56 protein-coding genes and 1 riboswitch are annotated in these 57671 nt (G+C 43.5%); of the genes, 45 read left to right on the top strand and 11 right to left on the bottom strand.

Annotation, left to right across the window (positions count from 1 at the left end):
- The first annotated feature begins 54 nt into the window (after positions 1–54).
- From QWY16_RS19285 to QWY16_RS19250, 8 genes are all read left to right on the top strand, one after another.
- A complete protein-coding gene (locus QWY16_RS19285; protein ID WP_300990852.1) occupies positions 55–816 on the top strand; it encodes a ParA family protein in 762 nt (253 codons plus the stop codon).
- Complete coding sequence (locus QWY16_RS19280; RefSeq protein ID WP_300990851.1) at positions 809–1642, top strand: ParB/RepB/Spo0J family partition protein; 834 nt, start codon at positions 809–811, stop codon at positions 1640–1642. Before QWY16_RS19285 ends, QWY16_RS19280 begins: the two co-directional genes overlap by 8 nt.
- Positions 1643–1715: 73 nt before the next feature.
- A complete protein-coding gene (locus QWY16_RS19275; protein WP_300990850.1) occupies positions 1716–2432 on the top strand; it encodes a DUF554 domain-containing protein in 717 nt (238 codons plus the stop codon).
- A gap of 94 nt (positions 2433–2526) precedes the next feature.
- Entirely contained in the window at positions 2527–3363 is an 837-nt protein-coding gene (locus QWY16_RS19270) for a mechanosensitive ion channel family protein (protein WP_300993544.1), read from the top strand.
- Between the two features lie 16 nt (positions 3364–3379).
- Positions 3380–3580: a DUF951 domain-containing protein gene (locus QWY16_RS19265; protein WP_300990849.1), complete on the top strand. Its 201-nt coding sequence runs from the start codon at positions 3380–3382 to the stop codon at positions 3578–3580.
- Between the two features lie 156 nt (positions 3581–3736).
- Positions 3737–4837 carry a redox-regulated ATPase YchF gene (gene ychF, locus QWY16_RS19260; protein WP_300993542.1) on the top strand — a complete coding sequence of 367 codons (1101 nt, stop codon included), beginning with the start codon at positions 3737–3739 and terminating at the stop codon, positions 4835–4837.
- Between the two features lie 102 nt (positions 4838–4939).
- Complete coding sequence (locus tag QWY16_RS19255) at positions 4940–5290, top strand: hypothetical protein (RefSeq protein WP_300990848.1); 351 nt, start codon at positions 4940–4942, stop codon at positions 5288–5290.
- Between the two features lie 125 nt (positions 5291–5415).
- Positions 5416–5793, top strand: coding sequence for a gamma-glutamylcyclotransferase family protein (locus QWY16_RS19250; protein ID WP_300990847.1), 378 nt, complete (start codon positions 5416–5418; stop codon positions 5791–5793).
- Positions 5794–5823: 30 nt separating this feature from the next.
- Here QWY16_RS19250 and QWY16_RS19245 read toward each other — a convergent pair whose 3' ends face one another.
- Positions 5824–6384 carry a DUF3267 domain-containing protein gene (locus tag QWY16_RS19245; protein ID WP_300990846.1) on the bottom strand — a complete coding sequence of 187 codons (561 nt, stop codon included), beginning with the start codon at positions 6382–6384 and terminating at the stop codon, positions 5824–5826.
- Positions 6385–6559: 175 nt separating this feature from the next.
- Here QWY16_RS19245 and rpsF point away from each other — a divergent pair, with 175 nt between their 5' ends.
- From rpsF to rlmH, 18 genes are all read left to right on the top strand, one after another.
- Positions 6560–6847 carry a 30S ribosomal protein S6 gene (rpsF, locus tag QWY16_RS19240; protein ID WP_106533339.1) on the top strand — a complete coding sequence of 96 codons (288 nt, stop codon included), beginning with the start codon at positions 6560–6562 and terminating at the stop codon, positions 6845–6847.
- 50 nt (positions 6848–6897) lie between these two features.
- Positions 6898–7383, top strand: coding sequence for a single-stranded DNA-binding protein (gene ssb / locus QWY16_RS19235; protein ID WP_300990845.1), 486 nt, complete (start codon positions 6898–6900; stop codon positions 7381–7383).
- Positions 7384–7439: 56 nt separating this feature from the next.
- Complete coding sequence (gene rpsR / locus QWY16_RS19230; protein ID WP_300990844.1) at positions 7440–7676, top strand: 30S ribosomal protein S18; 237 nt, start codon at positions 7440–7442, stop codon at positions 7674–7676.
- 318 nt (positions 7677–7994) lie between these two features.
- Entirely contained in the window at positions 7995–8945 is a 951-nt protein-coding gene (locus QWY16_RS19225) for a YybS family protein (RefSeq protein ID WP_300990843.1), read from the top strand.
- Between the two features lie 14 nt (positions 8946–8959).
- The gene (locus QWY16_RS19220) at positions 8960–10936 is read left to right on the top strand and encodes a DHH family phosphoesterase (protein WP_300990842.1); all 1977 of its coding nucleotides are present in this window, start codon (positions 8960–8962) and stop codon (positions 10934–10936) included.
- The gene (gene rplI, locus QWY16_RS19215; protein ID WP_300990841.1) at positions 10933–11382 is read left to right on the top strand and encodes a 50S ribosomal protein L9; all 450 of its coding nucleotides are present in this window, start codon (positions 10933–10935) and stop codon (positions 11380–11382) included. Before QWY16_RS19220 ends, rplI begins: the two co-directional genes overlap by 4 nt.
- 13 nt (positions 11383–11395) lie before the next feature.
- Positions 11396–12751 carry a replicative DNA helicase gene (dnaB, locus tag QWY16_RS19210; RefSeq protein ID WP_300993540.1) on the top strand — a complete coding sequence of 452 codons (1356 nt, stop codon included), beginning with the start codon at positions 11396–11398 and terminating at the stop codon, positions 12749–12751.
- A gap of 132 nt (positions 12752–12883) precedes the next feature.
- Positions 12884–14170, top strand: coding sequence for an adenylosuccinate synthase (locus tag QWY16_RS19205; protein WP_300990840.1), 1287 nt, complete (start codon positions 12884–12886; stop codon positions 14168–14170).
- A gap of 687 nt (positions 14171–14857) precedes the next feature.
- On the top strand, positions 14858–16288 hold the full coding sequence (locus QWY16_RS19200) for a LysM peptidoglycan-binding domain-containing M23 family metallopeptidase (RefSeq protein WP_300990839.1): 1431 nt from the start codon (positions 14858–14860) through the stop codon (positions 16286–16288).
- A 190-nt stretch (positions 16289–16478) separates the two neighbouring features.
- Entirely contained in the window at positions 16479–17186 is a 708-nt protein-coding gene (yycF, locus tag QWY16_RS19195; RefSeq protein WP_300990838.1) for a response regulator YycF, read from the top strand.
- Between the two features lie 5 nt (positions 17187–17191).
- Complete coding sequence (gene walK, locus QWY16_RS19190) at positions 17192–19015, top strand: cell wall metabolism sensor histidine kinase WalK (protein WP_300990837.1); 1824 nt, start codon at positions 17192–17194, stop codon at positions 19013–19015.
- A complete protein-coding gene (locus QWY16_RS19185; RefSeq protein ID WP_300990836.1) occupies positions 19012–20349 on the top strand; it encodes a YycH family regulatory protein in 1338 nt (445 codons plus the stop codon). Before walK ends, QWY16_RS19185 begins: the two co-directional genes overlap by 4 nt.
- A complete protein-coding gene (locus QWY16_RS19180) occupies positions 20336–21142 on the top strand; it encodes a two-component system regulatory protein YycI (protein ID WP_300990835.1) in 807 nt (268 codons plus the stop codon). Before QWY16_RS19185 ends, QWY16_RS19180 begins: the two co-directional genes overlap by 14 nt.
- A 12-nt stretch (positions 21143–21154) precedes the next feature.
- Complete coding sequence (locus QWY16_RS19175; RefSeq protein WP_300990834.1) at positions 21155–21943, top strand: MBL fold metallo-hydrolase; 789 nt, start codon at positions 21155–21157, stop codon at positions 21941–21943.
- A gap of 145 nt (positions 21944–22088) precedes the next feature.
- Positions 22089–23294 carry a S1C family serine protease gene (locus QWY16_RS19170; protein ID WP_300993538.1) on the top strand — a complete coding sequence of 402 codons (1206 nt, stop codon included), beginning with the start codon at positions 22089–22091 and terminating at the stop codon, positions 23292–23294.
- A gap of 108 nt (positions 23295–23402) precedes the next feature.
- Positions 23403–23906, top strand: coding sequence for a DinB family protein (locus QWY16_RS19165; RefSeq protein ID WP_300990833.1), 504 nt, complete (start codon positions 23403–23405; stop codon positions 23904–23906).
- 560 nt (positions 23907–24466) lie between these two features.
- Complete coding sequence (locus QWY16_RS19160; RefSeq protein WP_300990832.1) at positions 24467–24631, top strand: CxxH/CxxC protein; 165 nt, start codon at positions 24467–24469, stop codon at positions 24629–24631.
- An 89-nt stretch (positions 24632–24720) separates the two neighbouring features.
- Complete coding sequence (gene rlmH / locus QWY16_RS19155) at positions 24721–25200, top strand: 23S rRNA (pseudouridine(1915)-N(3))-methyltransferase RlmH (RefSeq protein ID WP_300990831.1); 480 nt, start codon at positions 24721–24723, stop codon at positions 25198–25200.
- A 56-nt stretch (positions 25201–25256) separates the two neighbouring features.
- Here rlmH and QWY16_RS19150 read toward each other — a convergent pair whose 3' ends face one another.
- Positions 25257–25820: a nitroreductase family protein gene (locus QWY16_RS19150; protein WP_300990830.1), complete on the bottom strand. Its 564-nt coding sequence runs from the start codon at positions 25818–25820 to the stop codon at positions 25257–25259.
- 386 nt (positions 25821–26206) lie between these two features.
- Here QWY16_RS19150 and deoD point away from each other — a divergent pair, with 386 nt between their 5' ends.
- The 4 genes from deoD (at position 26207) to QWY16_RS19130 (ending at position 30157) form a co-directional block, all read left to right on the top strand.
- A complete protein-coding gene (deoD, locus tag QWY16_RS19145; protein ID WP_300990829.1) occupies positions 26207–26926 on the top strand; it encodes a purine-nucleoside phosphorylase in 720 nt (239 codons plus the stop codon).
- A 281-nt stretch (positions 26927–27207) separates the two neighbouring features.
- Entirely contained in the window at positions 27208–28167 is a 960-nt protein-coding gene (locus QWY16_RS19140; RefSeq protein WP_300990828.1) for a zinc-binding dehydrogenase, read from the top strand.
- A 179-nt stretch (positions 28168–28346) separates the two neighbouring features.
- Positions 28347–28829, top strand: coding sequence for a nucleoside deaminase (locus QWY16_RS19135; RefSeq protein ID WP_300990827.1), 483 nt, complete (start codon positions 28347–28349; stop codon positions 28827–28829).
- Between the two features lie 134 nt (positions 28830–28963).
- Positions 28964–30157, top strand: coding sequence for a DUF4317 domain-containing protein (locus QWY16_RS19130; protein ID WP_300990826.1), 1194 nt, complete (start codon positions 28964–28966; stop codon positions 30155–30157).
- A gap of 214 nt (positions 30158–30371) precedes the next feature.
- Here QWY16_RS19130 and solA read toward each other — a convergent pair whose 3' ends face one another.
- Positions 30372–31511: an N-methyl-L-tryptophan oxidase gene (gene solA, locus QWY16_RS19125; protein WP_300990824.1), complete on the bottom strand. Its 1140-nt coding sequence runs from the start codon at positions 31509–31511 to the stop codon at positions 30372–30374.
- A gap of 342 nt (positions 31512–31853) precedes the next feature.
- Positions 31854–31958, top strand: a riboswitch (SAM riboswitch).
- A gap of 127 nt (positions 31959–32085) precedes the next feature.
- On the opposite strand from solA, the gene QWY16_RS19120 reads away from it, so the two are divergent.
- The 9 genes from QWY16_RS19120 (at position 32086) to QWY16_RS19080 (ending at position 40408) form a co-directional block, all read left to right on the top strand.
- Positions 32086–32901 carry a transporter substrate-binding domain-containing protein gene (locus tag QWY16_RS19120; RefSeq protein ID WP_300990823.1) on the top strand — a complete coding sequence of 272 codons (816 nt, stop codon included), beginning with the start codon at positions 32086–32088 and terminating at the stop codon, positions 32899–32901.
- A gap of 21 nt (positions 32902–32922) precedes the next feature.
- Positions 32923–33645: an amino acid ABC transporter permease gene (locus QWY16_RS19115; RefSeq protein ID WP_300990822.1), complete on the top strand. Its 723-nt coding sequence runs from the start codon at positions 32923–32925 to the stop codon at positions 33643–33645.
- Entirely contained in the window at positions 33642–34382 is a 741-nt protein-coding gene (locus QWY16_RS19110) for an amino acid ABC transporter ATP-binding protein (protein WP_300990821.1), read from the top strand. The genes QWY16_RS19115 and QWY16_RS19110 overlap by 4 nt, the downstream gene beginning before the upstream one ends.
- Before the next feature lie 41 nt (positions 34383–34423).
- The gene (mmuM, locus tag QWY16_RS19105) at positions 34424–35368 is read left to right on the top strand and encodes a homocysteine S-methyltransferase (RefSeq protein WP_300990820.1); all 945 of its coding nucleotides are present in this window, start codon (positions 34424–34426) and stop codon (positions 35366–35368) included.
- A gap of 551 nt (positions 35369–35919) precedes the next feature.
- A complete protein-coding gene (locus tag QWY16_RS19100) occupies positions 35920–36588 on the top strand; it encodes a helix-turn-helix transcriptional regulator (RefSeq protein ID WP_300990819.1) in 669 nt (222 codons plus the stop codon).
- Between the two features lie 61 nt (positions 36589–36649).
- Positions 36650–37045 carry a RidA family protein gene (locus QWY16_RS19095; protein ID WP_300990818.1) on the top strand — a complete coding sequence of 132 codons (396 nt, stop codon included), beginning with the start codon at positions 36650–36652 and terminating at the stop codon, positions 37043–37045.
- A gap of 2 nt (positions 37046–37047) precedes the next feature.
- Positions 37048–38154: a threonine synthase gene (locus tag QWY16_RS19090; RefSeq protein ID WP_300990817.1), complete on the top strand. Its 1107-nt coding sequence runs from the start codon at positions 37048–37050 to the stop codon at positions 38152–38154.
- A 70-nt stretch (positions 38155–38224) separates the two neighbouring features.
- Positions 38225–39331, top strand: coding sequence for a D-TA family PLP-dependent enzyme (locus tag QWY16_RS19085; RefSeq protein ID WP_300990816.1), 1107 nt, complete (start codon positions 38225–38227; stop codon positions 39329–39331).
- A 399-nt stretch (positions 39332–39730) separates the two neighbouring features.
- On the top strand, positions 39731–40408 hold the full coding sequence (locus QWY16_RS19080; protein WP_300990815.1) for a hypothetical protein: 678 nt from the start codon (positions 39731–39733) through the stop codon (positions 40406–40408).
- Between the two features lie 556 nt (positions 40409–40964).
- On the opposite strand, the gene QWY16_RS19075 is transcribed toward QWY16_RS19080, so the two are convergent.
- The 6 genes from QWY16_RS19075 to QWY16_RS19050 all read right to left on the bottom strand — a co-directional run bounded on the left by QWY16_RS19075 (position 40965) and on the right by QWY16_RS19050 (position 48203).
- Entirely contained in the window at positions 40965–41867 is a 903-nt protein-coding gene (locus tag QWY16_RS19075) for an EamA family transporter (RefSeq protein WP_300990814.1), read from the bottom strand.
- A gap of 189 nt (positions 41868–42056) precedes the next feature.
- Positions 42057–43604 (bottom strand): alkyl hydroperoxide reductase subunit F, encoded by a 1548-nt coding sequence (gene ahpF / locus QWY16_RS19070; protein ID WP_300990813.1) that lies wholly within the window; start codon positions 43602–43604, stop codon positions 42057–42059.
- Positions 43605–43616: 12 nt separating this feature from the next.
- On the bottom strand, positions 43617–44186 hold the full coding sequence (ahpC, locus tag QWY16_RS19065; RefSeq protein ID WP_300990812.1) for an alkyl hydroperoxide reductase subunit C: 570 nt from the start codon (positions 44184–44186) through the stop codon (positions 43617–43619).
- Between the two features lie 454 nt (positions 44187–44640).
- Positions 44641–46089, bottom strand: coding sequence for an SLC13 family permease (locus QWY16_RS19060; RefSeq protein WP_300990811.1), 1449 nt, complete (start codon positions 46087–46089; stop codon positions 44641–44643).
- 1 nt (position 46090) lies between these two features.
- A complete protein-coding gene (locus QWY16_RS19055; RefSeq protein WP_300990810.1) occupies positions 46091–47272 on the bottom strand; it encodes a glycerate kinase family protein in 1182 nt (393 codons plus the stop codon).
- A 295-nt stretch (positions 47273–47567) separates the two neighbouring features.
- Entirely contained in the window at positions 47568–48203 is a 636-nt protein-coding gene (locus tag QWY16_RS19050; protein ID WP_300990809.1) for a GntR family transcriptional regulator, read from the bottom strand.
- 265 nt (positions 48204–48468) lie between these two features.
- On the opposite strand from QWY16_RS19050, the gene garR reads away from it, so the two are divergent.
- The 4 genes from garR to QWY16_RS19030 all read left to right on the top strand — a co-directional run bounded on the left by garR (position 48469) and on the right by QWY16_RS19030 (position 53238).
- On the top strand, positions 48469–49377 hold the full coding sequence (garR, locus tag QWY16_RS19045) for a 2-hydroxy-3-oxopropionate reductase (protein ID WP_300993536.1): 909 nt from the start codon (positions 48469–48471) through the stop codon (positions 49375–49377).
- A gap of 2 nt (positions 49378–49379) precedes the next feature.
- Entirely contained in the window at positions 49380–50825 is a 1446-nt protein-coding gene (locus tag QWY16_RS19040) for a four-carbon acid sugar kinase family protein (RefSeq protein WP_300990808.1), read from the top strand.
- Between the two features lie 139 nt (positions 50826–50964).
- The gene (locus tag QWY16_RS19035) at positions 50965–51801 is read left to right on the top strand and encodes a class II fructose-bisphosphate aldolase (protein WP_300990807.1); all 837 of its coding nucleotides are present in this window, start codon (positions 50965–50967) and stop codon (positions 51799–51801) included.
- Positions 51802–51915: 114 nt separating this feature from the next.
- Positions 51916–53238 (top strand): gluconate:H+ symporter, encoded by a 1323-nt coding sequence (locus QWY16_RS19030; protein WP_300990806.1) that lies wholly within the window; start codon positions 51916–51918, stop codon positions 53236–53238.
- Between the two features lie 94 nt (positions 53239–53332).
- Here QWY16_RS19030 and QWY16_RS19025 read toward each other — a convergent pair whose 3' ends face one another.
- The gene (locus QWY16_RS19025) at positions 53333–53902 is read right to left on the bottom strand and encodes a YdeI/OmpD-associated family protein (RefSeq protein ID WP_300990805.1); all 570 of its coding nucleotides are present in this window, start codon (positions 53900–53902) and stop codon (positions 53333–53335) included.
- A 173-nt stretch (positions 53903–54075) separates the two neighbouring features.
- Here QWY16_RS19025 and QWY16_RS19020 point away from each other — a divergent pair, with 173 nt between their 5' ends.
- Positions 54076–55014, top strand: a complete 939-nt coding sequence (locus QWY16_RS19020; RefSeq protein ID WP_300990804.1) for a phosphotransferase family protein — start codon at positions 54076–54078, stop codon at positions 55012–55014.
- Between the two features lie 286 nt (positions 55015–55300).
- On the opposite strand, the gene codA is transcribed toward QWY16_RS19020, so the two are convergent.
- Positions 55301–56560, bottom strand: coding sequence for a cytosine deaminase (gene codA, locus QWY16_RS19015; protein WP_300990803.1), 1260 nt, complete (start codon positions 56558–56560; stop codon positions 55301–55303).
- A 230-nt stretch (positions 56561–56790) separates the two neighbouring features.
- On the opposite strand from codA, the gene QWY16_RS19010 reads away from it, so the two are divergent.
- Positions 56791–57288: an LURP-one-related/scramblase family protein gene (locus QWY16_RS19010; protein ID WP_300990802.1), complete on the top strand. Its 498-nt coding sequence runs from the start codon at positions 56791–56793 to the stop codon at positions 57286–57288.
- Positions 57289–57671 lie beyond the last annotated feature (383 nt).

Below are 57671 nucleotides of genomic sequence, written 5' to 3'. Positions count from 1 at the left end.
TAGTTATACTAGAGCAGTAAAATGAGAGAAGTATGAAAGAAAGTTGGTGCAAGTGTGGGTAGAATTATTGCGATCGCCAATCAAAAAGGCGGCGTAGGAAAAACAACGTCTTCAGTGAACTTGAGTGCCTGCCTTGCTTATTTAGGCCAAAAAGTTCTATTAATAGATATCGACCCTCAAGGAAATGCGACCAGTGGAGTTGGGGTCAACAAAGGCGAAGTCGACCAATGCATTTACGAAGTGTTGATCGATGACGTCGATATAAAAGATACCATTAAGGAAACAAAAGTAGAGAATCTGCATGTTGTGCCTGCCACCATCTCACTTGCAGGGGCAGAAATCGAACTTGTTTCGACTATTTCAAGAGAAGTGCGCTTAAAGCATGCGCTTCAAGAAGTAAAAGAAATGTACGATTACATTATTATTGATTGTCCTCCTTCGCTTGGTTTACTGACAATCAATTCATTGACGGCCTCAGATGCTATTATTATTCCAGTACAATGTGAATACTATGCGTTAGAAGGGCTGAGCCAGTTATTAAGCACGATTCGCCTTGTGCAAAAGCATTTAAACCACGACCTAATGATTGATGGAGTGTTGTTGACGATGCTTGATGCGCGGACGAATCTCGGCATACAAGTGATTGAAGAAGTGAAAAAGTATTTCCAAGATAAAGTTTATCGGACCATTATTCCACGGAATGTACGATTAAGCGAAGCACCGAGTCACGGGGAACCTATCATTATTTATGATCCGAAATCCCGAGGCGCAGAAGTGTATTTAGAATTGGCAAGGGAAGTGATTCGTAATGGCTAAAGGATTAGGAAAAGGAATTAATGCATTGTTCCCTGGCGAATCATTAAGCGAAACAGAAACAATCAACCAGATCAGCATCGGTGAAATTCGCACTAACCCTTATCAACCGCGAAAAGTATTTGACGAAATAGCTTTGCAGGAGTTGTCAGACTCCATTAAAGAACATGGCATCTTACAGCCGGTTGTCTTGCGAAAATCAGGAAAGTATTTTGAACTGGTAGTGGGAGAAAGACGTTTCCGTGCTGCGAAACTGGCGAAATTAAAAGAAGTGCCGGCAATTGTCAAAGAGCTGACTGATCAGCAAATGATGGAACTGGCTATTTTGGAGAACCTCCAGCGCGAAGATTTAACGCCTATTGAAGAAGCAGAAGCTTACCAGAAATTGATGGAAGCATTAAATTTAACGCAAGAGCAATTGGCGTTCCGATTGGGTAAGAGCCGGCCGCATATCGCTAACCACATCCGCTTACTGGCATTGCCTGAAAATGTGCGTCAAATGATTTCCGACAAACAGCTGACGATGGGGCATGGCCGTACATTGCTCGGACTACGGCAGAAAAAACTGATACCGGATATCGCAGAAAAAGTCGTGAAAGAGAATTTAAACGTCCGCCAACTGGAAAATTTAGTCCAGCGATTAAATGATGATGTTCCACGTGAAACAATTGAAAAGAAAAAAGATTTATTCATAGAAGAAAAGCAATCGGAACTGAGAGACCGTTTTGGAACAAATGTCCAAATCAAGAAAAGCAAAAACAAAGGGAAAATCGAAATTGAATTTTTCTCTGAAGAGGATTTGGAACGCATACTCGAACTTTTAAATTAATCCGTACCTATTCCCATAAGTCGGGGGAATAGGTTCTGTTTTGTAAAAGGAGAGCGGAAGGGGAAGTAGAAAGATGGTTCTCTTAGGAACGTTGATTAACGCTGTTTTGATTGTAGCAGGGACATTTATTGGTAGAGCGCTCCGAAACATTCCTGAAAAAATGAAAGAAACCGTAATGTATGCCATCGGACTTGCAGTAGTGGTTCTTGGACTGCAAATGGGCTTCGAAAGCCAAAATTTTGTCGTCGTCATTATCAGTTTGGTACTTGGTGCAGTTATTGGGGAATGGATGAATTTAGATGATAAGTTGAATAACTTCGGTCATTGGATGGAAGATATGCTGGGTGCGAAAAAAGAAAGCAAGGGCAGCCTTGCCCAAGGTTTTGTAACAGCAACGCTTATTTTTATTATGGGTGCCATGGGGATTATCGGGGCTTTGGAGAGTGGCTTGAGCAATGAGCACGGCGTATTGATTTCAAAAGGATTGATTGATGGTTTTACATCAATTATTTTGGCTTCAACATTAGGAATAGGCGTCATGCTTGCAGCGATTCCCGTGTTCGTTTATCAAGGATTAATCGCGTTGTTCGCGACTCAAATCAGTTTGATCATTCCTGATGCGGCTTTGGATATGTTCATTACGGAAATGACTGCAACAGGCGGCGTTATGATTGTCGCCATCGGTTTGAATATGATTGGCCTTACTAAAATAAGAGTAGCGAATTTATTGCCGGGAGTATTGGTCGTTGGATTAATTGTTACGGTAATCTATAAGATGAATTTAGGTTAACCGGAGGTAGGAAGGTGTTAAAGTGACTACAGATACAGTAGCAAATGCAGAACAAGCTGTGGAACAAGGGAAGAAGTTTCTCCTGGATCAAGAAATGTGGCTCAATATCGGTTTTGTCGGTTTAAAAGTGATGTTGATCATTGTAATGTCGGGAATTATTGTAAGGGTCGCAAAAATGTTGATTCGCAAAACATTTGCGGTACGCATAAAAGGTCCTTTGAAATACAACGAGCGGCGGCAACAGACGATGTCCAAATTGCTGGAGAACATTGTGTCGTATGCAGTCTATTTTATGGCGATTATCGCGGTATTGTCAGCCTTCACAATTGATATCACCGGGTTAATTGCTGGGGCCGGGGTTCTTGGCCTTGCCATCGGTTTCGGGGCTCAGAACTTGGTGCGTGATGTAATCACCGGATTCTTCATCATTTTTGAAGATCAGTTTTCAGTGGGAGATTACGTCCGGATTGGTCAAGCTGAAGGTACGGTTGAAGAAATTGGCTTGCGCACCACAAAAGTAAAGGGGTTTACAGGAGAATTATTTATTTTCCCGAACGGCAACGTGACGGATGTCGTCAATTTCTCTATCCATAACTCGATTGCAGTAGTGGATGTCAATATTTCTTATGAATCGGATATTGCACGAGTGGAAGGGCTAATCCAGGAGTTTCTAGTGGATCTTCCTGAAAAATACGAGCAGATTATAAAACCTCCTGAATTATTAGGGGTGCAAAACATCACCACAACAGAAATAATCATGCGAATTACAGCAGAAACCTTGCCGATGCAGCATTTTGCAGTTTCCCGCGGTATCCGCCGGGATTTGAAAGACTATTTGGACAAAAAAGGCGTGGAAATTCCTTACCCGCGGATGGTCATGGTGCAGCGGTCGCCTGAAGACTCCAATCCGTCGGTCATTGCTAAAAAGTAACGAAGGAGACAGGGCGATGGAAAAGAAAGAGTATGGACTGAATGATATCGTGGAAATGAAAAAAGGGCATCCTTGCGGAGCAAATGCCTGGAAAATTATCCGCATGGGTGCTGACATCCGAATCAAATGCGAAGGCTGCCAACACAGTGTCATGATTCCGCGCGTCGAATTCAATAAGAAAATTAAAAAAGTTTTAGTAAAAGCCGAAGAAGAATAATAGAAAATCTTATATGAGTATAAAGACAATACTTATATAACAATAGTAATGAATTTATATAAGTTTTGAAAAATGGACAGAACAGTATTTCGTTCCTATAATGGAATGGTTGCAAAAAAATAATTCGTGTTAGACAGAAGAAAGGTTGTGAATCCTTTGGCATTAACTGCAGGGATTGTAGGTTTACCAAACGTGGGGAAATCCACATTATTCAATGCTATTACTAAAGCGGGGGCCGAAGCAGCCAACTACCCGTTCTGTACAATAGATCCAAACGTCGGAATTGTTGAAGTGCCGGATGAGCGCTTAGACAAACTGACTGAGTTGGTGGTACCGAAGAAAACAATACCGACAGCTTTTGAATTTACAGATATCGCCGGCATCGTAAAAGGCGCAAGCAAAGGCGAAGGGCTTGGAAATAAATTCCTTTCTCATATCCGTGAAGTAGACGCTATCGTTCAAGTGGTGCGCTGTTTTGCTGATGAAAATGTCACACATGTATCCGGAAAAGTTGACCCGATTTCAGATATTGAAGTTATTAACTTGGAATTGATTCTTGCGGACATGGAAAGCATTGAAAAACGCATTGCCCGTGCTGCCAAATTGGTGAAGCAAAAAGACAAAGATGCGATTGCTGAAGAGCCGGTACTGATGAAACTTCGTGAGGCATTCGAAGCTGGGGACTTAGCTCGTTCCATCGACTTTACAGAAGACGAACTGCGCATCGCAAAAAACTTGAATTTATTAACGCTTAAGCCGATGCTATACGCAGCAAACGTAGCGGAAGATGAAATTACCGATGCGGACAACAATGAATATGTTCAACAAGTCCGTGACTACGCAGCTCAGCAAAATTCAGAAGTCATCGTCGTTTGTGCGAAGATTGAAGAAGAAATGGCTGAACTGGAAGACGAAGAAAAAGAAATGTTCCTTGAAGAGCTTGGCATCAAAGAATCCGGTTTGGATCAATTGATCAAAGCATCATATAATTTGCTTGGGCTGGCAACGTATTTCACTGCTGGTGTACAGGAAGTGCGCGCTTGGACATTCAAAAAAGGCATGAAAGCTCCTCAATGTGCCGGCGTTATCCACTCTGACTTTGAACGCGGATTTATCCGTGCCGAAACAGTAGCTTACGAGGACCTGGTAGAAACAGGTTCAATGGCGGCTGCAAAAGAAGCAGGGAAAGTTCGTCAAGAAGGCAAAGAATACGTCGTTAAAGACGGAGATGTAATGCTGTTTAGATTTAACGTCTAAAAGTGAAAACGGCCGTTCCCTTTCGATAGGCATAAGATAGACTGGCGAAGCGGCGCTTTTTGCCGCACAGCCAGGTTGGCTTATGGCCGGAGAATCTGGCCGTTGCAACTGGATAAGTCTAAAAGCGGAGGTGCCCGTTTAGCTCTGACAAGCGCTGGAGGACTTGAAGGTAATGGCGTTCTTGTCCGTTATCGGCAGCTCTTTTCATGCGTCGAAGCTAGCGAAGCGATACAGACGCAAGTCCGAAGCGTCTCGAGAGGCTGGGCGCCGGAGCTAGATAAGTCTAAAAGCGGAAACGGCCGTTCAGGTTCGACAGGCGTAAGACGGACCAGCGAAGCGGCGCTTTTTGCCGCACAGCCGGGCTGGCTTACGACCCGAGAACCTGGCCGTTGCAGCTGGATAAGTCTAAAAGCGAAACGGCCGTTCCCTTTCGACAGGCGTAAGCCGGTCTAGTGCTTATAAAATTCCATTTCCGGAAACGGCCAGTATGAAAAGTATTGACCCCATAGCCATTGGAATAAAAATAAAAAATGACCGGATGCTTAGCTGCATTCGGTTTTTGATATAGGAGGATTGAAATGTTGTTATTTGTATATGGAACGTTAAAGCGTGGCGGAAAATATCATGATTATTTAGGTGAAGCAGAGTTGGTCGCAGAGCATGCAGTTGCCAAAGGGGAACTATACGATACTGGGCTTGGCTATCCGGCAATGACTTTATCTGAACAAGGTGAAATTCACGGGGAAGTCTATTACATTCCCAAGGAACTATGGCCGGCAATCGACTATCTGGAAGATTATACAGGCGGTGCAGCTACGGATCTTTTCAACAAAGTGACGATTGAAGTCGAAACTGAAGGGAAAGTATTGCAGACCGCTGTCTATATCGCGGCATCTGAAAATTTGTTGAAGAGAAAATTGGAAACGGGCAACTGGGATGTGGCAGTAACCGTTTAAAAACCTTGATAAATGTCAAAAAAGCGCCGATCATTGATCGGCGCTTTTTATATTGGGATTTTGTTCATAAATATGGAGGCGAGGAAGTTCCGGGTCATCCAGCACCCAAGCGTCGCTGCGTTCTTTCAGCAGTTCCCGGTACATATAAAAATCACCAATGGCGCCGGCTGCGAGCATGGCGCCAAGAAGGACTAATACTTGGCTGTCTATCCAAAATCCAATGATGGTCGGGATGACAGCGGTTGTCCAGAAAGGCAGCAGCAGCGCTTTTTTCATGGCGTTAATGCGGATAGCCGTACTGGTCGTCGCATAAGCGATTCCCATTTTTAAATTAATACCATATTTCAATGAAGCAATTGTCACTTTGCCAAATAGCACAAAACCGATCAAGTGAAATAATTCGTGGAGCACAATCAGAGCCGTATAGCCGAAGATAAACAACAGAACGCCATTAAATGAAAAACGGAAAGAAAACGGTTCAGCAAACAGGTGGTAAGCGGCAGCAAAGAGAATCAGAAGCAGCACATTGATCCACAATGCCTTTGGTGCGATTTCTTCTAACTTCAATTCAATGGTATGAGTCGGTTCCATGCAATCACTTCCTTGTATTAGCTACATAAATTATAGCTGAACAGGGCATGAAATATAGGGTTGCTGTCCCTTGCCGTTTATGATACAATACATTGATGTGAGTAATATTTTGAATTGCTTGCTCCTTGCCCGCTGGAATCAGCAGGGCCCAAGTCCATAAGGAGGTGACAACACGATGAGAGAGTATGAATTAATGTACATTATTCAGCCTGCAATTGAAGAGGAAGCTAAAAAAGCTCTAGTCGAGCGTTTTAACGACATCCTTACTTCTAACGGTGCTGAAATCATCGAGTCGAAAGAGTGGGGTAAACGTCGTTTAGCTTATGAAATCAACGATTTACGTGAAGGTTTCTACCAAATCGTAAAAGTAAACGCTGGTTCTGAAGCTATCAACGAATACACACGTCTTGCGAACATTAACGAAGACATTATTCGTCATATCGCTGTACGCAAAGACGCGTAAGCAGCATATGCATCTGTAAAATACTATTGACTAAAGGAGGTTGAATTCTGATGATTAACCGAGTTGTTTTAGTCGGAAGACTGACAAAAGATCCGGATCTTCGCTATACCCCAAGCGGTGCGGCAGTTGCCCGTTTTACACTGGCTGTAAACCGGACATTCTCCAATGCGCAAGGTGAGAAAGAAACGGATTTTATCAATTGTACTGTTTGGCGCAAACAAGCTGAAAACACAGCGAACTTCTTGAAAAAAGGAAGCCTGGCTGGCGTTGAAGGCCGCATTCAAACTGGAAGCTACGAAGGGCAGGATGGAAAACGCGTCTATACGACTGAAGTTGTGGCTGACAGCGTCCAATTTCTTGAGCCGAAAAACTCTGGAGCTAATGCTAATGCAGACCGTTCACAAGGCCAACAGCCATCCTATCAGCAGAACCAATCGCCGAGCCCAAGTCAGCAAAATTATACACGTGTAGACCAGGATCCATTCTCAAGCGGCAGCGGCCCGATCGAAGTATCGGATGACGATTTGCCGTTCTAAGACGGACCAGACTCGCGAAGAACGAAAAAATCCAATTAAAAAGGAGGTAATTCGATATGGCACCACGTCGCGGAGGAAAGAAACGTAAAAAGGTTTGTTATTTTACGTCAAACAACATCACGCACATCGACTATAAAGATACTGACCTATTGAAGAAATTTATTTCTGAAAGAGGAAAAATCTTGCCACGTCGTGTTACAGGCACTAGCGCTAAATGGCAACGCAAGTTGACAATCGCTGTCAAACGCTCTCGTATCATGGCACTTCTACCGTTTGTTGCGGAAGAAAGATAAGTAAGAAAAGCGGAAGCGCCCGTGTAGATTCGACGGGCTTAAGACGAACCGGCGAAGTGGCGCTCTTTGCCACACAGCCGGGTTGGCTTATGACCCGAGAATCTGGGCGCTGGAGTCTGGACACAGACATACTTCTTTCAAGCTGAAAGACTATATTTTCTTATATTATGAAAAGAGGCCGGGAAACCGGTCTCTTTTTTGTTGCCATAAATTCGACAAGCAGATTCTTCCGGGTATTCCCTTTTTTTGTTCAGCGACCTTAATCATGTTACAATTACAAGGATGAAATCAACCCGAAAGAAGGGGAAAAACAACAGAATGCCAAATCAACAAACAAAACAAATTACTCATGGGGCCATGATGGCGGCTGTCTTTACGGTACTGCTCGCCCTCTCTGTTTATGTGCCTCTTTTAAATGTTGTAACGACATTATTTTTAGCTTTGCCCATTGCCTGGTACAGTGCTAAATACCACTGGAAGGCTTCGGCGCTTTTTGCAGCGGTGTGCCTGACCTTATCAGTGCTGGTAGGCGGGCTGCTCGCTTTGCCGCTGGCGCTGATCCATATTCCGCTTGGCCTGATGATCGGTTTGTCGATCTATAACCAGAAAACTAAGCTATTCATGTTCATGGGTTCAGGCATTGTCTTGCTGCTGTCGGTGATGCTGCAGTACCTGGCATCCATTTGGCTGTTGGGCATCAATGTCATCGAAGAGATGATGACCGCAATGGAAGCTTCATATAAACAAACCGGCACTTTGCTGGAAAGTATTGGCGCTTCCACTGATGAATACAATGAAATGGTCAATCAATTAATGACGACATTTGAAACATTGCTGCCGGCTTTACTGGTGCTGTCGGTTTTCATAATAGTGTGGCTGTTGCTGCTGCTGTTATTGCCGATTTTAAAGCGCCTGGGCATTGAAGTTCCAAAATTTCCGCCTTTTCGGGATATGAAATTGCCGAAAAGTGTATTATGGTACTATTTAATCGTTATACTCGTTTCGCTGCTGTCTGATTTGCAGCTTGGTACAATGGCTTACATGATTTTCATCAATGCATCCGTCGTGCTTCAATTCCTGCTTTTCTTGCAAGGTGTTTCTTTTTATCATTTTTACATCAAGCAAGAAGGCTGGCCGACATGGGTGACCGTCATTGTTACCGTACTGGCGTTGCCCTTGCAGTCATTCACGAGCATTGTCGGAATTATCGACCTCGGCTTTGATATCCGGGGATGGGTTAAACGGGCACATGATTTTAAAGGAAAATGAGGAGCTGAAAAGAAATGTCGGCTTTTTTTAGAAAAAGGAAACTTCGAATTCCCCTTCTGGTGCTGCTGTTTTTAGGACTGGCAGCGGCAATTTTGGTCTCGTTGAGGTCAGAGTGGGCAGGCGGGATATTCATCATCCTTTTCGGGGCGGTTTTCATCTATGCCTGGATTACTGAAAAGCGGGTGTACGAAGCAACCGAAAAGCATATAGAAACACTTTCCTACCGCATGAAAAAAGTCGGAGAAGAAGCGCTGCTGGAAATGCCTATTGGTATTTTGCTGGTCAATGAAAACTTCGATATTGAATGGGCGAACCCTTACATGACATCAACACTTGAGTATGACACGTTAATCGGGGAGTCTCTTTACAGCTTATCGGATGAATTTCATACACTGGTGAAATCGGAAGAAGTACGGGATATGACCATCACGCTTGGCGAACGCAAATACCGCGCTTATTATAAAGCGGATGACCGTTTGTTTTATTTATTCGATATTACTGAGCAAGTTGAAATTGAAACGCTTTATTATGCGGATCGAACGGTTATCGGCATTTTGTTTATCGATAATTACGATGAATTGTCGCAAGGCATGGATGACCAGACGCGAAGCAATTTGAACAGCCTGGTGACTTCATTGATCAATGAATGGGGTTCACATTACGGGATTTTCGTCAAACGGATTTCATCTGACCGCTTCATGGCGGTTTTCAATGAATCGATTTTAAAAGAGCTGGAACTGTCGAAATTCGCTATTCTGGATGATATCCGGGAAGTGACTTCGAAAGACAATTTAGCTTTAACTTTAAGCATTGGGGTCGGCGCTGGTTCAGCGTCGCTTGTCGAGCTTGGCAGCATGGCCCAGTCGGGACTTGATCTGGTACTCGGGCGCGGCGGAGACCAGGTGGCGATCAAGCATCCAAGCGGCAAAGTGAAATTCTACGGCGGCAAAACGAACCCGGTCGAAAAACGGACACGGGTGCGGGCGCGGGTTATCTCGCATGCATTGCGCGATTTGATCCAGGAAAGCGACCATGTCTTCGTTATGGGCCATAAATTGCCGGACATGGATGCCATCGGGGCAGCGGTCGGCGTTTCCAAAATGGCAGCGATGAATAAAGTCAAAAGCAGCATCGTGCTCGATTTTAATGCATACGACCGCTCGGTCATGCGGTTGATGGAAGAGATCCGCCAAGACGATGAACTGTTTGACCGGTTTATCACACCAGAAGAAGCACTGTCGATGATGACGGATAATTCCCTGCTGGTTGTAGTGGATACCCATAAGCCTTCCATGGTCATTGATGAGCGGGTGCTCCAGCGCATGGAACGCGTTGTATTGATCGACCATCACCGCAGAGGCGAGGAATTCATCACCAATACGATGCTTGTCTATATGGAGCCTTATGCATCCTCGACAGCGGAGCTTGTAACGGAATTGATAGAATATCAGCCGAAACATGAAAAACTGTCGATGCTGGAAGCGACCGCCATGCTTGCTGGAATTATCGTCGATACCAAAAGCTTCACACTGCGCACTGGTGCCAGAACATTTGAAGCCGCTTCTTATCTGCGCTCAAACGGAGCGGACACTGTGCTGGTCCAGCGTTTGCTGAAAGAAGATCTCGAGACATACTTAGAGCGGGCAAAAATCGTCCAGACTGTCGAATTCGTGGCAGACGGAATAGCGATTGCAAAAGGCGAGCCAGGACAGATTTACAGCCCGGTATTGATAGCCCAGACTGCTGATATTCTGTTAACAATGAAAGACGTCAATGCGTCGTTCGTGGTTGCAGAGCGTTCAGAAGGCGGCATTGGCATTTCGGCCCGTTCGCTCGGCGAAGTAAATGTGCAAATCGTCATGGAAAATCTTGGAGGCGGCGGCCACTTAACAAATGCTGCAACCCAGATGCCCGGCACAACAATTGAAGAAGCGATTGAACAACTAAAAGAAGCGATAACGGAACAGTATGAGGGAGGAAAAATAGAATGAAAGTAATATTCTTAAAAGACGTAAAAGGAAAAGGCAAAAAAGGCGAAGTGAAGAACGTGGCGGATGGCTACGCGCATAACTTTTTGCTGAAAAATAACTTGGCGAAAGAAGCGGATCAAGCGGCTATCAGCCAGCTGGCCGGCCAAAAGAAAAAAGAGGAAAAAGAAGCGGCTCAAGAGCTTGAAGATGCGAAAAAGTTGAAAGAAAAACTTGAAGGCCTGACAATTGAATTGAAAGCGAAGTCTGGTGAAGCCGGCCGTTTATTCGGCTCTATTACAACCAAACAAGTAGCAACAGCACTTGAAAAAGCACATGGCATCAAGCTGGATAAACGCAAAATGGAATTGGATGATGCTATCCGCACTCTTGGCTACACAAACATTCCGGTTAAATTGCACCAGGATGTAACAGCTACGCTTAAAGTCCATGTAACAGAAGAAGCGTAAGCCTATGAACCAAATGAACGAAACCATAGATCGTGTCCCTCCGCATAACCATGAAGCCGAGCAGTCGGTAATTGGGGCCATCTTTTTAGAACCGCAATCGCTGATTTCCGTGGCGGAAATTGTCATGCCGGAAGATTTTTACCGCATCGCCCATCAAAAAATCTTCCAGACCATGGTAACTTTATCGGATCATGGCAAAGCGATTGATGTTGTTACCGTAACAGAAGAACTCTCTGCCAAAAAAGAATTGGAAGACGTCGGCGGTTTATCGTATTTGACGGAAATTGCCAATGCGGTTCCGACTGCTGCCAACGTGGCGCATTATGCCCATATTGTTGAGGAAAAAGCGCTTCTGCGGCGGCTCATCCGTGTAGCGACTTCCATTGTGGAAGACGGATTTACACGCGAAGATGAAGTGGAAGCATTGCTTGCCGAAGCAGAAAAGAAAATGATGGAAGTGTCGAGCAGAAAAAATGCCGGCGACTTTATTCATATCAAAGATGTCTTAGTCAAAACTTATGACAATATCGAATTGCTGCATACCCGCAAAGGAGACGTTACAGGCATTCCTACGGGCTTCCGCGACTTGGATAAGATTACAGCAGGGTTCCAGCGAAACGACCTGATTATTGTGGCTGCGCGGCCTTCTGTCGGTAAGACGGCTTTTGCATTGAACGTTGCTCAGAATGTCGCAACGAAAACCGAAGAGAACGTCGCGATCTTCAGTCTGGAAATGGGCGCTGAACAGCTGGTCATGCGTATGCTTTGTGCAGAAGGAAATATCGATGCGCAGATCATGCGGACCGGAGCGCTCCAGAACGAAGATTGGCGTAAATTGACAATGGCGATGGGAAGCCTGTCAAACGCAGGGATTTTCATCGACGATACGCCTGGCATCCGGGTCAATGATATCCGGGCGAAATGCCGGCGCCTCAAGCAGGAATATGGCCTTGGCATGATCATGATTGATTATCTGCAGCTAATACAAGGGCCGGGACGTTCCGGCGAGAACCGCCAGCAGGAAGTATCGGATATTTCCCGTTCCTTGAAAGGGCTGGCGCGTGAACTTGAAGTACCGGTCATTGCGTTGTCTCAGCTGTCCCGTGGAGTGGAACAGCGCCAGGACAAGCGGCCAATGATGTCGGATTTACGGGAATCAGGAAGTATTGAGCAAGATGCCGATATCGTTTCCTTCTTATACCGGGAAGATTATTACGACAAAGAAACCGAAGATCAGAACATGATCGAGATCATTATCGCCAAGCAGCGGAACGGCCCAACCGGCACCGTTAAACTGGCGTTTGTGAAAGAATACAATAAATTCGTCACCATTGACTGGAGCCAGCATGAATCTGGCGGAGATTTCTAAAACACGAACGTTGAATGCATATATGCATTCTTACGTTCGTGTTTTTTCGTGTTTTATATTGACGAAAGGCATTTTCGTTGGTACAATGAATACTGTTTGAGATAGGGCATAAGCCTAACGGAGGTGCGGACGATGACATCAGTCGTAGTAGTAGGAACGCAATGGGGAGACGAAGGAAAAGGGAAAATCACGGATTTTCTATCAGAACACGCAGAAGTAATTGCGCGTTACCAAGGCGGAAACAATGCTGGCCATACTATCATTTTTGGCGGCGAAACGTATAAACTGCATTTGATTCCATCAGGGATTTTCTATAAAGACAAGATTTCAGTGATCGGAAATGGCATGGTTGTCGATCCGAAAGCACTCGTAACAGAACTTAAAGCGCTGCATGCACGGGGAGTCACTACAGAGAACTTGCGTATATCCAACCGGGCACATGTTATTCTGCCATACCACATCAAGCAGGATGAAGTGGAAGAAGCAAGACGCGGAGCAAACAAAATCGGTACAACTGGCAAAGGCATCGGGCCTGCTTATATGGACAAAGCAGCACGTGTCGGCATTCGCATGGCCGATCTTCTAGACCATGTCGTGTTCGAAGAAAAACTTCGCATGAATTTGAATGAGAAAAACCGGATGTTCGAGAAGTTTTATGAAACAGACGGCTTTACTGTTGAAGAAATCATGGAAGAATACTTTGCATACGGACAGGAAATCGCAAAGTATGTAACGGATACATCTAAAGTATTGAACGACGCGATTGACCATGGCCGCCGTGTTCTTTTTGAAGGTGCACAAGGCGTTATGCTGGATATTGACCAAGGTACATATCCTTTTGTAACCTCATCCAACCCGGTAGCAGGTGGAGTGACAATCGGTGCCGGAGTCGGCCCGACAACAATCCAGCATGTAATCGGTGTCTGCAAAGCCTATACATCGCGTGTTGGAGACGGCCCGTTCCCAACTGAGTTATTTGATGAAGTGGGCAACCAGATTCGTGAAGTCGGCAAAGAATACGGCACGACTACAGGACGCCCACGCCGAATCGGCTGGTTCGACAGTGTCGTTGTCCGCCATGCAAGACGCGTTAGCGGTTTGACAGATTTGACAGTCAACTCGATTGACGTATTGAGTGGGCTTGAGACAGTGAAAATCTGTACGGCTTACCGCCACAATGGTGAACTGATCACAGAATACCCAGCAAACCTGCGTATGCTAGCTGAATGTGAGCCGGTATATGAAGAGCTTCCAGGCTGGTCAGAAGACGTAACAGGCTGCAAATCATTGGATGAACTTCCTGAAAACGCACGCCATTACCTAGAGCGCATTGCACAGCTGACAGGTGTACAGATTTCCATCTTCTCTGTCGGTCCTGACCGCAACCAGACCAATATCGTCACAAGCGTTTGGAGATAAAGAGAAACTGAATAATTAAATGCAAAGAGCTGAAACGAAATTCGTTTCAGCTCTTTTGTCTTTCCATCAATATTTTGCAGCTGTCTCGTCGCTTACGCTGCCCCGCGGGAGTCTCCGCTGTTTTGCTCCATATCTAAGTGAGCAATCATCAGAAAGCAATCTAAGTGATCTTCTCTCTTATAGAAAACCTATTCAGCGTAGGCGCGTCCAAGGGCGAGGCGAAGCCATAAGACGAATGGTCTTCTCGGCTTATGGCGGGAGCCCTGCCCAAAGCGGCCGAAGCGGTGTATAAAAGCTAGTTTCTATATAAATAACAGATTAAAAAGAGCTGAAACGAGTTAGTTTTAGCTCTTTTTTTGTCGTTTTATCTGCCTTTTAACAAAAAAGACACAACTTTACCACCTTTTAATGAAGTTTTATGACAATTATTACGCTTCTATGGTGAAAATGACCGATTATTTCAGTTCTCTGAAATAGCAGTTATTACTTTCAGCATGTAAAAACCAATGATATTTGCATGCTATTCTCGGCTTTATAGAAGGATTTGGCAAGAATGAGTCAGTTGGATTACAGACGCTAAAACTGATTAAATTTGAAAGGAGATTGTGCTAGAGTGAGAAAGATTCATTCAAACAGACGAAAGCTGCGGAGCTTTACATAGGAATAAAAGGAGTTACAGATGAAATTATGAAAAACATTCAACAGCCAGGGACAGGCATGGCTTTTTTAAAAGCAGGTGCTGCATCGGCGCTGCTGCTGACAGGACTCAGCTTTACCCCTGTATTCGCCACATCGGAGGATGACCGCAATCTTCAGCCGATTTATCATCTATATAATGAAGGGCAGTATGTCAGCACGGTCTCTGACCAGCAGGCAGTGGAAGAAATATTAGACGAAAAAATCAGCCAGCTTCAGCCGCAGTTTGCCGACTTGAAACTGGAAGTGGACAAAGACTTCAGCATGTTGGAAGAACAAGTATTTGAACGGAATCTTCCTCAAGAAGAGGAAGCGATGGCGCAAGCGGCGGCAGAAGTGGAAATCAAAGCTTCTGCATTCGCTTTATCAATCAACGGCCGTGAAACATTGCAAGTAAAAGATCAGGCTGCTTATGACGAGATGATCCGCCAAGTGAAACTGACATACGCAACCCCCGAAGAACTGGCCGCGTGGGAGCAGCGAAAAGGCCTCAATGAGGCATTGCCGGAACTGCAGCCGGGGCAGGCGAACATCCTTAGTCTGACGATTGCAGAAAACTTGTCAGGAGCCGCAAATCAAACAAAACCGTCTCTTGTTATGCAGCCGGAACAAGCTGCAAAATACCTGCTTACAGGCGAACGTTCTTACACAGTTCATGAAGGTGACAAAGCAGAAGAGCTAGCCGCCATTTTCGGTATGGAGCTGGAAGAGCTGACAGCCTTGAATCCTGGCATTGACCTGGGCAAAATGACTCCGGGCACACAGCTGAATGTCTCTGAAGCAGGCCCCTTGGTGACGGTGCAAGTCAAAAAACAACAAAAGCAGATTGCTTTGATTCCCCATCAGTCGCTGAAAACGGATGACCCAACTTTATTGAAAGGGCAAAGCAAACTCAAGCAGCAAGGAAAAAATGGCAGAAAGCATGTCACTGCGGAAGTCGAAACCGTGAACGGCGAACAGGTCTCCCACGCCGTCTTGAACGAACAAGCGACGCTGCAGCCGATTGACCACATCGTGCTGAACGGCACGATGGAGCCTCCGTCAGTCGGTGCTGGAACATTTATGTGGCCGGCAGAAGACGGCCGGATTACCAGCAAAAGGGGCCAACGCTGGGGCAGGCTGCATAATGGCATCGACATTGCACATTCAAGCGGCCCTGCCATCAAGTCCGCAGACCATGGTATTGTCAAAGCAGCCGGAGCCGCGGGCACTTTCGGGAACCGGGTCATCGTAGATCATCAGAATGGCTATGAAACCATCTATGCCCATCTTTCTTCTATTGATGTAAAAGTGGGGGAAGTGGTTCCTCAAGGAACGAAACTGGGCAATATGGGCAATACAGGTCGTTCTACTGGCGTCCATCTGCATTTTGAAGTATCTTTAAATGGTGTAACACAAGACCCCTTGAAATATATAAATTAAATGCCCAAAAGATCGGCCTCTACTATAGGCCGGTCTTTTTCGATTATCCACTGATTATTTCCCGGGAAATAATGCACAGGAAGTGAGAGGTGCGAAACCTTCAAAACAGTGATAAAGTAATGGTAGATAAGAATGTATTTCGGAGGGAATTCCACCAAAAAACGATGGAATAATAAGGGGGAAAAAAACAATGAGTAAAACAATTTTGGTTGTGGACGATGAAAAACCGATTGCAGATATTCTGCAATTTAATTTAAAGAAAGAAGGCTTTAATGTCGTATGTGCCTATGATGGAGACGATGCCATCAAAATCGCTGAAGAAATCCAGCCTGATTTAATGCTTCTTGATATTATGCTGCCGAACCGTGATGGCATGGAAGTATGCCGTGAAATTCGCAAGAAATTTGATTTTCCGATTATCATGCTGACGGCAAAAGACTCAGAAATCGATAAAGTACTAGGCTTGGAGCTTGGAGCAGATGATTACGTGACGAAACCATTTTCCACGCGTGAATTGATTGCCCGTGTGAAAGCGAATTTGCGTCGCCAGAACGTGGTGCCGCTTGAAGAAGAAGGGCCAAATTCAAATGATATCCAAGTAGGTTCATTGACGATCCAACCGGACGCTTATTTGGTGCAAAAGCGCGATGAAACCATTGAATTGACTCATCGCGAGTTTGAATTGCTCCATTATCTTGGCAAACACATCGGACAAGTGATGACCCGTGAACATTTGCTTCAAACAGTGTGGGGCTATGATTATTTCGGGGATGTGCGGACAGTCGATGTAACGATCCGCCGCCTCCGTGAAAAAATCGAAGACAATCCGAGCCACCCGGCATGGATTGTAACCCGCAGAGGTGTAGGGTATTACTTGCGGAATCCTGAACAGGAGTAGGTCGAATGCAAAAAGTAAGCTTCTTTAAATCAATTCATGTGAAGTTTGTATTGATTTATATTTTGTTGATATTGCTGGCGATGCAGATCATCGGCCTTTATTTTGCCCAACAGCTGGAAGAGACGCTCATCGATAACTTTAAAGATTCGATTACAGAGCGCATGAACATCGTGGAATTTAGTGTCAGGGAAGAAATGATAAAGACGCGGACCGACGAGGATTTGACACTTGAGCAAAGCCTGCGATCGGTCCTTTACGGGTTTAAATCCGAAGACATTGATGAAATTCGTGTTATCGACTCCCGCCATCGGATTTTAGCTTCTTCGGCAGTCGACAACCAGTCGCTTGTTGGCCAGCGGTCGACCGATGAATTGGTGATGCAGTCAATGGTAGGAGAAACGGTCGAAGACAGAACCAAAGTCAATTCGCAGAAAAATCGTGTATGGGTCCGGACGCAGCCGATTATGGCAGAAGGCGGAGAAGTGCTTGGCACCTTGTATATGGAAGCGGATATCGAAAATGTATACGACCAGATGGATGACATCAACTCGATTCTTGCAGTTGGGACTGCCATCGCTTTGGCGGTAACCGCAGTTTTAGGAGTGTTGGTGGCACAGACGATTTCCAAACCGATTTCCGATATGCGGCGGCAGGCTCAGGCCATGGCAAGAGGGAATTTTTCACGGAAGGTCCGCGTCTATGGAGACGATGAGATCGGCCAACTGGCGAAATCCTTTAATAACCTGACAAACCGTTTGCAGGAATCCCAACAGTCTACGGAAAGCGAACGCCGAAAATTGGCGTCAGTCCTTGCCAATATGACGGACGGGGTGCTGTCGACTGATAGGAGAGGGCGCGTTATCCTGATCAACGACCCCGGACTCCGGCTTTTGAATGTTTCACGTGAAACGGTTATAAACCGGCCCATTACATCGGTTTTAGGATTGGACACGGACTATACTTTTGAAGACCTGATTCATTTAAAAGAAGCCATCATGCTTGATTTAAGCACGTATGAAGAAAGTGCGCTTCTTCGGGCGAGCTTTTCCGTGATCCAAAAAGAAACCGGGTTTGTCAATGGCGTCATCGCTGTTTTGCATGACAATACTGAACAGGAAAAAATCGATATGGAACGCCGGGAATTTGTAGCTAACGTGTCGCATGAATTGCGGACGCCGTTAACGACAATGAGAAGTTATCTAGAAGCGCTTGCGGATGGAGCTTGGCAGGATCAGGAGCTCGCGCCGACGTTTTTGAATGTTACACAAACCGAAACGGAACGCATGATCCGTCTGGTCAATGACTTGCTGAAATTATCGAAGATGGATTCAAGCGAAACCGAAATAAATAAGGAAATGATCGAATTTAATGTGTTTTTCAACCGGATCATCGACCGCTTTGAGATGTCGAAGTCCCAAAATGTCTATTTCGAACGGGAGCTGCCGAAAGAGCAGTATTTCGTAGAAATCGATCCGGATAAATTGACGCAAGTAATCGATAATATCATTTCCAATGCACTGAAGTATTCTCCGGAAGGCGGCAAAATCCAATTTGCCATGACCGTTGAAGACGGCTTTATTCTCATCCGCATCATTGACCAGGGCATGGGGATTCCAAAAGAAAATGTCGATAAGATTTTCGACCGTTTTTACCGAGTCGACCGTGCGCGTTCGCGGGCGATGGGAGGCACCGGCCTTGGACTGGCCATTTCAAAAGAAATGATCAATGCACATGGCGGCCATATCTGGGCTGAAAGCCAATACGGCAAAGGGACAACTATTTTCTTCACACTGCCGTTTGAAGAAGACGACGGAGGTGAATGGGAATGAAATACATTGAGCACATCAAGTCTATTGCCTTGTTTTTGCTGATTGTTCTCAGTCTTGTTCTAACTTTTGTCATTTGGACATTTACTCCGAGTTTTGAACGGATTGAAACGACGCCGGCTATTGAAGTAGCCCTTGGGGAAACGAAAACGGTGGACCAAGTGGTGCAGCCAAGCAATGCGCTGTACCATTTCAGCGATGTGGTCACCGGCACGACGCAACAAGAGCAAGTCGATTTGCTGTTGGATGCGATGAAGCAATGGCAAATCCATGGCATCGTGGAGATTGACAAAGAAGCATCGGCAGAAATTTTGAAATCGTATATGCACGCCCCTAACCGTGCCGTTCTGTATTACCCGGGCCAAGTGCCATTCCCGGTATTCGACAGCATGATGGAGATTGTCGATGACAGTATCCCGGAAGCTTCGTTTGATCGGCTGGTAATCGAATGGGGCAAAGCGGAAAATACAGATTTAACTCTTTATTTTATTAATACAAAATCCGGGCGTGTCCATCAGGCTAACGTCTCGGCTACTGAGTTAGAGCAATTTCAATCACAAATTGTAGAACCGGCGTTTAACTACGACACTTATATCACAGATGAAAAAATTGGGACCTTGCCGATATATGTACCGGAAAATCCGCTCGAGGCAGCGACTTATAGATACCTGCAGGAAGACATTGACAGCCAGAAATTCGTTGATGGGCTGTTTGAAGATCCAGGCAGTGTGGAGTCGACCGGCGATTTGATGAATGAGGAATACAGCGATGAATCAGATGCCTTGATGAGTGTTGACAGAAGCAAGAAAAGCATCAGTTATGTTCAGCCGAAAGCGGAAACACAGGATCCAGCCATACCGTCTGAATTGATATTTAAAACGGTTGATTTTATCAATGGCCATAGCGGTTGGACCAATGATTACCGTTATTTTGGCATGGAACCGCTCAATCAGAAAATCGATTACCGCCTTTACCTGGACAGCTTGCCGGTATTTAGCTCGACTTTCTCAACCAATCTGGAACTGGTATGGGGAATTGACGAAGAGACGGAGCAAGTATTCCGCTATAGACGCCCGTATTATGTCCTGGAATCGTGGGGGGAGACCGGAACCATGACTTTGCCTTCAGGGGCAGCTGTGCTACATGCCATTACCCATCTGAAAGAGCAGGATTTAACCAAAATTACGGACATTGTTCATGGCTACGAACTGACACGGGATGAAAAAGATCCGGAACGGTTATTAAACTTACAGCCAGCCTGGTACTTTAAAGCCGATGAAACCTGGATCCGCTTATCGGAAGAACAGCTGGGAGGTGGACAAGTTGGATTGGAATAAAACCAAATCCATTTTCATCATCGTCTTTGCCATACTGAATGTTTTTTTGTATTCCTTGTATTTAGACCGCTACAAAGAAGCGGAAAGTGTGGATTTCCTTTCTGAGTCTTCCAATGAGGAAAAGCTGGAAGCTGAATCTATCACTTATTCCGATTTGCCGGATGAAGTAGAAGCTTTGCCTTATGTCACCGGGACGATGAAAACATTTGTCGCAACCGATGTTCCGGGTGTAGACTTAAAAAAGAACAATAGAAATGATAGATTTTTGTCAGCCACTTTTACAGAGCCCATCCCATTGAACGGTAAAGTAAGCTCAGAAACACTTCAGGAATTTGTAGAAGAAACTATCTACGAAGGAGAGCAGTATGCCCTTTGGGAAATTTCAGAGCAAGACAGAAAAGCTGTATTCACCCAGAAAATCAACGGCAAGCCTTTGTTCTACAGCGATAACGGGAGTTTGACCGTCTACTGGAACGAGAACGGAGAAGTTACGCAATATGAACAGACCATCTATGAGAATGTTGTCGAAGGCGAACAGCAGAAGGCTCTGATTTCGCCTATTCAAGCGATTCACAACCTTTACCAAAAAAGACTGCTTCCATCCAACACGAATGTCGATTCCGCGGAGCTCGGTTATTCCGAATATGTGACCGTCTCGGAAAACACCCAGATGTTCCTGCCGACTTGGCATATTAAAGCGACATTCGAAGACGGGACAACAGAAGAATTTTTTGTAAATGCGGTAAAAGGAGACATCATCGAAATTAAAGAACAAACAGAAGTTACACAATAAGGAGATTTTAGTATGCGGTTTAGTGTATTAGCAAGCGGCTCAAGCGGCAATGCTATTTATATAGAAAACGATCAGCATTCATTTTTAGTCGATGCAGGCCTCAGCGGCCGCAAAATGGAAGAATTGTTTGCATCCATCGGCAAAAAAATGAGTGACCTGGACGGCATTCTGGTGACGCATGAGCATAGTGACCATATCAAAGGCCTGGGGATTGTAGCGCGGAAACACAAAGTGCCAGTCTATGCCAATGCGAAAACCTGGCTGGCTATGGACGGACTTGTCGGTGCCATACCAGTGGAGCAGCGCTTCCATTTTGATATGGACACCGTAAAAGCATTTGGATCGCTTAATATTGAATCTTTTGCGGTATCCCATGACGCAGCCGACCCCATGTTCTATGTATTCCATGAGAACGGCCGAAAGCTTGCGCTCATCACCGATACGGGCTATGTCAGCGACCGGATGAAAGGTGTTATCCAAGCAGCTGATGCTTATGTGTTTGAAAGCAACCACGATGTCGGCATGCTGCAGATGGGCCGCTATCCTTGGTCGGTTAAGCGGCGGATCCTGAGCGATGTCGGGCACGTTTCAAATGAAGATGCGGCAGTGGCAATGAGTGAAGTCATGGCGGAAAAGCCGACACGCATTTACCTATCGCATCTCAGCAAAGACAATAACATGAAAGACCTGGCGCGCATGAGCGTTGAACAAACGCTGCAAACCAAAGGAATCATTGTCGGAGAATATGTCGATTTATTGGACACTGACGCCAATGTCCCAACTGAATTGGTGATCGTTTAATTAATGAAAAGCCGGGAGCGGCAATGCTTCCGGCTTATTTTATGGCTTTATTACCGCCGGATTTCCACTTGAATTGTCTGTTTCGTATTCTTAAACTCGGGCTATATAAGAGTATAGGAAGAGAGAAGAGAGGATGAAATGCAAAATGGGCTATTATAACAATCAGGCGCCGAATGGCCGGCGAAAGCCGAACCGTGCAGGCATATTTTTAGCAGGGCTGTCAGGAGTGGCTATTGGGGCACTTTTGGTTTGGCTGCTGTTTTATTCCATACCGGGGCTGACTCCGGGGAATGACACAGCTGCTGGCACAGAAGTGGTAAAAACGGATCGGGAGTCTGCAACAGCTTCGGTGGACATCACGACGGATGTAACGCAAGCCGTTGAAGAAGTGGCAGATGCAGTGGTCGGAGTGGCTAACTTGCAGGAAACAAATGATTTCTGGTCACAGGCTCCAGGACAGGAACAAGCTGTCGGAAGCGGTTCCGGTGTCATTTATAAAAGCGAAGGCGAAAAAGCGTATGTCGTGACAAATCATCACGTAATTGAAGGAGCAAATGGCATCGAGCTCACCCTTGCGGATGGTTCAAAAGCAGAAGCGACACTTGTCGGCAGTGATATTTGGACAGACCTTGCTGTACTTGAAATGGACAGTTCCCTAGTGCCGGATGTGGCGGAAATTGGAGATTCAGATGCCTTAAAACGAGGCGAAACGGTGATAGCCATCGGCAATCCGCTGGGCCTTGATTTTTCCGGATCTGTAACCACTGGAGTCGTATCGGGGACAGACCGTGCCGTACCGGTGGATTTGGATGGCAATGGCCAGCCGGACTGGCAAGCTGAAGTTCTTCAGACGGATGCAGCGATCAATCCAGGAAACAGCGGCGGCGCGCTCGTGAATTTGGCTGGACAGCTGATCGGCATCAACTCGATGAAAATCGCGACCGATGCAGTAGAAGGGATCGGTTTTGCGATTCCAATCAATTCAGCGCTGCCGATCATCAAGTCGATTGAACAAAATGGCGAAATGATCCGCCCTGCGATGGGCATTACATTGCTTGACCTCGTTCAAGTCCCTCAGGCGCAGCGCCAGGAGACCTTAAACCTTCCGGCAGATGTTAAGGAAGGTGTGGTCGTCAACTCGGTTATAGAGGGCTCTGCGGCAGCAAAAGCGGGCATGAAGCAGTTTGACGTCATTGTTGAGATGGACGGCGAGCCAGTTGGCGACATTATTGAATTGCGCCAGCATTTATACAACGAGAAAAAAATTGGTGATACTTTAGCCGTCAAAGCTTACCGCAATGGTAAATTGATGGATTTTGAGTTAGAGCTTGTTGATAACTCAGCGCTGTAAGGTGAGAAACGGATCTGGGGTCACGGCTTCCGGATCTGTTTTTTTTGTGCAGGAAAAACAGCTCTTTTCACGAATTAGGTAAATGCAATGAAAGACAGGAGGGATAGTATGTTCATTAATTTAGAGGATTTTTTGAAGGAATGGCAGCATGAAGCGGAATCGACCCAGAAAATACTTGATGCATTGACAGATGAATCGCTCCAACAGCAAGTAGCGGAGGGTTTCCGGACGCTTGGCCGATTGGGCTGGCATTTGGTGACGACGTTAGATGAGATGATGAGCCATACTGGGCTGGCATTTTCAGCAGCTAAATTCGGCACCCCTGCTCCGGACACAGCTGAAGAAATTGCAGAAGCGTATCGCTTTTCGAATCAATCGATGGTGACGGCGATGAAGGAAAACTGGACGGATGAAACCCTGAGTGAAGAACATGATATGTACGGGGAGATGTGGAGCGTTGCAACGATTCTGAAGGTACTGTTTACGCACCAGATTCATCATCGCGGCCAGATGACGGTGCTGATGCGCCAGGCAGGATTGAAGGTGCCGGGGTTATACGGGCCAGCGAAAGAGGAATGGGCAGCCATGGGAGCGCCTCCTCCGGAAGTTTAAGAAGAACAATAGAGACCACAAGACGCGTATAGGCGTTTTGTGGTTTTTTTAGAAATTTCAAGTTTGGCTTCGAGTTAAGAAATCGCTCCTAGCGGACGCTTTCCGCGGGAGGACCGCAAGCCTCCTCGGACTTACGTCCTGCGGGGTCTCGCTTGGCCCTCTATTCCCGCTGGAGTCGCCGCTATCCGCTCATTCTTTTAAAAGTTATTTGGAATTAAAGAAGGAAGGTTCTATTGATGGTTTCCTAAAAAGCGTATTATTCACTCCTTTAGAAACCATGAAATTTGAGGTAAATTCAAGCTGAAAATAAGGGATTTCTTATGTAACATTATTGTAATATTTATGAAGTTAGCCTTAATAAATCACAGCTATTGTTCGTGAAAGCAGAAAAATGACATGTGGATAACTTTTTGAATTTATTGAAGTTACTAACTATCCACAGGTCTCCAGAAGCTTCGCTATCCGGAAAGTTTTACTTCTGTTAAAATAGGTTGTGGATAAAAGTGAATAAATTGTGCATAACTGTGTGGAATATTCGGAAATTAAAAGGAGTGGGAAAAATGAAGATAAAATGCTGTAAAACCCATGTGGAGCATGGACTTGACATGTTTGTGGCGGAGACAAAAAGCTATCCTATTCTTACTGAATTATCAGAACAAGAAAAGTTATCCACAAAATGCGATTACTGTGAAGAAGCTGCGATGTATCTTGTGGCGAACGAATGAGCGGGCACAAGATGTAGAAAAACCTGTGGATATGTGCATAACATTTGTGGGTAACTTGTTTGTAAATAATGTGTAAAGGGGGATAAGTTGTGAATATCTCAATTATCAGTGTTGGGAAACTAAAAGAGAAATATTTGAAATCCGGGATAGAAGAGTATACGAAGCGGCTGGGAAGCTACGCAAAAATCAACGAGATTGAAGTAGCGGATGAAAAAGCACCGGAGCAATTAAGCGATGCAGATATGGAGATTGTGAAGAAGAAAGAAGGAGACCGGATCCTGGCGAAAGTTTCTCCGGATGCTTACGTTATCGCCCTGGCAATTGACGGGAAGATGAAAACCTCCGAGCAGCTGGCGAAAGACATCGAATCATTGATGACTTACGGCCGCAGCAAAATCGTCTTTGTCATCGGCGGATCACTTGGCCTCCATGATGAAGTGTTGAAGCGGGCAGATGAGAAATTGTCGTTTTCCAAGATGACGTTTCCGCATCAGCTGATGAAGCTGATTTTGGTGGAGCAGGTGTACCGGGCGTTCCGGATTATGAAGGGTGAACCGTACCATAAGTAAATGAGATTTATAAAACAAGCCGTTCAGTTTAATAACTGAACGGCTTGTTTTATAAATTATTTAAAAGAACCTTCAAATAAAATTTCATCTAATGAGCGACGACCTGATGGCGTTTCGCGTTCTTGTAACTCGGGAGAAAGCATTTCTTTTTCACCTTTGTAACCGATCGCGATTGCTAATTGTACATCGAAGTTTTCAGGAATATTTAATGCTTCCTTCGCCACATCTTTGTATATACCGCTCATTGGGTGAGTGATTAAGCCTTCTTTAGCTGCTTGTAATGACAGGAATCCCCAAGCTGTGCCGGCATCAAATTCATTTGAACCTTTTGTGTTATCAGAAACTAATATTGCTAATACTGGTGCGTTTTTAGCCCATGCCAAGTTTCCTTCCATCAAGATTGGATAGAATTTTTCAAGGTCAGCTTCTGTTTTAGCAACGATGAAGCGCCAAGGTTGGTTGTTACCTGAAGAAGGTGCCCAACGAGCTGCTTCGAATAGTCTATTTAATACGTCGTCCGCTACTGGTTTGTCAGCGTAAGAACGTGGAGACCAACGATTTAAAAATAAGTCTGCAATTTTGTGTTCAGGTGTTCGGTGATCTTTTGCTTGGAATGTCATAATAAAATCCTCCTAATGGTATCAAACTCCCTTGTTTATTTTAAATTATTTAAGCAAGTTTGCAAGTAATATGACTTACGAAAAGTAAGCGTGTAACTTATTCGTAAGATAGTGTAAGGAATTTACTCAATCAAGTTGAAATAATTAACTTCCGTATACTCGAAACTAAATACTTTTCTGTTCAGCATTTATACTCATGCATCAGCTACTAACCTCTTTACTAAAGTAGATTGATCGTTTTGGAGAATATACGCTGTAAGCAATGCAGGCTATTTTAATAGGACTTACTATAGAAGCCAGCTCCAGAAAAAATAAACTAACGTAGAATTTCCAAGAGATAGTAAACCGTGTATGGTAAGATTATAAAACTTTAAGGAGAGAATAAAATGGACAATAATGAATTAAAAGAAACACCGCATATTAAGCCAAACGGAGTAGAAATAGCCGAAACGATCCTTTTGCCAGGAGATCCTTATCGTGCAAGGTTTATAGCGGAAACCTTTTTAGACAATCCTGTTCTTTTTAATGATGTCAGAGGAATGCTGGGGTATACAGGTGAATATAAAGGGAAGAAAGTTTCTGTTATGGGTACCGGCATGGGGGCGCCAAGCATGGCCATCTATTCGTGGGAATTGATTAATGTTTTTGGAGTTAAAAATTTAATTCGTATCGGTTCATGTGGAGCGATGCAAGAAGATATTAAATTATATGATCTGATCTTTGCTATGGGAGCAGCAACGAATTCAAATTATGCACATCAATGGAATCTTCCAGGTCAATTTCCGATTACAGCGTCTTTCGAACTATTGGAGAAAGCCAAGAAAGCAGCTGACGAAAAGAATTATAAGGTTCATATAGGGAATGTATTATCTAGTGATGTTTTCTATAATGCGGATGAAACTGCCACAGAAAAATGGGCTAAGATGGGCATATTGGCGGAAGAAATGGAAACGACAAGTTTATATATGAACGCCGCCAGTGCCGGAGTTAAGGCATTAACCATTTTGACAGTAAGTGACCATATGATTACTCATGAACAAACCACCCAAGAGGAAAGACAAACTTCATTTACGCAGATGGTTGAAATCGCTTTGGATATCGTTTGAAAGTAGTTGGATTGAAGATTTTTCGAGCAGTGAGCCGGAAAACAGGGTGGCCAGACAGTTGCATGAAAAGCTGGGATTTAGAGCAGATCCCCGGTAATCGACGGGGAAGTCATTCATAAACTGGCGTATTAAGAAGAGAAAACATAAGAGCCCCGGTAATTTTCCGTCAGGAGAATGCCGGGGCTTGTTTTTTGGCCCTAAGGTGAAAAGTCTGCATAAAATCTATAACTTTGTTATGTTTAAGCTGGATTAACAAACATTTATTAAGAGGAGGAAACAGCATGAAAGGTTGGCAATTTACTAAAACGCATGAACCACTTAAGCTCGTAGAACAGGAAGTTCCGAAAGCGGCTCCAGGACGTGTAGTGATTGATACGGCGGCAGTAGGTTTATGCCATTCTGATGTTGGGACTCTGGAAGATGAGGGCTGGATGGCATTGATGCATCCGCCAGTTATTATGGGCCATGAGAATGCGGGAACAATTTCTGAAGTAGGGGAAGGCGTCACGGATTTTAAAGTAGGAGACCGGGTCGCTATCTGTCCAACCGGACCATCCGGCACGAATCCAGGATATCATTATGATGGTGGTTTCGGAACAAAAATTCATGCGCCAGCAGAAGATTTAGTTCATGTTCCTGATGGACTTTCAATGGAAATGGCTGCTGCGGCGACGGATGCGGGTATGACTTCCTATTCCGCCTTGTTTAATATAGGACAAGCAACTCCTGATATGAAAGTCGGTTTAATTGGTATTGGCGGACTGGGTCAATTTGCATTGCAAGCGGCTATTGCAAAAGGATTTACAAATGTCTATGCAGCAGATGTGAGCGAGAAAGCGCGTGAATTGGCTAAAGAAATAGGAGCAGTAGAAGTTGTATCTGATATCAAAGATTTAGCAGACAAAGAGTTAGACTTAATTGTGGATTATGCCGGGTTTGGTAATACCACTTCAGATGCATTAGAGGTGGTTAAAAGAGGTGGAACTGTCGTATTGGTAGGCATGGGGAAACTGGAAACTACCATTAACACGGCCACTTTTATCACAGGCGCTAAGAGATTATTAGCAAATGTGGGAGGGACGCCTCAGGATATTGCTGAAATTTATGAATTGATGGCGGCAGGCAAACTGAGTCCAAAATTAACGAAGATTAAATTTGAAGACATTCCTGAAGGCATTGAAAAACTAAAAGCTGGAGAAGTACAAGGCCGTTTAGTAGCTGTGTATGATGGAAGTGAATAAATATTAATAGGTAATTACATCAAAAAGTCTCAATGGAATTTGTTCATGAGACTTTTTGATTTTGTAAAAGACAGTCTCCTCCTCTCAAAGAGCTCCTATGCAAAATTAGTAGAGGCAAAGGCTATCTCAAATCTAAAATAATTGACTTTCGGATAGTTAGCGATAAAGGAGGCAGAAATATGATCAGCGAAACCGATTTAAAACACCTGCGGCGCTGTGTGGAACTCGCGGAAACGGCTTTGGAAAAAGGAGACGAACCATTCGGCTCTGTCCTGGTATCAGCTGCGGGGGGAGTGCTTTTTGAAGACCATAATCATGTGGCCGGCGGTGACCATACGCAGCATCCCGAGTTTGCGATTGCCAGGTGGGCAGCAAATAATCTGGCTCCTGAAGAAAGAAGCAAGGCAACGGTCTATACTTCCGGTGAACATTGTCCGATGTGTGCAGCGGCTCACGGATGGGTTGGCCTGGGCAGAATCGTGTACGCCAGTTCTTCTGAGCAATTAGCCGGCTGGTTAAGTGAAATGGGCGCTGCACCGTCCCGTGTCCGGAATCTGGCCATTCCGGATGTGATTACGGATACGGAAGTGGAAGGACCGGTTCCTGAACTGTCGGAACAGGTTCATCAATTGCACCGCCGATCATATGAAGCAAGCCGGTAAACAGATTGTGACATCATCTTCATTTCATTTGTTGTTATAATATAAGAGTGTCAAAAGCTGAACCGTAGCTTTGAACACTCTTTTTTTTTTTGCGCACAACACGGATTTTACTAGCCAGGGAGTTGGAAATAGAAATGAACAATAAAGATATAGCAGATATCCGCAAACGATTTAAGCTCGATACTGATTTATTGAAAATCGCGAACATTTACAATGTGTACATCCAGCAGGAAAGCAGTGAAATCTTTCACGAAGAAAGCCGCTCGTTTTCTTTATTGGACCGGGAGCAGCAGGAGCTGTTTCTTGCCAATTTCAAGAAGGTATTGGGCGGGAAGCTCGATGTGAAACTGTTTGAAGTGAAGTTCCAGCCGCAGGAAGAGGGCCAGGCAGACCATACGCAGCGGCTCCTGTATGAAGGCCTCGAGGCAGAGGATGTGGCGGAATGGCAAGCGAATATGCAGCGCATCGCCTTGAAGATGGTGGAAGAAAAACCGTATGAAAAAGATATGGTCATCACGTTTATTCGCGGAACGTATTTCAAAACGACGAAGCGCCAGGCAGATGAAACGGAAATCGACATGCGGGATGAAGTGTTTACCACGCCGTTTATCCTCGGCAGCATGAACCAGACTGAACTGCCGAAAAGTTCACTGGTGTTTGACTTTGTCGAAAAAGAATTCAAGTCAAATGTGTTGGTCGATCCCGTCATTAAATTGGCTTCTCCAGTTGGCGGATTTTTGTTCCCGAGCTTCACGGACAATGCCGCGGACATTCATCACATCGTTTATGCTTCGGGCAAAGCGAACAAACCGGATTTCCAGTTTATCGAGAACGTCTTGAACGGCAACGAAATCATGACCGCCGAGGAAGATAAAGCAGTGTTTGAGGAAATTGTCAAAGCCGTGATCGGAGAAGAAGTGAATTCAAGAACCCTTGCCGGTCTCTATGATGAGATCAATCTCATGCTGGAAGTGGAAAAAGAAGCTGAGAATGAAGATGAGGAGCCGCCAGTTTTGGATACGGTAGAAGTGACACGTGTCTTGAAGGCGAGCGGCGTCAAAGATGTAAGTAGCGAAAAAGTGGAAAGGGCCTTCCAGCAAGTGGTGGAAGACAAAAACTACGAAATGAAAGCGAGCCACGTCGTGCCGAGCTACGCGTCCAAGTCGATCAAAATCAACACAAAAGTCGCGGAAATCAAAATCAGCCCGCAAGACTTACGATACGTCAAAGGCGTCAATTTCAACGGCAAACGCTGCATTTTGATTGAAGTGGAAGAAGACACGATGATTGAAGGGTTTAAACTGCTTGAGGAAGAGCAGCTGGAGTAGGGATTTGAGCAATTCCTCAGTTAATTGAAATAGGCTGTCTTAAGGCTTCAAAATATCGTATATTTCCCGGGAAATAAAATGTTTACTGGTGAAGACAGTTGCGAATTCTCTTTAGGCTCTCTTCGTTCATCAAATTAAATCATGAAAAAAAGCATCTCATAAGAGGTGCTTTTTTTCTGTCTGTATCCTTAAGTATTAGCTATAAGAAAAATCACTATTTGAATCGCTTGAGAGAGAAGCTGGAAATATCAAAGGCGCTTTGGCCTTCCAAAGCCATTTGGCTCAATACTTCTCCCATCGCGCTGCCGAATTTAAAGCCATGCCCCGAAAAGCCGCAGGCAAAAATGACTTGCGGATGGTCTGGATGATAATCAACGATAAAATCATGGTCGTGCGAGTTTGTATACAGACAGGTTTTTCCTTGATTCAATGTGCCGTTTGCTTCCGGCATATAGGTTTGAAGCATATGCCTTAAGTCGCCTTCATCGCTTTCATACAGTCCGAAGTTCTGGGTATGCACGTCCGGGTCAATCGACTGCCCGCCATCCGATTTTCCGATTTTGAGGCCGGCACCATTCAAATTAGGGAAACCATAAGCTTTTTTATCACCGTCCTCGATAAAGAAGGCTGGAAATTTGGCACCGCTGAACAGATCGGAAGGTGCATCAAACCAGCCGACGGCTTTGCGTGTCGGCTGAATCGGAAGGCTTAACTCCGGCAATAACTTTGCGGCCCAGGCACCGGCAGTGATAATTACTTTTTTTGCATAAAAGAGAGTATGGTCGGTTGAAATTTTTATCCCATTTGCATTATTCACATCGATGTGCCGAACGGGTGTATTGGGGACAAGATTCGCACCGTTTTTAAGAGCGGTTTCCTTGTAAGCCCGGATGGCCGCCTCGCTGTAAATGATTCCCGATCCTGCTTCAAAGCACCCGATAAAGTGGTCCGGCACCGAAAAACCGGGCCACCTGCTTTGGATTTCCTGGCCGTTTAAGATTTCCAAAGGGAGATCATATTTCTGAGCGGCCGCGATTGTTTCTTGCAGAAAAGGCGAATCTTTCGGGCCAATGCCAAGAACACCGGTTTTTTCAAAAATTTTGTAGCCTGTCTGCTGTTCGAGCTCCTCCCATAATCGCTGGGCACGCTTCACAAGCGTCACGTATTGTCTGCCTTCACCATAAGCATGCCGGATCAAGCGGGTGTCCCCGTGATGGCTTCCGTTAATGTGCGGCGGGTCGAAGGCATCAATTAGCAGGGTCTTTGCATTCTGTTTCGCCAAAAAGGCGCCAGCAGCCATTCCCATCGTTCCCGCACCTACGATGGCTACATCATATACAGGTTCTTTTGTCATTGCCAGTTCGCTCCGCTCTTTTTTAAATTTGGGCCATTGTTCAGAAAGTCAGGACAGCATAAAGTGAATTAGTAAAAAGGCATAAGAAGTATTATTAGATAGTATTTAAGATTCGAATTATTGTCAAATGGGCTGTTCAAACTTTGAAGTAGGGCAGAGGAAGCCCTCTTTGCAGAGATTTCAACCGCAACTACAGCGCTGGCCAGTAAAATGAGCTCGTGTATTTCGATCATATTCTTTCTGTTTTCATAAAAAATAAGCGATAAAAATTCAAAATAGAGAAAAATGTATTTGACAGAACGGGCAATGTAAAATACTATCTGTATTATGTAAAAATTAAATAACTTATCAAGAGAGACTGAGGGACAGGCCCAATGACGTCCAGCAACCATCATTTTTTATGAGAGGTGCTAATTCCTGCAGAGCGTTTGCTCTGAAAGATAAGATCTAGATTAAAACCTATTTCCTATCGGAATAGGTTTTTTGTGTTTTTTGGCCTCATTCATTCAAGCAGCGCAAAGCTTTGGGTATGAAAGAACTTTGCGACTCTCTTTACCAACAAAGGAGTTTTAACATGAAAAGAAAACAGTACATATCCCTTTCTCTGGTTTTATTGCTAGGCGCAGGCGGCGTTCTAAGCGGATGTTCGTCAAAAGAAGCAGCAAGTGCTACAGGCGAGCAAGTGATTCTGGTCGGAACGCAAAACGATTATCCGCCTTTTGCTTTTGCGGATGAGAACAACGAACTGACCGGATACGATGTAGAAGTGGTCAAAGCGGTCGATGAGAAATTGGACGGCTACACGTTCGAATTCACCGCCGTTCCATGGGACAGCATGTTCCTGGCGCTGGAATCCAATAAAATCCAGGCAATTGCCGATCAAGTCGCAAAAACTCCGGAACGCCAGGAAAAGTATTTGTTCACCGATGAATCTTATTTTGCAGCGGAAACCGTTATTGCTGTGAAAACAGGAAGGGAAGACATTCAAACCATTGAGGATTTGGAAGGCAAGAAAATCGGCGCTTTAGCGGGAGATTCTTACACATTGTTGCTTGAGGAGTACAACAAAAAAGCAGAAAAAGCGATTGATTTGAAGTACAGTGAAAGCGGCAACCCTTCAGAAATTTTGCAGGATGTGCAAAACGGCCGGCTTGATGCTTATGTAAACGATCCGATCATGATTAATGCAGTCTTGGAGAAGAATGATTTGGACGTTGAAATTGTCGGCCAGCCTTTGGTTAATGATGATATGGGAATCGTATTGAAAAATGGGGAGCAGGGCGAAGAATTGAAGGCACTGATTGATCCCATTTTGGAAGAACTCAAGCAAGATGGCACTTTAGTTGAACTATCGAAAAAATGGACTGGCGGAGAGTACATCCCTGAATAGGTTTGTGGAGGGGAAGAGACAATGGAGAATTTACTGGATATCAATTTTTTAATAGAAAGCTTTCCGGCAATTATTTCACGGCTGCCCATCACCATAGGGATTGCGGTAGGTTCATTGATTTTAAGCTTGTTTATTGGCGTGACTACCGCCCTCATCAAAATTTACCGGATCCCGGTATTAAGGGTGATTTCATCCATTTACGTATCTTTTATCAGAGGAACCCCTTTATTGGTTCAGATCTATCTTGTATTTTATGGCATACCGAAAATTATTTATTATTTGCAGATCGAATACGGCTGGCTCCAATCGGCGGACGTCAACAGCATTCCACCTGAAGTTTATGCGCTATTGGCGTTTTCCGTGAATCTGGGAGCATACTTGTCCGAAACGATCCGTTCCGCTATTGAATCGGTTGATCGCGGGCAGTTTGAAGCCGCTAAATCGATAGGCATGAGCCCTGCACAGATGATGCTTAAAATCATTTTCCCGCAGGCTCTGACAGTAGCCATACCTAACCTTGGAAATATGTTTATCAGCACCATCAAAGATACCTCTCTTGTTTTCATTATTGGCGTTATAGACATTATGGGGCAAGCCAAAATTCTCGGTTCCCGCGGGTTAGCATTCTTTGAAGTGTATATCGCGGTATCGATTGTCTACTGGATTCTTTGTATAGCAGTAGAGCGATTGCTCGTGAAAATCGAGAAACGGGCTCGCAGATATGAAAGAGGGATTGCTGCATGATCAAATTGGAAAATATCCATAAATATTACGGTAACCAGCATGTGCTGAAAGGGATAAACCTTACAGTTGCCAAAGGTGAAGTGGTTGCCATTTTAGGGCCAAGCGGTTCAGGTAAATCAACATTATTGCGGTGTATTAATTTTTTGGAGCAGCCTAGCGGCGGAATTGTTGAAATCAACGATAAAAGAGTAGATGCTGAAACAGCGAGTAAAGCAGATATCGTTTCTTTAAGAAATTCGACAGGGATGGTCTTTCAGCAATACCATCTATTCAAGAATTTTACCGTTCTGCAAAATGTGATGGTCGGTTTAACCAGTGTCAAGAAAATACATAAAGTTGAAGCTAAGAAAAGAAGTATTGAAATTTTAGAAAGGGTAGGTTTAGCGAATAGGTTAAGCCACTACCCTGCACAACTTTCAGGCGGGCAGCAGCAACGGGTTGGGATTGCTCGTGCACTTGCACTCAATCCGGAAGTCCTATTGTTTGATGAACCGACTTCCTCACTTGATCCAGAACTGGTTGATGAAGTTTTGGCAACGATCAAAAAGGTAGCCAAGGAAGGAAATACGATGCTTATTGTGACACATGAACTGAATTTTGCACGTGACATTTCAGACCGCGTCATTTTCATGGAAGATGGCCTCATTGTTGAAGAAGGAACAGCTGAACAACTTTTTAATGATCCTAAAGTTGAGAGAACGAAGCAATTTTTAAGCAAAGCAATCAGAACCAATTAAAAAATGGTGAAATGAGCTTGGATAGAGGAAGGATGTTTGGATTGAACCCGATAGAGCAGATTTTGAATAGATTTCCTGTCGTGATTCTTGATGGTGCCATGGCCACAGAGCTTGAGAATCATGGCTGTAATTTGAACGATCGCTTGTGGTCCGCAAAAGTATTGATGGAGGATCCTAAGCTGATCAAGCAGGTGCATATGAGTTATTTTGAAGCGGGAGCGGATTGTGCGATTACTGCCAGCTATCAGGCAACTATTAAAGGGTATCAGGAAAGAGGATTAACTGGGGAAGAGGCAATTGGATTGATCAAAAAGTCTGTTCAAATTGCAGCAGAGGCCCGTAATGAATTTTGGGCAGCGTTAAATGATAAATCCAACAGGCCGAAACCTTTAGTTGCGGCTTCTGTAGGTCCATATGGTGCTTTTCTGTCGGATGGCTCTGAATATCGCGGTAATTATTCTATCAGCGAAAGTGAATTGGTCGCTTTTCACCAAGAGCGAATCAGGGCATTGGTGGAAGCAGGGGCCGATATTTTAGCGTGTGAAACCCTCCCATGCCTGATAGAAGCTAAAGCCATTCTAGAGGTGCTGAAGGAATTCCCGGAGGTTTATGCCTGGTTCAGCTTTAGTGCCAAGGATGGCCGCCACATAAGCGATGGAGAAAGAATTTCCAGTTGTGCGGAATGGTTGGATAAAGAACAGCAAGCAGCTGCAATCGGCATTAATTGTTCAGCACCCGATTTTATAGAAACGCTGATTGGAGAAGTAAAAAGCCGAACTTCCAAACCGGTAATTGTTTATCCGAATTCCGGTGAAGAGTATGACGCCATAAGCAAGACATGGGGGGAAGAGTCTTCAACAAATCACTTTGCCTCTAATACACAACGATGGTATAACGCTGGAGCTCAACTGATTGGAGGTTGTTGCAGAACAACCCCAGAGGATATTTCAGCCATTGCTGCATGGGGACGTAATACGGAAAAATAATAGCCAAAAAGGCACCAGGAAAAGGTATAGAGAGCCTGATGTCTTTATTTATCCCAACTATTGTTATAATAAAAGAGTGTCAAAAGCTGAACTATAGCTTTGAACACTCTTTTTTTGCACACAACACGGATTTTACTACTACATCAAGCAGGAAAGTATGGAATCGAAAGCAACAGCAAGTGATTCCTCTCGTTTAGTTGTTACTATAGAATTTAATAAATTGGCGGTAAAAGAAGGAGCCTGCATCCCAAAAGGATGCAGGCTCTATTTCGTTCCTTGCTTTAAACCCGATGATTTTTTGTAATGACTCTGGCGCAGCACTCAGGACGGTAGCGCCTTAACTTTAAATGATTTTATCTAAAGCCAATATGATCTCTGCGGCTTCTTCGACCGCTGCTGCATCGATTCCTTTATAGAACACAAGACGAACCAAATCAGTTAATGCCAATAAAAATATCTAATTTTTCTTATAAATATAAAAATCTATTGATTTCGTATAAAAAATTATATAGTGTGTTAACTATAGATGAAAAGCAGAGAGGAGTTTTACAATGCACAAGATACTTGAGACATATATTCCGATAGCAGAGGTCATTGCAAAAACTTTTGGCCAAGATTGCGAAGTTGTAGTGCATGATTTAACAGTCCCACAAAACTCAGTTGTTTATACAGTTAACAACCATGTAACGGGCAGAAAAGTAGGACAAAGCTTTGACCACCTCATTACAGAAGTATTGCTTTCCCAAAACTTCACGAATGATTTTTCAGCAAATTATTATTTTCAAACGGAAGATGGCAGAACGATAAAATCTTCTACATTGCTCATCAGGGATCAAGAAAAAAAAGTAATGGGGGCGCTATGCATCAATGTTGATACCACGGCCATTACGGAGAATATCAACTGGTTAAGCAAGATGATTCCAGCCAACCCCAATCAATTTCCGAAATCTGTTCCTAAGCAAGAAAACCTTAGTGAAATGGAGCACATACGGGAAATCGCCGATGAATTAATCGACAAAATCATAGGGGATAAACCACTGGAAAAACTACGGCGGGATGAAAAGGTCGAGATGATTCGTTTTATGGAAGAAAAAGGGGTTTTCTTAATACGCGGAACAATTGACAAAGTAGCTGAAAAATTGAATATCTCCAAAGTAACGGTCTATAGCTATATCGAAGAAATTAAAGGGAAAAGCAGTAGCTCAGAGAAAGTTGTATAAATTTTTTCAGATCTTATAAAATTTTATCCGATTTATAAAATAAATTCTAAGGAGAAATCTAATGATGAAATTCATTTCAATTGATGGGGCGAAAGCGAATCCGGGCCATTATTCAGCAGCCACACAACAAGGCAACTTTCTATTCGTTTCAGGCCAGCTGCCAGTCGACCCTTTTACGGGAGAAGGAAGCAGTGGGGATATCGCGGTCGAAACAAAACAAGTATTAGCAAATCTAGACCACATTTTAAAAGCAGCGAGTGCTAAAAGAGAAGATATCATGAAGGTCACTATTTACATTTCAGATATTTCTTTATGGAATGCCGTAGATTCATTATATAAACAGTATTTCGGTGAGCATAAGCCAGCGCGTGCTGTTGTGCCCACGAATCAGCTGCATTATGGATATTCAATTGAACTTGAGGCAGTTGCTTATATCAGCGGGGAAAAGAGGGATTGAGGATGAACTATATTTGTTCCGGCTGCGGTTCCAGTTACCCATTGGAAAGCAATAAATGGAAATGCGATTGCGGAAAGCTGTTGAACCTGGAATATGAGAAAAAGGCAATTGATTTTTGCGAAACTTCCATCTCGCGAAATCATTCACTCTGGAAATACATCGATTCACTGCCATTTGAAGAGGAAGATGTGTGGGAAGACATTACATTAGGAGAAGGGGGTACGCCACTCATCAAACTATCCGAAAATGTCTATGCAAAAGCTGAATATTATATGCCTACGCTGTCATTTAAAGATCGGGGTGCTGTACTGCTCATTGCCATGGCGAAAAAACTTGGCATTGACCGAGTCGTTGCAGACAGCAGCGGAAATGCTGGCACTGCAATTGCTGCTTACGGGGCCAGAGCAGGAATCCAATGTGATATTTTCGTTCCGGATTCCACCTCCAGTAAAAAAATAAAACAAATCGAAGCACATGGTGCTGTCATTCATAAAATTCCGGGAACGAGAGAAGATACAGCAAAAGCGGCAATCGCCATGGTGGAAAAAACAAATTCATTTTATGCTAGCCATATATACAATCCCATCTTTTGGGAAGGTACAAAAACGTATGTTTATGAAGTTTTCGAACAAATGAATGGCGAATTGCCGGATGCATTCATTATTCCAGTCGGAAATGGAACATTGCTGATGGGAGCTTATATTGCCTTGCAAGAATTAATGGCAAGTGGCCAAATTGCGAAAATGCCTAAGCTTCTTGCTGTGCAGGCAGAAGCTTGTGCACCCGTCCTGCATGCTTTTGCTGAAGGAAGAAATACAGTTGATGCTATCAAAAATTCAGGAACTATAGCGGAAGGCATTGCCATTTCAGCACCCGCCAGAGGAACAGAAATTTTACAAGCTATCCGGGATTCAGGCGGTGATATAATCGGCGTATCTGAGGAAAGTATTATGGATGCGAGAAATGAGCTTGCGTTAAAAGGAATCTATGTTGAAATCACATCGGCAGCTAATTACGCCGGATATCTGCAATACTTAGAGAAGTATCCTGAATTAAAAGAACAAAAAGTAGTGTTTCCTTTATGCGGAGCCGGTATAAAGAGTAATTAGGAAATTGATGGAAATAAGGGGATCTGATACGACTGCTTTCTCAATTTTAATTACTGAAGGAGTGCTTTTGATGAAAATGACAGAATTAGATACACCAAGCTTATTGATTGATCGAGAGATAATGATGGATAATATCCGCAGAATGCAATTGTATGCTGATCAATATGACGTTCACCTTCGTCCGCATACGAAAACGCATAAGATGCCTGCACTAGCAAAACTACAAGAAGATGCAGGGGCCAAAGGAATTACTGTGGCAAAAGTCGGCGAAGCAGAGGTAATGGCTGAAAACGGATTGAATGATATCTTCATTGCAAACGAAATAGTAGGCAAAGTTAAGCTGAATCGTGTAAAAAAGCTGGCCGAAACAATTGATATTTCTTTTGGCGTTGATAGCATCGAACAATGCGAAATGATTGAAAATGTATTTAGTGATAGTCATAAGCCTGCTCAGGTTCTTATCGAAATTGAAGTGGGTGAAAATCGTTCAGGTGTCATAGAAGAAAGTGATTATATTCGTTTGGTCGATTATATAAAAAATTGCTCTCATGTAAAACTAAAAGGGATCTTTTCCCATGATGGCCATACATACAAAGCAAAGGATCTTGAAGATTGCCGCCGTCTTTACAACGAAGCACAAAAGCGTACGCTTCGCTTTGCACAACTGGCAGAGGAACAGGGATGTAAGCTTGAAACAGTCAGCATTGGATCTACCCCGCCGCTGCTGCACGATTTTGGAGTTATGGAAGGGATTACTGAGCTGCGAGTCGGAACTTATATTCTCATGGACGTATCCCAAGGAAATGCAATCGGTTCCTATTCTACCTGCGCTGCCAGTGTCCTGACGACCGTCATCAGCAAACCGACGAATGAACGGGTCATTACCGATGTCGGGGCCAAGGGACTGACCATGCAGACAAGAAGTGAAGGGATTTGTGCCACTACTGGAATAGGCTATATCAAAAATTCCGATCAGGTTCATATCGACCAGCTCTTTGATGAACACGCCATTATATATAATGAAGAATTCCGGAACCAAATTGCAATCGGTGAAAAGCTGGAAATTATCCCGAACCATATATGCCCGGTCTGCAATCTCTATGATTATGCTTATCTTGTTTCCGAAGGAGAGGTCGTGGAAGAAATCTCGATCTTAGGCCGAGGGAAGTTACAGTGATCACGTCTATGAAATTAATGAGAAGACAAAAGCGAAACTGCACCATGGAACTAAGCATATCCATCGTTGAGAGTTAAATCCAAGTAAGTGACAATTGTCTGTGAACCTGTGTTGTCCTTGTTCGGCTTTAAATCGATTAATCAAGGGCATATTAGTTCCGCTGAGGAGTTAGTATACGTAGTAGTAACGCATATTCGCGAAAGAGCTCAGTCAATTGGCCAGGCTCTTTTTTGATTATTTCGGTAAAAATTAAGCGCAAACCAATCTTAATTTATTTTAAGACAAAGGCTCAAAATAGAACGAGGTACAAAATTAGTTTAGAGTTAGTAAAAGGAACAGTATATAAGCAAAGAAGCATCAAAAAATCTGGAACTAAAAATACGATGGAGCAGGTGAATTATGGAATTATTTAATAAGGACACCGATATCTCTCACTTAAATTTAGTCACTGAAAGCAATCAAGTAAAAGTTAGGTTTGATTTAGCCGATAAAGAGCTGACGATTGATTTGTATATAAGTCCCGAAAAAAAAGTATGCATTATAGGCCAAAAAGCCAATTACATCTGCTGGTGCTCGATAACCGATTTAAATGATAGAGAAAACAATAAAAAGATATTCAATTACATAGCAAACAATCCTTTTGATAAGTTTACCTACGAATACTTAGCTATGGGAAACGAAAAATATGGTGAAATAAGGGATTGGTATAGAGGGACAATAACAAGATCACCTAAAGAGGGAATAGCTTGGAAAACGCCTTTTGGACAATTTGGCGATGGTGAAGATCCTGAGGTCTACGGCGAATTTTTTGCCGACACTCTTGTATGGTTTTATCAAGAACTATTGGAAAAATGCAGCTTCAGAATTAGAAGCAGCATGTATAAAGTTGTATTGAATAATTACTTGGATTTATTGAACAAAGAAGTGGATTACAATCAAATAAAACCGTTAATGTCTATCTTGGAAAACGAGTCTTATTTAAGAGTAAGCCCTGACAAAACCATACGAGAGCTGTATTTAGAATGCATGAAAAAAGGCCGTTATTTATATAACCGTTACATGGATAAAGTAAGGTGAAGCAGCTATCTTATTTCCTGAAAAAGGGCGCTCTTAATCTGAAAGATTGATGCAGCAGTAAAACTCATTTTTATTAATGCATAGTGTCTCCGTTTGAGAATAGGCTCCTTTTTTCAGCTTGGTGAGAAAGTTGGAATTTGTATTAGTGATCATCCCTTAATCGATATTCCGCCAACCAGCTGCGAAGACATTGGCCAAGTCTTTGCGACGAAGCGCATAGCGCTGCAGGAGCAGAACGGTTTTCTCCGTTGTTTAGCTCCATATCTAAAGAGCAAGCACAAACATTCGAGAGCTTTCCGAATCAGCTCCCTATCCCAGAGAATCTCTAAAGGTGACAAAAGAGAGCTGAATGCAGTGGAAGGCGGCGACTCCTGTGGGAATAGGGCGAGTCCTGAGACCCCGCAGAGAGCGCCAGGGAGCGAGGAGGCTCAGGCCGCACCCCACGGAAAGCGTCCGCCCTGGAGCGAAATGACAGAAGAATATACGAGTTTCTCGACAGCGTGAAAAAAGGAGCCTGCATCTTTTATGATGTAGGCTCCTTTTTTATAAGGATACTTTAGTTAAGGTGCTTCCTAATTCGGAAAAGGTTCGGGCTGAGTTCATTTAAAGCAATAGCGGCTAGTATAATCGCGATGCCGAACCATTGGTACGGCGACACAACTTCTGACAGAATAAGGCTGGCCGACAGAATGGCGATCGGCAATTCTATAGACGTTAAGATATTGGCAACTCCTCCCGACACCAAAGGCGCACCAGCCGCAAAAAATAATGGCGGCAGGACTGCCCCAAACAGCGAAACACCCACTGCAGTTGCAAACAAATCTTTCTCCAATGGCAATACAGTTGGCATGTCACCCATGAATACGACAAGCACTAAAATGGTTGAACCTGTCACCATCAGAGAACTGCGCGTCCACGGATCCACGTTTACAGCCACCTTGCCACTGCAAAAAATAAATCCGGCGTAGGTGAATGCGGATAGAATTCCAAAAATGAACCCTTTAATCGGCAATCCTTGTATGTCGCCATTTACAAAATTTGAAGCAAAAAAGACCCCTATTAAGATTAATAGGATGGATAAGACTGTTACAGGAGCAGGTTTTATTTTACTGAAAATCCATTCCAAGATAATCCCGATCCACACGAATTGGAACATTAAAATTATGGCTAATGAAGCCGGCAAATATTGCATTGAACCGTAATAAAAAATACTTGTTAAGCCGATAAAACAGCCGGTCATCATAATTTGAAGAACATTCTTCTTATGGAGCCCTTTAAAACTGGAGCGTTTAAGGAGAGTGAAAGACCATAATAAAAAGAAGGAAACTACCATTTGAACGATATTGATTTGGCCAAGTGAATAGCCGTGGCTAAACCCAATTTTGGCAAATATCGGAGTAAATCCGAAAAATGACGCACCTATTAATATATAGATAACACCTTTATTAAAATTCATCATCTAACCCCCTTCGTGCCAAGGCACAACTAGATTATCATATCATAAATAAGATGAAGATTAACCGTTCCTCCAGCAGTTAATGTGAGAGAATAAACGATGCTTCATGGGAGCAATCTTTAATGCAAAGCAAAAGGACTGTTGAGAGGAATTAAATTCCTTTCAACAGTCCTTTACTTTTATTCAAGCTTTTTATACCAAAACAGGGACTTCGCTTCTGATGAGGTAATCGAACGCACTCAATGAAGCAGTGGCGCCGGATCCCATCGAAATGATGATTTGTTTATACGGGCTGTTTGTGCAGTCGCCTGCAGCAAACACGCCAGGTACACTTGTTGCTCCGCGCTGATCGATAACAATCTCGCCGAATTTATTGCGTTCAACGGTGTCGCCTAACCAGTCTGTATTCGGAACAAGACCGATTTGAACAAATACTCCCGAGAGTTCGACATGTTTTACGTCTCCTGTTTCACGTTCAACATAAGAAATGCCGTTCACTTTGTCTGTTCCTGTGATTTCCTGCGTTTGGGCATTGGTTACGACCGTTACGTTCGGCAGGCTGTGCAGGCGGTCTTGCAGGACCGAATCTGCTTTCAGCTCTGAATTGTATTCAAGAACGGTAACGTGGTTCACAATATTCGCCAGGTCGATGGCTGCTTCGACGCCGGAGTTACCGCCGCCAATAACGGCTACATCTTTGCCGGCAAATAATGGGCCATCACAGTGTGGGCAGTAAGCTACCCCTTTGTTCTTGAATTCAGCTTCGCCAGGCACTCCGACGTTGCGCCAGCGGGCACCTGTCGAAAGAATGACAGTTTTGCCTTTTACAACAGCGCCGTTTTCAAGTTCAATTTCGATGTAATCCTTCTTTTCTAAACGCTTGGCACGTTGCAGATTCATCACATCGATGTTGTACTCTTTCACGTGTTCTTCCAGGCTTGCTGCGAACTTAGGCCCTTCCGTTTGCTTGACGCTGACAAAGTTTTCAATGCTCATCGTATCCAACACTTGACCGCCAAAGCGTTCAGCGACAATACCCGTCCGAATGCCTTTGCGTGCTGCATAGATGGCTGCACTTGCACCGGCCGGTCCTCCTCCGACTACAAGAACCTCGTAAGGCTCTTTGTCCGCAAATTCAGATGCATCTGGAGCACTGCCCAATTTAGCAAGCAATTCTTCCAATGACATCCGTCCGCTGGAGAAAGATTCCCCGTTTAGGAACACAGTCGGAACTGCCATGATGTCTTTGCTTTCAACCTCTTCTTTAAATGCCGCACCGTCAATCATCGTATGCGTTATATTCGGGTTGAGGACACTCATCAAGTTCAGCCCTTGGACAACTTCCGGACAGTTTTGGCAGCTTAAGCTAATGTAAGAGTCGAAATGGTAAGTGCCTTCAATGCTCTTGATTTGGTCAATCACTTTCTGCTCGACTTTCGGAGCCCGCCCGCTAACTTGCAAGAGAGCAAGCACTAAAGAAGTAAATTCATGGCCAAGAGGGATGCCCGCAAATGTGATTCCGGTATCTTCTCCGACACGGTTTACGCTAAAGCTCGGTGTTCTTTCCAACTCTGTGCGTTCAACTTTAATGTTGGCAGACATGGTGGATAGTTCGTCTACTAGAGCCAACATATCACGGGAAACATCGTCTCTTCCTGCACTGACTTTAAGCAGCACATCGCCTTCAAGCAGTTGTAGATATTGTCCTAATTGTGCTTTTATATCTGCATCTAGTATCATTGTCAAAACTCCTTATATTTTCCCTACAAGGTCAAGGCTTGGCTTAAGTGTTGCGCCGCCTTCTTCCCATTTTGCAGGGCAAACTTCTCCTGGATTGTTGCGAACATACTGTGCGGCTTTAATCTTGCCGACAAGCGTGCTTGCATCGCGGCCAATGCCGTCTGCGTTGATTTCTGCTGCTTGGACAATACCTTCTGGATCAATGATGAACGTACCGCGTTGTGCCAGGCCTGCTTCTTCGTCAAGAACATCGAAGCTGCGAGTAATTCTTTGTGAAGGGTCACCGATCATAACATATTCGATCGTGCTGATCGCATCTGAATGATCGTGCCATGCTTTATGAGTGAAATGAGTATCCGTTGAAACAGAATACACTTCAACTCCTAGATTTTTCAGAGTAGCATATTGCTTTTGAAGATCCTCAAGTTCAGTAGGGCAAACGAATGTAAAGTCTGCTGGATAAAAGCAAACGACACTCCATTGTCCTTTCATGTTTTCTTCAGTAACCTCGATAAATTCACCGCTTCCAGCATTGTAAGCTGAAGTTTTAAATGGTTGGATTTCTTTTCCGATCAATGACATATAAAATACCTCCTAGATGTTTTTTAGAATGATTATAGTCAGTGATTCAAAAAAATATTAATCAAAGCGTTTCACCTTAATTAATATAATTATTTAACTATAATGATTCTAATCATATATCTATTGTTATATGAATTTGGTTTTTTGTCAAAGGTAACCTCTTATTTCAAAATCCCTCTTTAAAACTGAAGAATTCCGTGTATTAACTTGCAGTTCGCTAATTCTGATTTAAGTTGAAAGTTGTAAAACAACGGCTAACAATAGATATCAGAATAATATTAATCTTCAATAATCTTAAGTATTTCTCAATCAAGGAGCATTAACTGATAGAAGAATCAATTTCTGGTACAAGGATTAGAACTCAATAAGGCAATTATTTAATGGGGACGCAGCACCAGTCGCCGCGTCCTTGTTAAAAATAGTTTCGGTAAATTTCCTGTTCTTTGTTTTCCCTCTATAATTGCAGGCCTGTCCATTGCCAATAAGAAAAATAAAACAGCATCATCACACCGATATAAAGAGGCATTAATAGGACGCTTATTTTTAACAAAGTTCGGGCATTGTATGAGGCTCCTTCATCTTCATAAAAGAGAAGCAACGCTTTTGAACTGACAGGAAACGTCACGCAATAATTCATGCCGATCAAACTTAAAAACACGACGGTTGAAGGGTTTACTCCGATCGCTTCACTGAACAGCAAGAATCCGGGAATAAAGACGATGGCACGTGTAGTATGCGATGTAATATACAAATGGCTTGTCACCGATACGAGCAGAATGACCAACACAATCTGCCAATCCGGGGCATCTGTAAATAAATACAGAAAGGCCAGCATTTCTTTTTCCAGCCATTTGACGACGCCTGTTTCCACCAATATTTTTCCAAGTGCGGCAGCAGCAGCGACAAACAAAATTAAATTCCACGACACGGATTTCATTCCTTGTTTCCAGCTGATAATTCCGTAGTTCGGCGCCATGACTAAGATGGCACCGACCATCGCAACAAAAGCAATGTCATAGCCATGGATACTTTCTGTCATCCAAAAGGCGATTAAAGAAACCAGCAAGATCAAGGTCTTTTTTTCTGTTGGGTTCAGCTGTTTTTTCAAAACAGCTGTTTCAGCTGTTTGATCGCCTTTCGGCATTTTTCCACCATTTTTCGGCCAGAGCGTCCATTTGACCACTAAAAAAGAAACAAGCGTCATCACCAATGCGAAAGGAAGCCCCCACACAAACCATTGGATAAAAGAAATGGATTGATGAACGGTGCTTTCAAGCAAGCCAATCCCGATTAAATGAGAACCTGCTCCGATAAGGGTAGCGGAGGTGCTCATTAAAATGATGATGGGCGCTAAAAGGACCAAAACATTTTGTTCTTTTTCCGTATATTTTTGGCGCAATTGATTGATAATCGGCATGGCCAACGCTGCCCGTCCGGAAGTTGAAGGGATGAAAAACACCGAGGCAAATAAAACAGAACTTACTCCGGCCAGTACACGTCCTTTTTCCTTTGATTTGCTCAATATGATCAGGATTAATCTTTGGGCTAATCCAGACTCTTTGACGGCATTGCCGATGATAAAAGAGCCGATCATCAACCAAACCACTTCCTCTGAAAGTGATTCATATAACAGCTCCGGTTCAGCCGCATTCATGATGATAACAAATGCAATGAGTGAAATGGCTACAAATCCAGCTGGTATTTTCGTGGCAACCCATAAAATCATCGCTGATAAAAAAGCAAATAAAGCAATCTTTGAACGATAGTCCAAGTCATCAATCAAAACTATGGCTAGCAAGAACAGAATATGTAAAACAACAAGAACCATCGGCTTTGGAAATGCACGGATACGGGATATTAATGGATAATCCTTTTTGGTTTTCTTTTCTAATCCCTCAATCATATTAGACAGGCACCTTCTTCAACACACCTTTATTTGTCATCCTCCAGCCGATGGCAACTTTCCGCAGTGCGGAATAGGTGCTTTCCTCTATCCATTTCGGCGCATTTTCCATAGCCATTTCCAAGGAAACGGGTTTTTGAATAATACTGCTGTAAGCGTCTATACCGGTCTGGTAGTTCAGGTCTGCTCCTTCTCCAATGGTTCCGGTAATTGCAATGACAGGGATATGGCTCGTTTTGGCAATCCGCGCTACCTCTGACGGAATTTTACCGTTTGGCGTTTGAAAATCCAAGCTGCCTTCTGCCGTGAACACCATATCGGCTGTTGAAATTTCCTTCTCGATATTGATAAAGTCCATAATGATATCAAAGCGGGGGTGCAGGACGGCATTTGTAAATGCAAGAAGGCCCGCGCCTAAACCTCCGGATGCGCCGCTGCCCGGCAACGTGCGAACATCCAATCCGGTTCCTTCCTGAATGACGCCAGCATAATGTTCCAGTGCTGAAGATAAGGCTTCAACCTGCTCTGAATTAGCGCCTTTTTGAGGCCCAAACACTCTGGCCACGCCTTTTTCCCCGCATAAGATGTTCTTCCAATTACAAGCCACATCGATGGATACATTCTTTAATCGGCCATCTATATTCGCAGTTGTGAGGGAATCCACTGCCAATAAATCTTCGCCGCCTTTGATATGGACCTTTTGCTGTTCCTTGTTTAAAAATTGAACCCCTAACGCTTCAGCCATGCCGGCACCGCCATCTGAAGTGCCGGAATCTCCACAGCCAATCAAGATATGGTCTACCTCGAAATCTAAAGCAGCGATTATTAATTCGCCTACCCCGTAAGTAGTGGTTTTTAACGGGTTTCGTTCATTGCGAGGGACCAGTTTCAGCCCTGCGACCGCGGCCATCTCGATAACAGCTATCCGTTGACCGTTCTCTTTGTACAAGCCGAAATAACTGCTGATTTTCTTTCCAACGGGCCCTGTCACTTCTTTATGGATGATAGAGCCGCCTTTTATATTGATGATTGTTCTAACAAACCCTTCACCGCCGTCGATCATCGGAATCACTACTGCATCAATCGACGGATCGAAGCGCTTTACCCCTCGTTCCATTGCTGCCGCAACTTCTTCCGCATCCAAACATTCTTTAAAACCTGAAGGCACTATTACAATCTTCATCTTTAAACTCCTCCTCAAACTCTGATACTTTCTAAGTTACCTTCCGAATATGAGAAGAAGATGAGAAAATCATGAGAATTTGAGTATAAATTAGGAAAATATTAGAAAATAAATTTGTGAAAGTCGCAAAAGGAATAATATAGAACGAAATGAGCCGAGATTAACCGGAAGAAGATGCATTGAAGAAGAATGGAGAGCCGTTTAATGCATTGAAGGAGAGGGAGGAGGAGAAAAATAAATGCCTTACTTTCTATTCTTCATAGAAATGTAAGGCTGATTTAGAAATCCAATATTATCATTCGTAATTTGTCCTGCCTAAAATGTGCAAACAAAAATCCAGGTCTGCTTGAAGATGAGTCTCCATAAGCAATTTTGCCGCTTGGCTGTCTCTGGCTTTAATGGCTTCATAAATTTTCTGGTGTTCTTCGATCAAGTGGGGGCGTTTGTGCAGCACTACAGTCTTGCGGAAAAGATAAATGATTGACTGCATCCGGTTGAGAATGTCGACGATTTGTGAATTGCCGCTGGCTTGAACAATGATTTCATGAAAATGTTCATTTGCTTTCATCACCTCTTCAGTTGTTCCTTCTCTCCCAATTCTAATGCATTGAGAAAGCAAATCCAGTTCCTTTTCAGGCAAATAAATGGCGGCTGTTTGACTTGAAAAGCCCTCTAAAAGAATTCTCACTTGAAATAAGTTCCGCAGATCTTTCTCGGTAGGCTGTACGATCTTTTTATTTACGATAAGGCCTTCATATTCTAATTGTCTTAGAGCTTCCCGGATCGGTGTACGGCTGCAGCCTAATTCTTGGGCAAGCCTTTCCTCAACAATTTTTGTGCCGCTCGGGAGATCCCCATTTAATATCCTGTCACGCATCACTTCGTACGCTTGATGAGAAGCGGTCCGAGAATTCTTAATGCCCTGACTCATTTCAATCACTCCTATTTTTTACAAAACCTAACTGTCATTAACGTATCAAAAAAAGTGAAAAAAAGATAGAGACTCTACGGGTAAAGACCAATAGGCAAGTTTCAATAAGCAGGCGCATAACTAGTAAAATGTATACAAAATGATACCATATTGTATACAAAAAATAAAAAAGAGTATACAATTCAACATGTAAGGGCTTTCTATAATCAAATTTAAGCAAACAATATAAGAAAATCGATTTTTATGAAAATAGAACAAACGAATAATTGAGGAGGAATATAGGATGAAAAAAATAGGATTTATTGGTTTAGGAATCATGGGAAAACCGATGGCAGCAAATCTTTTGTCAAAAGGATATGAAGTAACGGTCAACGATCTTAACGAAGCTGCCGTTCAGTCTTTGGTGGAATTAGGTGCAAACCGTGCGGAATCTGCGAAAGTAATCGGAGAAAGCTGTGAAGTGGTCATTACAATGCTTCCTGCCAACAAACATGTGCAACAAGTTGTTCTAGGAGAAAATGGTGTTCTTAGCGGAGCGGAACCAGGAACGGTCATTATCGATATGAGTTCCATAACTCCAGTAGTTTCAAAAGAAATTGCTGCATTGGCATTGGAAAAAGGTGTGGAAATGATGGATGCTCCTGTTAGTGGAGGAGAACCGAAGGCCATCGATGGAACTTTGGCAATCATGGTAGGCGGGAAAGAAGAAGTCTTTGAGCAAGTGAAAGATGTTCTTTACGCCATGGGCAGTGAAGTGACATTGGTAGGCGGAAATGGCAGCGGTACGACCGCGAAATTAGCCAACCAAGTAATCGTCAATTTAAATATTGCCGCTATGTCTGAAGCATTGGTTTTAGCAAGCAAAGCGGGCATTGATGTGGAAAAAATGTACAAGGCCATCAGAGGCGGATTAGCAGGAAGTGCTGTCCTCGATGCGAAAGTTCCGTTAATTCTTGACCGCAACTTTGTAGCTGGCGGTAGAATTGATATCAACATGAAAGACATTACGAACGTCATTGATACGGCTCATGAGATTGGCGTGCCGATGCCGTTATCAAGCCAATTGCTGGAAATCTTCCATGCATTGAAAGTAGACGGAAAATCTGCCGATGACCATGGCGGCATTGTTCAATACTTTGAAAAACTGTCAAATGTTGAAGTAAGGAGAGGTTGAAAATGAGCGTGATTAAAAGTACGGATATAAGATTAGTTGACGATGTTTTCAAGGGAATTCCGGAAGTGGACAGAAATGCTGTAACGGAAATGCTGAAAAGCGAACTGGCTGATCTGAATAAAAAAATCATAGTGCTTGATGATGATCCTACTGGTGTACAAACCGTTCATAACATCTCTGTATACACGGATTGGTCGGTAGACAGTATTGAAAAAGGTTTCGCAGAGCAAAATGCGATGTTTTTCATCTTAACGAACTCCCGAGGCTTTACAGCAGCTGAAACAGAAAAAGCACATAAAGAAATTGCTGAAAATGCATTGGAAGCAGCGAAGAAGCAAGGCAAGGATTTTATCATCATCAGCCGTGGAGATTCGACTTTGCGCGGCCACTATCCGCTTGAAACAGAGGTATTGAAGGAAACAATCGAATCCGGTTCAGACATCAAGTTTGACGGAGAAGTAATTGTTCCATTCTTTAAAGAAGGCGGCCGTTTCACCGTCGACAACATCCACTATGTGCAGCATGAAGACCATTTGGTGCCGGCTGGCGAAACGGAATTTGCGAAAGACCGGACATTCGGCTACACAAAATCTCATTTAGGTGAATGGGCTGAAGAAAAATCAAATGGCAGATTCAAAGCGGAAAACGCAACGTATATCTCACTCGAAAGCTTAAGAGCGCTTGAAGTCGATAAGATTGCGGATCAATTGCTTGAAGTGAAAGACTTCAATAAAGTCATCGTTAACGCGATAGATTACGTCGATATCGAAATTTTCACCATAGCACTCATCAAAGCGATGAAAGCCGGCAAACATTTCATGTTCAGAAGTGCAGCTGCTCTTACCAAGGTAATAGGGGGAGTCAGTGATAAAGGGTTGCTTACGAGAGAAGAGCTGATCAAGGAAGAGTCTGGCAATGGGGGTTTGATCATTGTAGGTTCTCACGTTAAAAAGACAACGGAGCAGCTTGAGGAATTGAAGAAATGTGATTTTATTGAGTTTATCGAGTTTAATGTCCATCTTGTATTGGATCCGGAACAGTTTAAAGCTGAAACCGAACGGGTCATTGAAACATGTGAAAATCTTATCCGTTCAGGTAAAACAGTAGCCGTTTACACAAAACGGGAAAGAATGGATCTTGGCGAAGGCAAAAAAGAAGAGGAACTTATGCTATCGGTTAGAATCTCTGACGCCGTAACCAGCATCGTTCAAACCTTGAATGTGAGACCAAGCTATATTGTTGCGAAAGGCGGCATTACTTCAAGTGATATCGGAACAAAAGGGCTTGAAGTAAAGAGAGCGACTGTTGCTGGGCAGATTAAGCCTGGAATCCCAGTATGGTTCACTGGAGAAGAAAGCAAATTCCCAGGCATTTCCTATATTATCTTCCCAGGAAATGTAGGAACAAAAACTGCCCTTAAAGAGACGGTTGAACTATTAGATAAATAAGGGAATTATATGGATCCGTTAAAAATTTTCATTCGTATACGGCTGCATCATATTCGATAGGGCAGCCGTATACAACCGGAAAGAGTTTTGAAAACGAATACAATTGCCATTCCATTACTTATAAACTAAGGAGCTCATTATGTTAGCGAATACAAAAGATATTTTAATAGATGCACAAAAAGGAAAATACGGCGTTGCCGCATTTAATGTATATAGCTTAGAAACGGTTCAAGCAGCTATAAAGGTTGCGGAACAGGAAAACCAGCCTGTAATCATTGCTTTAGGGGAGAGATACTTTCCAACAGTGGATGTTGAAGGATTTTCAGCAATGGTAAGAGCAATGGCAGAAAAAGCGAGTGTTCCCATTTCTCTTCATTTGGATCACGCTTATGAGAAGCAATCAATCATTCGAGCCATCCGTTGCGGGTTTTCATCAGTCATGTTTGATGGTTCAGCATATGATATTGAGAAGAATATGCGCCTTACAAAAGAGATTGTCGAAATTGCTCATATGGCGGGTGTGTCGGTTGAAGCGGAGATTGGTTCTTTACCGAAAGGGGCCTTCTCTGATGAAGAAGAAGGCGACGGGACACTTACTGACCCAGAGACTGCAAAGAAATTTGTCGAAGAAACAGGCGTAGATTTTTTAGCTGCAGCTATTGGAACTGTACACGGCATGTATAAAGGAGAACCGAAGATCGACATGGACCTTCTGAAAAGGATCCGGCAAGTCGTTGATATTCCCCTGGTCCTTCACGGCGGTTCAGGAACACCGGAAGAAAAAATCAGACAGGCCATCGAATTAGGAATAGGTAAAATCAATGTGAACACAGAAGTCTCCATGGCTGCTGTTTCTCATCTGCAAAAATATTTCGAAAACAAAGAAATAGCCCATCTCTCTTCTGTTATGGAAGATATGCAACTGTCTATAGAACCCGTAATGACTAAATTTGTTAAGTTGTTTTCTGGAAAATAATTTTAGTATAGGCGGGCATAACTTCCGCTTCGCTAGGTTACAGACACTGGAAGTCCTGCGATATCCAATCTTCGCCATTGTTTCGTTAATGGCTTTCTAAAAGGAGTAAATAATATGCCGATAGTTTCAATTATTATAGGGGTCGCCCTATTACTTGTATTAATGATGGTTTTTAAACTGAATGCCTTCATTTCTTTAATTCTGGTTGCTTTAGTTGTGGGTATTTTAGAAGGAATGTCTCCGGTTGATGCGATGGCATCTGTCCAAAGCGGTTTAGGCAGTACGCTGGGCAGTCTAACCATGATCATCATCTTTGGTGCAATACTCGGTAAGTTAATGACAGATTCCGGTGGAGCTCAAAGAATTGCCACAACACTTATTCGGGTATTTGGAAAGGACAGAGTTCAACTGGCTGCCGTTTTAACGGCATCTGTTACAGGGATTGCCCTCTTTTTCGAAACTGGGGTTGTCGTTCTGATTCCACTCGTATTTACAATTGCCGCTGCTGCCGGTGTACCTATTTTGTATGTGGGGATGCCAGTAATTGCCGCCCTTATCACAATGCATGGCTTTGTTCCGCCGCACCCTGGGCCAACGGCAATAGCGAGTGTATTTGATGCAAATATCGGTCAGACATTAATCTTGGGAATCATTATTGCGATTCCTGCAATTATTATTGCCGGACCTCTATTTACGAAGTTGTTTAAGAAAGAAGATTTGGAAGTTGAAATTCCAAAAGGATTATTTAATCCGAAAGAATTTACAGAAGAAGAAATGCCAGGATTTGCAACAAGTATTATTACTTCGTTGATGCCTGTAATCCTAATTGCATCACAAGTAATTGTAGAAATCTTTTGGCCAGAGTCGTCAGTTATGCCGTTCTTCGATTTCATCGGTAATCCGAACGTCGCCTTACTGATCTCTGTTCTTATTGCCTTCTTTACTTTTGGCCTCAACCGGGGCAAAAAAATGGAAGACGTCATGAAATCTCTGGCAGAGGCAGTCAGTGGAATTGCCTTGATTCTGCTTATCATCGCTGCAGGCGGTGCGTTCAAGCAAGTATTGATCGACAGCCATATTGATCAATACATTTCTGACATTATGATAGGATCGACATTATCTCCGTTGATTCTTACTTGGCTCATCGCTGCTATCCTAAGGGTTGCGGTAGGTTCTGCAACAGTGGCCGGAATGACCGCTGCGGGAATCGTAGCGCCTCTTATCGCGGCGACAGGAGCAAGTCCGGAACTTATGGTGTTAGCAGCTGGTGCCGGAAGTATCACCTTCTCTCACGTGAATGATGCAGGGTTCTGGATTTACAAGGAATACTTTAACCTGACCATCGGGCAGACGCTTAAAACTTGGTCTGTGATGGTGACTATAATTTCAGTCGTCGGTCTTGCCGGTGTATTGATTTTGGATCTTTTTATAGGATAAAAAGATTGGAAATGAGAAGGCCAGCTTATTAAATTAAGCTGGCTTTTTTTGTGTGGTTTAATTTGCATTTTGCTTTAATAAACATTTCCATTCGTTAATAATTAATCAAACGGCCACTATCATTCCACTGGCCATACATTTTATTTTTTCTTGTATTTTCAATGAACTTGTCCAGTTTTCTATTGAAAACATCCGGTTCATTTCTATAACTTTGGATGGCATCAATCCGAATCCTCTTGTACAATTTCGGAAAATTGAGGAAGTTTTGATAAACTTGATCGTCTTCTTTCAAGCGAGCTTCGATTTCTTTGTCTATAGTAAAAGATTCGGGCCGCATATCAGGGAGAATTTTTAGGCCTTCTTCTTTCATCAGGCCTAATTTTTCTAATCTCCGTACCCGCTCTTTGTTCAATTCTGTAAAATTGCTATTTTTCTTCCGTGGAGAAAGCCTTTGAGCCACTTCTGTTTCTGATATTCTCTTCTTTGTGCTGTCAATCCAGCCAAAGCACAACGCCTCTTCAACTGCATCTAAATACTGGAGGACTCCGGGTTGTTCAGTCATACTGACGATTACCCAACAACACTTTTCTGTCTTTGAATTTTCTTCAAACCAATCCCTTAGTTCCCGTCTGGTCTTAACCCGGATTAAATTCTCGATTTCCATTCTTGAACGCTTCCTTTCTAAACTGAATAGTTGCCCTTAGTATAACCCCTTGAATAGTTTGGTAGAAATACTGAATGAGACTGCCTTAGAACTGTCTGGCAGTGAATGAGTTTTAAAATTCAGGGATAAAGTACGTCTGATCGTAAGTGAATTCTATAGGGAAGAGGCATAGGATGAAAGCCGAAAAGGAGATATCCAGCTGTAGAACGATTATCCAACGGCATTTTGGTCGACGCTGTCAGCTCCGTGAATACAAAGTTCTCTTAAGGAAAACGGATTATTTCGTTGCAGACTTAACGCTTTCCAATCCATCTCAGCGTGTGGTGATTAAACTCGCAGGACCAAATGCTCCAATATCGAGCTCTTTTGACCGAACCTTTGCGATTAACCAGCAAGTTTGGAAACAATCGGGAATTCCGACGTACGAAGCAATTGCATTTGATATGTCGCATGAAACGGTTCCGTATCGCTACCTGCTGATGTCGCATGTTGAGGGGCAGTTGTGGTCAGATATTAAAAAGCAGGTGGCTCCGGAAGAGTTCCGAGCGATTTATCGAGATTTTGGCTGGGCAGTCGCCCAGATCCACAGCATTTCATACAACTCTTTTGGAGAAATTGGCAGCAAAGGAGAAGTCATTGCCACAGAAACCAATTATGCTTCCGCTTTATCAAGGCGGGCAACACAGCGTATCCGAAATCCACGCCATCAAGAAATGTTTTTGTCGCTTTTACAGCAAAATAAAGGGTTATTTAATGAAATCAACTCGCCACGATTAACACATGAAGATTTGAATCCTGGAAATATCCTTTTAACCAATCACGACGGAAAATGGCAATTGGCAGCTGTTGTTGATTTTGATAGCGCGTGGGCAGGTGGATTTGAGTCAGATTTAGCCCGCTTGGAATTATGGAGAGGAATGGTGGGGAAAGACTTTTTTGAGGAATATCAAACCATCAACCCTATTCCAGTGAATTACCCGCAGCGCAGATTATTGCTTCAATTGCTTTGGTGTTTGGAATACGCGGATCCATCCCAGCGGCATTATCAGGATACGAAGAGAATTTGCGGCAAATTAGGCATCGCGCCTATAGTTTTTAATGATGAGTTTTAGTGGGGAATGGTAAATCAATGCTGTTTGGCTCCGTATCTAGAGAGCAGGAATAAATATTTTAGAGAGCTTTCCAAAACAATCACACTTTTAGAGAGTCTTTAAAAGTAGTAAAAGAAAGCTGAAGACCCTGGACTGAGCATAAGCGAGGGAAGCGGCTGAAGCCGTGCCCGCGAAAAGCGTCCGGGTGGAGCGAAATGAAAAAGAGCATAAGAGTTTCTCAATAGCTTAAAGAAAGAGGAGCCATAAAATCGGCCCCTCTTTCTTATTTTTATCTATTCAAGATTTTCTACGAGAAAAACGGAACATTCATGGTCGTTACAGCCGGTTTTGTTTCAACGATGACTTCGCCGTTCCGGATGGAGTAAAGCACTGAAGCTTGAGTCCGGATGGCTTCGTATTCGGATTCGGAGTCAATGACAATCAAGTTGGCTCGATTGCCTTCTTTGACACCATAGCCTTCTTCCATTCCCAGCGTTTTGGCTCCGTTTATGGTAATGAGATCGAGCGCCTTGACGATATGGCCGTGGTCGGTCATATGGCAGGCATGCAAACCGGTGTCGACAACAGACATCAAGTTGCCGTCGCCCAGCGGATACCAAGGGTCCATGATCGAATCGAGGCCAAAGCAGATATTGATGTCTTCAGCCACCATTTCTTTGACTCTTGTCACCCCGCGGCGGATTGGATGATTATCGAATCTTCCTTGCAAATGCAAATTGGCTTTTGGCAAGGCCACAAAGTTGATATTCGCCTTTTTCAAAGTTTGGAACAGTTTATACGTATAGGCGTTGCTGTAGGATGCCATAGCGGTCGTGTGGCTTGCTGTCACACGATGCCCGATGCCTAACTTCAATGCCTCGCCTGCAAGCACTTCCAAATACCGTGATTGGTCATCGTCAATCTCATCACAATGAATATCGACCAATTTATCGTATTTGACGGCCAGTTCAAGCGCCTTGAACACCGACCGGACACCATCTTCCCGGGTCAGCTCGTAATGAGGGATTCCGCCCACAACATCGGCCCCCATTTCGATTGCTTTAATAAGCAGTTCTTCGCCATCCGGTTTGGTGTATAAGCCTTCCTGAGGAAGAGCCACAATCTGCAAATCCATCCACGGTTTGATTTCTTCTTTTACTTCCAATAAGGCTTCCAAACCTTTTAGCGTCGGGTCGCTGACATCGACGTGCGTCCGTACATGCTGAATGCCATGTTTTAGCTGCATCTGGATCGCTTTCAAAGCACGTTTTTTGATATCGTCTTTTGTTTCATTGACGATTTGCTTTCGCTCAGACCAAATTTCAATTCCTTCGAAGACAGAACCAGATTTGCTCCATCTTGGAGTCCCGGCGGTAAGCACGTAGTCAAGATGAATATGCGGCTCTACATAAGGAGGCAACACAATTTTTCCATTCAAGTCGATGACTTGGCCACTGGTTGACTCCTGAGTGTTCGCTGCCTTTGTAATTGCTTTGATCTGGCCGGCTTGAATGTCGATATTCCATTTGCCTTCTTGGCCATAAAGTTTTGCATTTTTCAATAACACGTTAAATCCATCCTTTCGTAATAAAAATTTTTGGAGCATTAAATAATTTGTTGCCTCATCAGCATCTTAACAAAATTCAGGGCTAAGTGCAGAGTTGCCCCTTCGGTTAATTGAAGTCACATCTTTTTTGCTAAGAAGGCATTTTAGGTGATTTGTGGAATATAAAGTAAGGAAATCATTAATTCAGTAAAAAATTCTTTTTAAAAACAAGTTACTGAAGGAGGTCCACGATGAAGCAGCTTTACATCAAGCAGAAAGTACTTAGCTTAAGCGGAAAATTTACGGTGAAAAACCAGCAGGAGCAGGACGTTTATTACGTGGAAGGCAGTTTCATGCAAATTCCGAAGACGTTTTCCATTACGAATACAGCAAGGGATGAAGTTGCGCTCATCACAAAAAAGACGTTCAGTTTGCTGCCAAAGTTTTTTGTAGAGGTGAACGGGCAAGAGGTGCTGACGATTGAGAAGGAATTTTCTTTCTTCAAAACGCGTTACAGGATTGATGCAGCAGGCATCGAAGTGCTCGGCAACTGGTGGGATATGGACTTTCAAGTTTTGCAGCACGGCGAAGTGGTTGGCCAAGTGAGCAAGGAATGGTTCACCTGGGGCGATAGTTACCAGGTTCAAATATTGGATGAAAAAATGGAAACCATCGTTATTGCCGTGGTGGTCGCGATTGATTGTGTCAAAGCTGACCAAGCCGCAGCTTCCTCAGCGGCTTCGACATAAAAGAGGGTTTTCGATGCGAAATTAAAAATTAAAATCAAATCAATAAAGCAGAAAGTCCGCAAGAACTGAGCCTATCTTTTGAAGGCTCAGTTCTTTTATGTCTGCTGTCTATTTCAACATCAAAGCTGGTTTCATAAATAAATCTAATATGGTTTTTACTGCTGAATTGTTTTGGTTTTGTAATTAACATAAAATTATAACTATATCAAAATAGATATTCCTTTTATTTCAAATAAGACTATAAATTACCTGGACCTTAGTGAAATATATGTTTTTCCTATAAATACATTTGTGTTCTTGCGAAAAATTTATTATTATTAGAAAAGTGATTTAAGAAAGATGAACATGGGGAAAAGAAATGAATCCAGTGATCTTAATAAGAA

The sequence above is a fragment of the Planococcus shenhongbingii genome, assembly GCF_030413635.1.
Classification (GTDB): domain Bacteria; phylum Bacillota; class Bacilli; order Bacillales_A; family Planococcaceae; genus Planococcus; species Planococcus shenhongbingii.
This window is presented reverse-complemented; position numbering and strand designations above follow the sequence as displayed.

Bases quoted from the DNA above. Each gene is read 5' to 3' on its own strand.
- QWY16_RS19250 (WP_300990847.1), top strand. From the start codon at position 5,416: ATGTTGTTATTTGTATATGGAACGTTAAAGCGTGGCGGAAAATATCAT.
- QWY16_RS19265 (WP_300990849.1), top strand. From the start codon at position 3,380: ATGGAAAAGAAAGAGTATGGACTGAATGATATCGTGGAAATGAAAAAA.
- QWY16_RS19185 (WP_300990836.1), top strand. From the start codon at position 19,012: ATGAAATACATTGAGCACATCAAGTCTATTGCCTTGTTTTTGCTGATT.
- QWY16_RS19035 (WP_300990807.1), top strand. From the start codon at position 50,965: ATGTTAGCGAATACAAAAGATATTTTAATAGATGCACAAAAAGGAAAA.
- QWY16_RS19025 (WP_300990805.1), bottom strand. From the start codon at position 53,902: ATGGAAATCGAGAATTTAATCCGGGTTAAGACCAGACGGGAACTAAGG.
- QWY16_RS19030 (WP_300990806.1), top strand. From the start codon at position 51,916: ATGCCGATAGTTTCAATTATTATAGGGGTCGCCCTATTACTTGTATTA.
- QWY16_RS19280 (WP_300990851.1), top strand. From the start codon at position 809: ATGGCTAAAGGATTAGGAAAAGGAATTAATGCATTGTTCCCTGGCGAA.
- QWY16_RS19020 (WP_300990804.1), top strand. From the start codon at position 54,076: ATGAAAGCCGAAAAGGAGATATCCAGCTGTAGAACGATTATCCAACGG.
- QWY16_RS19220 (WP_300990842.1), top strand. From the start codon at position 8,960: ATGTCGGCTTTTTTTAGAAAAAGGAAACTTCGAATTCCCCTTCTGGTG.
- QWY16_RS19130 (WP_300990826.1), top strand. From the start codon at position 28,964: ATGAACAATAAAGATATAGCAGATATCCGCAAACGATTTAAGCTCGAT.
- QWY16_RS19110 (WP_300990821.1), top strand. From the start codon at position 33,642: ATGATCAAATTGGAAAATATCCATAAATATTACGGTAACCAGCATGTG.
- rpsR (WP_300990844.1), top strand. From the start codon at position 7,440: ATGGCACCACGTCGCGGAGGAAAGAAACGTAAAAAGGTTTGTTATTTT.
- QWY16_RS19075 (WP_300990814.1), bottom strand. From the start codon at position 41,867: ATGATGAATTTTAATAAAGGTGTTATCTATATATTAATAGGTGCGTCA.
- QWY16_RS19090 (WP_300990817.1), top strand. From the start codon at position 37,048: ATGAACTATATTTGTTCCGGCTGCGGTTCCAGTTACCCATTGGAAAGC.
- deoD (WP_300990829.1), top strand. From the start codon at position 26,207: ATGGACAATAATGAATTAAAAGAAACACCGCATATTAAGCCAAACGGA.
- QWY16_RS19100 (WP_300990819.1), top strand. From the start codon at position 35,920: ATGCACAAGATACTTGAGACATATATTCCGATAGCAGAGGTCATTGCA.
- ahpF (WP_300990813.1), bottom strand. From the start codon at position 43,604: ATGATACTAGATGCAGATATAAAAGCACAATTAGGACAATATCTACAA.
- dnaB (WP_300993540.1), top strand. From the start codon at position 11,396: ATGAACGAAACCATAGATCGTGTCCCTCCGCATAACCATGAAGCCGAG.
- solA (WP_300990824.1), bottom strand. From the start codon at position 31,511: ATGACAAAAGAACCTGTATATGATGTAGCCATCGTAGGTGCGGGAACG.
- QWY16_RS19135 (WP_300990827.1), top strand. From the start codon at position 28,347: ATGATCAGCGAAACCGATTTAAAACACCTGCGGCGCTGTGTGGAACTC.
- rpsF (WP_106533339.1), top strand. From the start codon at position 6,560: ATGAGAGAGTATGAATTAATGTACATTATTCAGCCTGCAATTGAAGAG.
- ahpC (WP_300990812.1), bottom strand. From the start codon at position 44,186: ATGTCATTGATCGGAAAAGAAATCCAACCATTTAAAACTTCAGCTTAC.
- QWY16_RS19115 (WP_300990822.1), top strand. From the start codon at position 32,923: ATGGAGAATTTACTGGATATCAATTTTTTAATAGAAAGCTTTCCGGCA.
- QWY16_RS19095 (WP_300990818.1), top strand. From the start codon at position 36,650: ATGATGAAATTCATTTCAATTGATGGGGCGAAAGCGAATCCGGGCCAT.
- QWY16_RS19165 (WP_300990833.1), top strand. From the start codon at position 23,403: ATGTTCATTAATTTAGAGGATTTTTTGAAGGAATGGCAGCATGAAGCG.
- QWY16_RS19170 (WP_300993538.1), top strand. From the start codon at position 22,089: ATGGGCTATTATAACAATCAGGCGCCGAATGGCCGGCGAAAGCCGAAC.
- QWY16_RS19085 (WP_300990816.1), top strand. From the start codon at position 38,225: ATGAAAATGACAGAATTAGATACACCAAGCTTATTGATTGATCGAGAG.
- QWY16_RS19225 (WP_300990843.1), top strand. From the start codon at position 7,995: ATGCCAAATCAACAAACAAAACAAATTACTCATGGGGCCATGATGGCG.
- QWY16_RS19120 (WP_300990823.1), top strand. From the start codon at position 32,086: ATGAAAAGAAAACAGTACATATCCCTTTCTCTGGTTTTATTGCTAGGC.
- QWY16_RS19050 (WP_300990809.1), bottom strand. From the start codon at position 48,203: ATGAGTCAGGGCATTAAGAATTCTCGGACCGCTTCTCATCAAGCGTAC.
- QWY16_RS19055 (WP_300990810.1), bottom strand. From the start codon at position 47,272: ATGAAGATTGTAATAGTGCCTTCAGGTTTTAAAGAATGTTTGGATGCG.
- QWY16_RS19140 (WP_300990828.1), top strand. From the start codon at position 27,208: ATGAAAGGTTGGCAATTTACTAAAACGCATGAACCACTTAAGCTCGTA.
- QWY16_RS19245 (WP_300990846.1), bottom strand. From the start codon at position 6,384: ATGGAACCGACTCATACCATTGAATTGAAGTTAGAAGAAATCGCACCA.
- QWY16_RS19270 (WP_300993544.1), top strand. From the start codon at position 2,527: ATGTGGCTCAATATCGGTTTTGTCGGTTTAAAAGTGATGTTGATCATT.
- ssb (WP_300990845.1), top strand. From the start codon at position 6,898: ATGATTAACCGAGTTGTTTTAGTCGGAAGACTGACAAAAGATCCGGAT.
- QWY16_RS19200 (WP_300990839.1), top strand. From the start codon at position 14,858: ATGAAAAACATTCAACAGCCAGGGACAGGCATGGCTTTTTTAAAAGCA.
- QWY16_RS19150 (WP_300990830.1), bottom strand. From the start codon at position 25,820: ATGACATTCCAAGCAAAAGATCACCGAACACCTGAACACAAAATTGCA.
- QWY16_RS19060 (WP_300990811.1), bottom strand. From the start codon at position 46,089: ATGATTGAGGGATTAGAAAAGAAAACCAAAAAGGATTATCCATTAATA.
- yycF (WP_300990838.1), top strand. From the start codon at position 16,479: ATGAGTAAAACAATTTTGGTTGTGGACGATGAAAAACCGATTGCAGAT.
- QWY16_RS19160 (WP_300990832.1), top strand. From the start codon at position 24,467: ATGAAGATAAAATGCTGTAAAACCCATGTGGAGCATGGACTTGACATG.
- QWY16_RS19080 (WP_300990815.1), top strand. From the start codon at position 39,731: ATGGAATTATTTAATAAGGACACCGATATCTCTCACTTAAATTTAGTC.
- QWY16_RS19040 (WP_300990808.1), top strand. From the start codon at position 49,380: ATGAGCGTGATTAAAAGTACGGATATAAGATTAGTTGACGATGTTTTC.
- QWY16_RS19175 (WP_300990834.1), top strand. From the start codon at position 21,155: ATGCGGTTTAGTGTATTAGCAAGCGGCTCAAGCGGCAATGCTATTTAT.
- QWY16_RS19205 (WP_300990840.1), top strand. From the start codon at position 12,884: ATGACATCAGTCGTAGTAGTAGGAACGCAATGGGGAGACGAAGGAAAA.
- walK (WP_300990837.1), top strand. From the start codon at position 17,192: ATGCAAAAAGTAAGCTTCTTTAAATCAATTCATGTGAAGTTTGTATTG.
- QWY16_RS19275 (WP_300990850.1), top strand. From the start codon at position 1,716: ATGGTTCTCTTAGGAACGTTGATTAACGCTGTTTTGATTGTAGCAGGG.
- rplI (WP_300990841.1), top strand. From the start codon at position 10,933: ATGAAAGTAATATTCTTAAAAGACGTAAAAGGAAAAGGCAAAAAAGGC.
- QWY16_RS19010 (WP_300990802.1), top strand. From the start codon at position 56,791: ATGAAGCAGCTTTACATCAAGCAGAAAGTACTTAGCTTAAGCGGAAAA.